The 57671-nt window shown below is 62.2% G+C and carries 44 protein-coding genes and 1 other annotated feature (2 of these 45 cut by a window edge); of the genes, 17 read left to right on the forward strand and 27 right to left on the reverse strand.

Translation table 11 applies throughout. From position 1 onward, the window contains the following. Together AB5Y95_RS03155 and AB5Y95_RS03160 are read right to left on the reverse strand one after the other, a co-directional pair. Positions 1 to 279 carry the beginning of a hypothetical protein gene (locus AB5Y95_RS03155; protein WP_139752385.1) on the reverse strand. Its footprint begins 660 nt before the window's first position, so only the first 279 of its 939 coding nucleotides appear in the window; it begins with the start codon at positions 277 to 279; the stop codon falls past the left edge of the window. Position 280: 1 nt separating this feature from the next. Next, positions 281 to 790: a type VI secretion system PAAR protein gene (locus tag AB5Y95_RS03160; RefSeq protein WP_017788095.1), complete on the reverse strand. Its 510-nt coding sequence runs from the start codon at positions 788 to 790 to the stop codon at positions 281 to 283. A 515-nt stretch (positions 791 to 1305) separates the two neighbouring features. Between AB5Y95_RS03160 and AB5Y95_RS03165 the strand changes: the two genes are divergently transcribed. Continuing rightward, entirely contained in the window at positions 1306 to 1608 is a 303-nt protein-coding gene (locus AB5Y95_RS03165) for a tyrosine-type recombinase/integrase (protein WP_164091226.1), read from the forward strand. Between the two features lie 27 nt (positions 1609 to 1635). On the opposite strand, the gene AB5Y95_RS03170 is transcribed toward AB5Y95_RS03165, so the two are convergent. From AB5Y95_RS03170 to AB5Y95_RS03185, 4 genes are all read right to left on the reverse strand, one after another. After that, positions 1636 to 1965, reverse strand: a complete 330-nt coding sequence (locus AB5Y95_RS03170; protein WP_005301028.1) for a YbaB/EbfC family nucleoid-associated protein — start codon at positions 1963 to 1965, stop codon at positions 1636 to 1638. Between the two features lie 113 nt (positions 1966 to 2078). Then, complete coding sequence (dnaX, locus tag AB5Y95_RS03175) at positions 2079 to 4625, reverse strand: DNA polymerase III subunit gamma/tau (RefSeq protein WP_279972851.1); 2547 nt, start codon at positions 4623 to 4625, stop codon at positions 2079 to 2081. Between the two features lie 184 nt (positions 4626 to 4809). Further along, a complete protein-coding gene (gene apt, locus AB5Y95_RS03180) occupies positions 4810 to 5355 on the reverse strand; it encodes an adenine phosphoribosyltransferase (RefSeq protein ID WP_005301034.1) in 546 nt (181 codons plus the stop codon). A 131-nt stretch (positions 5356 to 5486) separates the two neighbouring features. Then, entirely contained in the window at positions 5487 to 5864 is a 378-nt protein-coding gene (locus tag AB5Y95_RS03185) for a YbaN family protein (RefSeq protein ID WP_010633947.1), read from the reverse strand. Between the two features lie 178 nt (positions 5865 to 6042). Here AB5Y95_RS03185 and dusC point away from each other — a divergent pair, with 178 nt between their 5' ends. From dusC to AB5Y95_RS03200, 3 genes are all read left to right on the forward strand, one after another. Beyond that, positions 6043 to 6987: a tRNA dihydrouridine(16) synthase DusC gene (gene dusC, locus AB5Y95_RS03190; RefSeq protein WP_368159490.1), complete on the forward strand. Its 945-nt coding sequence runs from the start codon at positions 6043 to 6045 to the stop codon at positions 6985 to 6987. Positions 6988 to 7084: 97 nt separating this feature from the next. Beyond that, positions 7085 to 7453 carry an RNA polymerase-binding protein DksA gene (locus AB5Y95_RS03195; RefSeq protein ID WP_017782825.1) on the forward strand — a complete coding sequence of 123 codons (369 nt, stop codon included), beginning with the start codon at positions 7085 to 7087 and terminating at the stop codon, positions 7451 to 7453. A gap of 94 nt (positions 7454 to 7547) precedes the next feature. Continuing rightward, positions 7548 to 8315 (forward strand): ABC transporter substrate-binding protein, encoded by a 768-nt coding sequence (locus AB5Y95_RS03200; RefSeq protein WP_017778993.1) that lies wholly within the window; start codon positions 7548 to 7550, stop codon positions 8313 to 8315. Positions 8316 to 8355: 40 nt separating this feature from the next. Here the strand turns inward: AB5Y95_RS03200 and rnd are convergent, their stop codons facing one another. The 7 genes from rnd to AB5Y95_RS03235 all read right to left on the reverse strand — a co-directional run bounded on the left by rnd (position 8356) and on the right by AB5Y95_RS03235 (position 16010). Then, positions 8356 to 9468, reverse strand: coding sequence for a ribonuclease D (gene rnd / locus AB5Y95_RS03205; RefSeq protein ID WP_226008459.1), 1113 nt, complete (start codon positions 9466 to 9468; stop codon positions 8356 to 8358). A 96-nt stretch (positions 9469 to 9564) separates the two neighbouring features. Then, positions 9565 to 11241, reverse strand: a complete 1677-nt coding sequence (gene fadD / locus AB5Y95_RS03210; protein WP_274182736.1) for a long-chain-fatty-acid--CoA ligase FadD — start codon at positions 11239 to 11241, stop codon at positions 9565 to 9567. A 198-nt stretch (positions 11242 to 11439) separates the two neighbouring features. Next, positions 11440 to 12306, reverse strand: a complete 867-nt coding sequence (locus tag AB5Y95_RS03215) for an alpha/beta fold hydrolase (RefSeq protein WP_368159491.1) — start codon at positions 12304 to 12306, stop codon at positions 11440 to 11442. A 9-nt stretch (positions 12307 to 12315) separates the two neighbouring features. Beyond that, positions 12316 to 12831, reverse strand: coding sequence for a Slp family lipoprotein (locus tag AB5Y95_RS03220; RefSeq protein WP_010633940.1), 516 nt, complete (start codon positions 12829 to 12831; stop codon positions 12316 to 12318). Positions 12832 to 12926: 95 nt separating this feature from the next. After that, positions 12927 to 13628: a tRNA (adenosine(37)-N6)-threonylcarbamoyltransferase complex dimerization subunit type 1 TsaB gene (tsaB, locus tag AB5Y95_RS03225; RefSeq protein WP_368159492.1), complete on the reverse strand. Its 702-nt coding sequence runs from the start codon at positions 13626 to 13628 to the stop codon at positions 12927 to 12929. 157 nt (positions 13629 to 13785) lie between these two features. Next, entirely contained in the window at positions 13786 to 15696 is a 1911-nt protein-coding gene (locus AB5Y95_RS03230; protein ID WP_226008463.1) for an ATP-dependent DNA helicase, read from the reverse strand. Positions 15697 to 15767: 71 nt separating this feature from the next. Further along, complete coding sequence (locus AB5Y95_RS03235) at positions 15768 to 16010, reverse strand: hypothetical protein (protein WP_005301068.1); 243 nt, start codon at positions 16008 to 16010, stop codon at positions 15768 to 15770. A 186-nt stretch (positions 16011 to 16196) separates the two neighbouring features. Continuing rightward, positions 16197 to 16321: a sequence feature (His leader region), on the forward strand. A gap of 28 nt (positions 16322 to 16349) precedes the next feature. On the opposite strand from AB5Y95_RS03235, the gene hisG reads away from it, so the two are divergent. The 11 genes from hisG to hisIE all read left to right on the forward strand — a co-directional run bounded on the left by hisG (position 16350) and on the right by hisIE (position 31136). Next, on the forward strand, positions 16350 to 17246 hold the full coding sequence (gene hisG, locus AB5Y95_RS03240) for an ATP phosphoribosyltransferase (protein ID WP_005301071.1): 897 nt from the start codon (positions 16350 to 16352) through the stop codon (positions 17244 to 17246). A 10-nt stretch (positions 17247 to 17256) separates the two neighbouring features. Continuing rightward, positions 17257 to 18582, forward strand: a complete 1326-nt coding sequence (gene hisD / locus AB5Y95_RS03245) for a histidinol dehydrogenase (RefSeq protein WP_319906169.1) — start codon at positions 17257 to 17259, stop codon at positions 18580 to 18582. Next, on the forward strand, positions 18579 to 19649 hold the full coding sequence (gene hisC / locus AB5Y95_RS03250; protein ID WP_368159493.1) for a histidinol-phosphate transaminase: 1071 nt from the start codon (positions 18579 to 18581) through the stop codon (positions 19647 to 19649). Before hisD ends, hisC begins: the two co-directional genes overlap by 4 nt. Before the next feature lie 15 nt (positions 19650 to 19664). Further along, positions 19665 to 20795, forward strand: a complete 1131-nt coding sequence (gene hisB, locus AB5Y95_RS03255) for a bifunctional histidinol-phosphatase/imidazoleglycerol-phosphate dehydratase HisB (protein ID WP_368159494.1) — start codon at positions 19665 to 19667, stop codon at positions 20793 to 20795. After that, positions 20795 to 21424 (forward strand): imidazole glycerol phosphate synthase subunit HisH, encoded by a 630-nt coding sequence (hisH, locus tag AB5Y95_RS03260; RefSeq protein ID WP_117403626.1) that lies wholly within the window; start codon positions 20795 to 20797, stop codon positions 21422 to 21424. The genes hisB and hisH overlap by 1 nt, the downstream gene beginning before the upstream one ends. 5 nt (positions 21425 to 21429) lie before the next feature. Further along, positions 21430 to 22179, forward strand: coding sequence for a 1-(5-phosphoribosyl)-5-[(5-phosphoribosylamino)methylideneamino]imidazole-4-carboxamide isomerase (gene hisA, locus AB5Y95_RS03265; RefSeq protein ID WP_017778983.1), 750 nt, complete (start codon positions 21430 to 21432; stop codon positions 22177 to 22179). A gap of 151 nt (positions 22180 to 22330) precedes the next feature. Continuing rightward, positions 22331 to 23440, forward strand: a complete 1110-nt coding sequence (locus AB5Y95_RS03270) for a two-component system response regulator (protein WP_368159495.1) — start codon at positions 22331 to 22333, stop codon at positions 23438 to 23440. Next, entirely contained in the window at positions 23433 to 25586 is a 2154-nt protein-coding gene (locus AB5Y95_RS03275) for a PAS domain S-box protein (RefSeq protein ID WP_337079451.1), read from the forward strand. Before AB5Y95_RS03270 ends, AB5Y95_RS03275 begins: the two co-directional genes overlap by 8 nt. Next, positions 25583 to 29554 carry a PAS domain S-box protein gene (locus AB5Y95_RS03280; RefSeq protein ID WP_368159496.1) on the forward strand — a complete coding sequence of 1324 codons (3972 nt, stop codon included), beginning with the start codon at positions 25583 to 25585 and terminating at the stop codon, positions 29552 to 29554. The genes AB5Y95_RS03275 and AB5Y95_RS03280 overlap by 4 nt, the downstream gene beginning before the upstream one ends. A gap of 180 nt (positions 29555 to 29734) precedes the next feature. Further along, a complete protein-coding gene (gene hisF / locus AB5Y95_RS03285; RefSeq protein ID WP_010633929.1) occupies positions 29735 to 30508 on the forward strand; it encodes an imidazole glycerol phosphate synthase subunit HisF in 774 nt (257 codons plus the stop codon). Then, the gene (gene hisIE, locus AB5Y95_RS03290; protein WP_043171379.1) at positions 30501 to 31136 is read left to right on the forward strand and encodes a bifunctional phosphoribosyl-AMP cyclohydrolase/phosphoribosyl-ATP diphosphatase HisIE; all 636 of its coding nucleotides are present in this window, start codon (positions 30501 to 30503) and stop codon (positions 31134 to 31136) included. The genes hisF and hisIE overlap by 8 nt, the downstream gene beginning before the upstream one ends. A gap of 29 nt (positions 31137 to 31165) precedes the next feature. Here the strand turns inward: hisIE and AB5Y95_RS03295 are convergent, their stop codons facing one another. Both AB5Y95_RS03295 and AB5Y95_RS03300 read right to left on the reverse strand, forming a co-directional pair. Continuing rightward, complete coding sequence (locus AB5Y95_RS03295) at positions 31166 to 32650, reverse strand: P-loop NTPase fold protein (RefSeq protein WP_368159497.1); 1485 nt, start codon at positions 32648 to 32650, stop codon at positions 31166 to 31168. 139 nt (positions 32651 to 32789) lie between these two features. Beyond that, positions 32790 to 34412 (reverse strand): acyl-CoA synthetase, encoded by a 1623-nt coding sequence (locus AB5Y95_RS03300; protein ID WP_368159498.1) that lies wholly within the window; start codon positions 34410 to 34412, stop codon positions 32790 to 32792. 635 nt (positions 34413 to 35047) lie between these two features. Between AB5Y95_RS03300 and AB5Y95_RS03305 the strand changes: the two genes are divergently transcribed. After that, a complete protein-coding gene (locus AB5Y95_RS03305; RefSeq protein WP_368159499.1) occupies positions 35048 to 36574 on the forward strand; it encodes a YfcC family protein in 1527 nt (508 codons plus the stop codon). Positions 36575 to 36627: 53 nt separating this feature from the next. Here AB5Y95_RS03305 and AB5Y95_RS03310 read toward each other — a convergent pair whose 3' ends face one another. Then, positions 36628 to 36816: a hypothetical protein gene (locus tag AB5Y95_RS03310; RefSeq protein WP_005301113.1), complete on the reverse strand. Its 189-nt coding sequence runs from the start codon at positions 36814 to 36816 to the stop codon at positions 36628 to 36630. Between the two features lie 507 nt (positions 36817 to 37323). Between AB5Y95_RS03310 and AB5Y95_RS03315 the strand changes: the two genes are divergently transcribed. Then, positions 37324 to 37869, forward strand: a complete 546-nt coding sequence (locus AB5Y95_RS03315; RefSeq protein WP_010633922.1) for a glycine zipper 2TM domain-containing protein — start codon at positions 37324 to 37326, stop codon at positions 37867 to 37869. A gap of 135 nt (positions 37870 to 38004) precedes the next feature. Here the strand turns inward: AB5Y95_RS03315 and AB5Y95_RS03320 are convergent, their stop codons facing one another. From AB5Y95_RS03320 to ygfK, 11 genes are all read right to left on the reverse strand, one after another. After that, on the reverse strand, positions 38005 to 41223 hold the full coding sequence (locus AB5Y95_RS03320; protein ID WP_368159500.1) for an ExeM/NucH family extracellular endonuclease: 3219 nt from the start codon (positions 41221 to 41223) through the stop codon (positions 38005 to 38007). A 527-nt stretch (positions 41224 to 41750) separates the two neighbouring features. Then, positions 41751 to 42236, reverse strand: a complete 486-nt coding sequence (xdhC, locus tag AB5Y95_RS03325; protein WP_368159501.1) for a xanthine dehydrogenase iron sulfur-binding subunit XdhC — start codon at positions 42234 to 42236, stop codon at positions 41751 to 41753. Next, positions 42233 to 43111, reverse strand: a complete 879-nt coding sequence (gene xdhB / locus AB5Y95_RS03330; RefSeq protein WP_368159502.1) for a xanthine dehydrogenase FAD-binding subunit XdhB — start codon at positions 43109 to 43111, stop codon at positions 42233 to 42235. Before xdhB ends, xdhC begins: the two co-directional genes overlap by 4 nt. Further along, positions 43104 to 45422, reverse strand: a complete 2319-nt coding sequence (gene xdhA / locus AB5Y95_RS03335) for a xanthine dehydrogenase molybdenum-binding subunit XdhA (protein WP_368159503.1) — start codon at positions 45420 to 45422, stop codon at positions 43104 to 43106. The genes xdhB and xdhA overlap by 8 nt, the downstream gene beginning before the upstream one ends. 330 nt (positions 45423 to 45752) lie before the next feature. Next, on the reverse strand, positions 45753 to 47129 hold the full coding sequence (locus tag AB5Y95_RS03340) for an NCS2 family permease (protein WP_368159558.1): 1377 nt from the start codon (positions 47127 to 47129) through the stop codon (positions 45753 to 45755). A gap of 285 nt (positions 47130 to 47414) precedes the next feature. Further along, positions 47415 to 48731, reverse strand: coding sequence for a guanine deaminase (gene guaD / locus AB5Y95_RS03345; protein ID WP_368159504.1), 1317 nt, complete (start codon positions 48729 to 48731; stop codon positions 47415 to 47417). A 24-nt stretch (positions 48732 to 48755) separates the two neighbouring features. Further along, on the reverse strand, positions 48756 to 50273 hold the full coding sequence (locus AB5Y95_RS03350) for a nucleobase:cation symporter-2 family protein (protein WP_368159505.1): 1518 nt from the start codon (positions 50271 to 50273) through the stop codon (positions 48756 to 48758). 90 nt (positions 50274 to 50363) lie between these two features. Beyond that, entirely contained in the window at positions 50364 to 53261 is a 2898-nt protein-coding gene (locus tag AB5Y95_RS03355; RefSeq protein ID WP_368159506.1) for a molybdopterin-dependent oxidoreductase Mo/Fe-S-binding subunit, read from the reverse strand. After that, the gene (gene ygfM / locus AB5Y95_RS03360; protein ID WP_368159507.1) at positions 53258 to 54034 is read right to left on the reverse strand and encodes a molybdopterin-dependent oxidoreductase FAD-binding subunit; all 777 of its coding nucleotides are present in this window, start codon (positions 54032 to 54034) and stop codon (positions 53258 to 53260) included. Before ygfM ends, AB5Y95_RS03355 begins: the two co-directional genes overlap by 4 nt. Positions 54035 to 54113: 79 nt before the next feature. Continuing rightward, a complete protein-coding gene (gene ssnA / locus AB5Y95_RS03365) occupies positions 54114 to 55442 on the reverse strand; it encodes a putative aminohydrolase SsnA (RefSeq protein WP_368159508.1) in 1329 nt (442 codons plus the stop codon). Positions 55443 to 55472: 30 nt separating this feature from the next. Beyond that, on the reverse strand, positions 55473 to 57671 hold the 3' portion of the coding sequence (gene ygfK, locus AB5Y95_RS03370) for a putative selenate reductase subunit YgfK (protein ID WP_368159509.1). The gene runs 924 nt beyond the window's last position; only the last 2199 of its 3123 coding nucleotides appear in the window; its start codon lies off the right edge, out of view; the stop codon is at positions 55473 to 55475.

Raw genomic sequence — 57671 nt, forward strand, 5'->3', positions numbered from 1 at the left:
AGCTTTGTATGATTCAATTACCCCAAGCTCAAGGTCAGTATAACCACTCTTCACATAAGCAATTACTGTGTTATCTGCCTTTCTTAATCCTGAGTTTAGCTTGTGTGTTGCACCTGCCATGAACATCATCTTCAATAAAAAGCTGCTATAGTGCTCCTCTGACCCGATCACGACTATATTTTCTTTCTTAACAGCTTTTACTTTTACTTCAGCACGTTCTTTTTTATCTGTAGGGCTTAACTTTGACTCCCCTACTTTTTTCCACTCACTTTCTGCCACGTCACGACTCCTTAACTTCGATCGAGACAGTTTCCTCTTCAAAAGCGGACACTATATGGGTGTGGCCAGTTTCATCCGTTTTGCCGTACTCGATATTTCCATTGGCACGGATAATACGGTATTCCACGTTTGACAACGACTCGCCTGTAACTTCATTTCTTATGACAAACCCCTCATCAAACAAGCTGGCAAGCTTTAACGGTACGCTAGCTGAAGGCGCTATGTCACCAACGAAGACGGTTCCTGAGCCAATGATCACCCCACCACAGTCAACAGCTCCACCTGTTATTGCCAGTGGTTTACCGTTTACAAGCACTGTTGATGAGCCTGAAGCAATCTTGCGCGGGTGTGGGGGGGTATTTGGCTTGTCATGTGGTTCTAGTGGGTCACCAACTCTCGCAGCAGGCACCCCATCAATGAAAACATCTGGTGAGCCCGCTGTAATTTTGGTTGGCGGAAAACCATCATGATCGGTTCCAATATTACCGACCTTGGCTGCATTCTTAGACACGTAAAATCCTTTTGCCTCAAATGGAAATCATCATATCGAATGATTCTTTGCTTTTGAAGTGTAACCCCCATATGGATCCACTATAAGCTGATATATCAGTTACTCGAAGCTATCTCGGCAGTCCACTAACTACCACTCACAAAACAACGCAGCCAAGGATCATTCCTTGGCTGCGTTGTTTCCCAAATCGACGCGTCTTGAATGGAACCAATTGAGAACCTGGTGATCTGATCACCACCATTCTCTTCAAGTCTGCATCATGGTCACATCGCTTCACCCCATCACTAGCTGGCCTAAATACAACAAATCTTTGATTAACCATGGTTCTATTGTGGTCAACTCAAACCACCAAAAACCATTGCTGGTAACAGGACGATTTAGTTACTTCCGGCAGCCATGAACGTATTAAGACAACAGCGCGAACTGACCTTCATGCTCCCACCGCGCTTGGAAACAGTGCATCGGCGTTATAACGAGAGGAGATGAGGCGGAGGGTATTTTTGGGGAGGGAGAATATGTCGTACATCAGACACAAACTGTTTACAGCTCCGGGTTATTGGGCACCTCTACTCAGAAAAGTGCAGCTGACACATCGAGAACCGTATCAGCTGCGCCACAGCTATGCCTCATTACTCTTGATAGCGGGAGCACACCCAGCCTATCTGGCCAAGCAACTTGGACACAAAGACTGGGGGATGATCCGTACCATCTATGCCCAATGGGTCAGCAACGACAATCCGGATTACCGGAACGAGTTGGCGGAAAAACTGGGACAAGATGACCCATATACGACCCACAGGCAAATCAATAAAGCATAAGTAATTGATTTGAAATGGGTAAAACCCTTAGAACGGCATCTTAAAACCGGGAGGCAGTTGCATGCCGCCGGTCAGCTCGCCCATCTTGGCCTTGTTCTGCTCTTCGACGCGACGCACGGCATCGTTGACGGCCGCAGCCACCAGATCTTCCAGCATCTCTTTGTCATCTTCCATCAGGCTCGGGTCGATTTCGATGCGACGCACGCTGTGGCTGCCGGCCATGGTGACCTTGACCATGCCAGCGCCGGCTTCACCGACTACTTCCATCTGGGCAAGCTGCTCTTGCATCTTCTGCATGCGCTCTTGCATCTGTTGGGCCTGTTTCATCAGGTTCCCCATTCCACCTTTACCAAACATATGTCGTCTCTCGTCTTGAAATCCGGCATCCAGCGCCGGGCCGTGGGTTTACCCGTCCTAAGTGGGGACGGCCAAACCGTTTTTCAACCGGGCACCAGGCCCGGATGGTGTGATCAGTTGCTCAGCGGCTCTATGCTGTCGTGGTGCAGCATGGCGCCAAACCGCTGTTGCAAGAATTGCACGTTGGGATCCTGCTCCAGATCCCGGGTAACCTGTTCCCGCACCCCGAGGTAGAGGCGGTGCTCAATCTCGAGCGGGGTTTCCCGCTCGGGCACCACCCCCAGGGTGACGTCCACCTGTACCGCCAGCCCCAGCTCGGGACCGATGATCTCGGCCAGATCGGCGCGCGCCCTGTCGCTCACCAGATGGCGCTGCTCGGGTTTGAGGGTCAACAGCACCTTGTCACCCTGCTGTTCCATCACTGAATTGATGGCCAGCTGGCGCAGGCGGCCACCCACACCGGTGCGGGCAATCAGTTCGGCCCAATGGTCGCCGCAATTGGCCAGCAGTGAAGAGGGGATCAATCTGGCTGCCTCCTCGCTTCCCTGCGGCTGGTTGTCGCTCTCCAGCTCGTTCCAGTCGATGGTTTCCATGACCGAGGCGGCAGGCTCGCTGATGGTCGCCTCAGGGGGCGTTGCAACGGCGACCGGCGCACTCGGCGCAGCGACCGTCTGCCGGCCGGCACTGCCATCCAGATCCCAGGGCGGCAGATCATCCGCCTGGGGACGAGCGGCGGGCGCTGGCTGCATCACCTGGGTGGTTCGCTCCGGCAAGGGGGCGCTGGCGAACGCATCGTTGAAACCCTGACTCAAATACTCTTCGTAGTCGCTGCCGCTCTCTTCATAGGCATCGAGCGGCGGCAATTCATCGTAACCTGACTGGGCCGCCTGGGCAGCTGCCTGCACCCGGGGGGCACTCGGGGAGTGGGGCGTCGAGGGCGGCATGGCCGCAGCCGGTGCCATCGGTGCCGGTTTGGCGGCCGCCATCGGCTTGACCGGCGTCGCCCGGGCTGGCGCCGCATTGCCGCTCGGCTCGCCGCGCAGGCGGCTTCGCAGCAGATTGCGCTTGCCCAGCAGACTTTGCATGCTGGCCACCGTTGAAGAGACACTCCCCTCCCCGCTGTCAGCCACTTCGTCAGCCACATTCGTTGGTACGGCGCCTTGTACGGAGGACGCGGGCTGGGCAGCGGCAGGCTGAGCCGTGGGCGCAATAGGTTCGGGCGCGGCTTCATAACCCATCTGCTCGGCCTCACGCAGCAGCTCCGCCTGCTCGGCAAAGAGCGGATCCAGCTCGGCGCCGCCTTCCGGCTCCGCCATGTCAGCCACCTGTGGGTGAGGCTGGGCGGCCTGTCCGGCCTCCTGCGTCCCTTGGTGTTCGGCTGGTGCAGAAGAAGTAACCGGCGCAGGCGAGTTCGCGGCGTCGGCTGACGGAGCCTGCGGCATCATGCCGGTGGCCGGGGGTGGCTCAACCCCCTCGGGCTTTCCCAAGGCGGGGGCCGGGCTCCTCGCGCCGGCGGCGGGCAGGCCGCCGAGTGCCGGAGGCAGCGCAGTCAAGCTGGCGGGGTGCAGCACCTCGCGCCGGGGCGAGAAGGCCAGCATCCGCAGGCAGGTCATCTCCAGTGCGGTGCGGCCATCGGGGGCCCAGGGCAGATCCTTGCGGCCACCCAGCACAATCTGATAGCAGAGCTGCACCTCTTCCGGGCTCATGGCCTGGGCCAGCTGCAGCAGGGCATCGGCATCCGCCCCCTGCTCCTGCACGGTGGCGGGCAACAGCTGCGCCATGGCGATGCGATGGAGCAGCCCTTCCAACTCGGCATGGAGCTGATCAAAGTCGGGGCCCAGGGTCGCTATCTCGGTGATCTTGGCCATGGTGGCGGGTGCATCCTGACGCAGCACAGCTTCCAGCAGCTGGTGCAGATGGCGGTGATCCAGGGTCCCCAGCATAGCCAGCACGCTGTCGGTGCGCACGCTGCCATTGCCGTGGGCCAGCGCCTGATCGGTCAGGCTCAGGGCATCGCGCATGCTGCCGTCCGCCGCCTTGGCCAGGGCCAGCAGGGCGCGCGGCTCGAAGGGTTGTCCCTCCTGATCCAGCACCCACTCGAGCTGCTTGGCGATCTGGGTCTGATCCAGACTCTTCAGATGAAACTGCAGGCAGCGCGACAAAATGGTGATGGGCAGCTTCTGCGGATCCGTGGTGGCCAGCAGGAACTTCACATAGGGGGGAGGCTCTTCCAGGGTTTTCAGCAGCGCGTTGAAGCTGTGGCGCGACAACATGTGCACTTCGTCGATGAGATAGACCTTGAAGCGGCCACGGGCCGGTCGGTACTGCACGTTGTCGAGCAGCTCGCGGGTATCTTCCACCTTGGTGCGCGACGCCGCGTCTATCTCCAGCAGATCGACGAAGTTGCCCTGATCGATCTCGCGGCAGGTGTCGCACACACCGCACGGATGGCTGCTGATCCCCTGCTCGCAGTTGAGGCTCTTGGCCAGGATGCGCGCGATGGTGGTCTTGCCGACCCCGCGAGTACCGCTCAGCAGATAGGCGTGATGCAGCCGTCCCTGATCCAGGGCGTTGGTCAAGGCGGTCAGCACATGATGCTGGCCTACCACTTGTTCAAACGTATGGGGGCGCCATTTACGCGCCAGAACCTGATAGCTCATAGATCTCGATGCAGGGATGACAAGGCATTGAGGCTGGATGCTAACACAAATGCGGGGCGGGCTGTATCGGCTATCGGCCGAGGAGGGAGGGATCGCTTGAATTTCAAACCGATGCCCGCTCGGGCACCGGTTTGGACGCAGGCAACGGGCTGACGAGGCCCGTCTGCGTGATCGGACTGGCGGCTTATTCGCCCGGCAGTTCGACCAGGGAGACCACCTTGACGCCGGCGGCGGTCAGGCGGGCATCACCACCCAGCGACGGCAGGGAGATGATGAAGGCGGCATCGGCCACTTCGCCGCCGGCACGGCGGATCAGCTTGACGGTGGCATCGACGGTGCCGCCGGTAGCCAGCAGATCGTCCACCACCAGTACCTTGTCACCGGGCACGATGGCGTCGGTGTGCAGTTGCAGGGTGTCGGTGCCATATTCGAGGGCGTAGGACTCCTCGATGACGGCGCGGGGCAGCTTGCCCGGCTTGCGAACCGGCACGAAGCCCAGACCCATGGCGAAGGCTACCGGCGCGCCGAAGATGAAGCCGCGCGCTTCGGTACCGACAATCTTGGTGATCCCTTGATCACGATAGTGATTGGCCAGCAGATCGATGGTGGCCTTGAAGGCCTCGGCATTCTCGATCAGGCTGGTGATGTCGCGAAACAGGATGCCCGGCTTCGGATAGTCGGGAATGGTCTTGATGCTCGCTTCGATAAATTTCAGGGTTTCCGGATTCATGGTTTGACCGTTTGTTTTTCGACGCAGATGGTCGTTTCTCTCAGCTTCCCGCCAGCGGGAAATAAAAAGGCCCGTCACGCAAAAATGACGGGCCGACTCCATAGCATTATTGCCGCAATAGCTTAGGGACTTCACTTCTCCATTGCAACTGGCTCCAGCACCGGCAGCCGCATTAACCAGGTGAGCAGGATCACCATTATGGCAATGAGCAACAGCCTGACCCAGAGCAGGGGCACCACCGCCAGCGACACCGAGAAGGAGAGCAGAATAAAGAAAATAGCGCGCCGCCTGGCATGGCGGCGAATGCCGCGATACTGCTGCCAGTCAGCAATGGGAGGCCCGAACCAGGGATGGCTTAGCAGCCAGCGGTGAAAACGAGGGGACGAGCGGGCAAACAGCGCCGCCGCAAGCAGCATGAAGGGGGTGGTCGGCAGCAGGGGCAGGACTATCCCGACTATCCCGGTGGCGAAGGCAAGCCAGCCCAGGGCCATCAGACACCAGCGTTTCATGGGTACTCCTCTGAATGTATCTCTGCCTTTAGCCTACCAGAGTTGGCCTGGAAGCTGACAGCCTGGCCCAGGCAACGGCCGTCGATTGGGTTCATCGAGTGGGCAAACGGCTGACAATCCCGGCCATTGCCACTACAATCTGCGCTCTTTTTTCTCTGTTTGCCCTGCGGAACCGGTTATGCGCGTTATTTTGGCCCCCATGCAGGGGGTGCTGGATCACTTGATGCGGGAGGTGCTCACCTCCGTCAACGACTACGACCTCTGCGTCAGCGAATTCATCCGGGTGGTCGATCAGCTGCTGCCAGCCAAGGTGTTCCATCGCCTCTGCCCCGAGCTCAAGCAGGACGGCAAGACCCGGGCCGGCACACCAGTGCGGGTACAGCTGCTGGGCCAACACCCCGAATGGCTGGCCGAGAACGCACTGCGCGCCATCGAGCTTGGCTCCCCCGGCGTCGATCTCAACTTTGGCTGCCCCGCCCCCACGGTCAACAAGAGCAAGGGAGGCGCCGTGCTGCTCAAGGAGCCCGAGACCATCTATCGCATCGTCAAGGCGGTGCGCGAAGCGGTGCCGGCCCATCTGCCGGTGAGCGCCAAGATCCGCCTCGGCTACGATGACAAGGATCTCTATCTGGAGAACGCCCTGGCGGTTCATCAGGCCGGGGCCAACGAGCTGGCCGTGCACGCCCGCACCAAGCGCGAAGGCTACAAGGCGCCGGCTCACTGGGAGTATGTGGACGCCATTCGCCGTGCCCTGCCCATCCCGGTCACCGCCAACGGCGAGATCTGGAACCATGCCGATGCCCTCACCTGTGCCCGGGTGTCCGGCTGCGATGCCCTGATGGTGGGCCGCGGCGCCATCTCGTTGCCCAACCTGGCCAACGTGATGAAGACCGGCTGTGCCCACATGAGCTGGGCCGAAGTGCTGCAGTTGATGGTGAGCTACACCGAGCAGGATTTGGCCAGCGAGAAGGCCGACTACTACCCGAGTCGCATCAAGCAGTGGTTCAGCTACCTCAAGCGGGAGTATCCCGAGGCAGACCTGCTGTTTCAGGAGATCCGGGTACTCAAGGAGACCCATCCCATTCGGGACGCCCTGCTGCAGGCCGCGAAAACTGTGATCTAACCGTTCTTTACTTGACGCATATCATCTTGATAATCCTGTCGCTTCCCTATACTGCCCACAATTTGTTATTCGTCCGTTGGGGGCTAGTGTGTGTGAAATGACGCAAGCTCAGTTGGCCGTGTGGCGTGATCGCCTGCTGACTGACTGGGCGCAAGTAAGAGAAGAGCTGATCGGTCAGCTCAAAGCCTGTCGGCGTGACGAGTGGGCGGAGCAGGTGGATCACTGCGAGCGGGATCAGCTGGTCGATCTCACCAGCCGCCTCGACTTGCCCAAGGTGGAACAGAGCGTGGCCAGGCTCAAGCGGATCGATGCGGCGCTTTGCCAGATGGATCTGGGCCTCTATGGCCTCTGCTCCGACTGCGAGGAGCCGCTGGCCATCGAATCGCTGGAGCAGGACCCGACCCTGCAACGCTGCCCGCGCTGCGAAGCCCGCTATCGCAAGGGATTTCACGCCCACGAGCTCTGAGGGATGCACCTTCGTGCATCCTTTCCCCCGGGCTGGTCAGCCCGACATTTCTATTCAATAATCAACAACAACCACGCTGAACAGGGATAGCTCCGTGTACAGAGTCTTGTTGTTATGGTGTTTGTGCACCGCCGCCTGGGCGCAGGAGTCACTGCAGGTGGGCTGGGCCAGCTGGCACCCGTTCAGCTTTCGTGACGAACAGCAGCAGCTGCAGGGGCTGGACATCGACCTGCTGCAAGCCATCTTCAGCCGGGCCGGCTTTAGCGCCAGCTACAGCGAGATGCCCTGGGCCCGCGTACTGCGCGAGCTGGAGTTCGGCACCATCCAGCTCACCATGTCCGCCAACCAGACCGCCGAGCGCGAGCGCTACGCCCGCTTCAGCCTGCCCTATCGCAACGAAGAGACAGTGCTGCTGGTGCGCCGTCAGGACAGGGCGCGCTGGCAAGGGATCACCCAGCTCTCGGACCTGCTGCCACGGCAGGATTTCACCATAGGGATGATGCGTGATTTTGATTACGGCACCGATTTTCGCACCTTCATGCAGTCGCCACAGATGCAGGATCGGCTGCTGGCCCGTCTGCGGATGGAGCCCTTGCTCAAGCTGCTGCTGGCCGGTCGCATTCAGGGGGTGGTCATCGACCCCATGGGGCTACAGGAGATGAACCTGGCCGGTATCCCGCTCGATGACCTCACCCCCCTGCTCAATATCCAGCGCACACCGGTGCATCTGATGCTGAGCCGGCGCACCACCACGCCAGCCCAGCTGCACCGGCTGGACGAGGCCATCCAGGCGCTGCTCACCAGCCCGGAATACACCCAGATCCTGGCCCGCTATCGTTATCAGTTGCCGCCCATCAGATGAAAAAAACGGGCCAAGTGGGCCCGTTCTCTTGTGCGCTATCTCATTGGGCCAACAGATGGCCAACCAGCTCAAAGCGCCAGCCCTGCAGCAGCATGGGCTTGTCGGCCCGGGCCCGCTCTTCGTCGCTCATGCGCCAGCTCCAGGTGAAGTACTGGTGAATGATCTTCTTGCTCGCCACCAGTTCGGGCGGAATATTGCTGGCCTTGGCCTTCTCTTCCACCATCCCCTTGATGCGCTTGAGCTCGGCCTTGTATTGGGGGTAATCCACCAGCCGGCGAATGGGCTCGGGCCAGCCGGCGGGATCGCTCTGCTGGGCGGCGGCCACGATATCCAGCATCCGCTTGCCGTGGATCTTGATCTCGATGGGGGCCAGCCCCAGCTCGTTCAGATCCCGCAGGGAGGTGGGCTTGCGCTCCGCCACCTTGAACAGGTGCAGCTCCTTGACCACGAAGTTGAGGGCCAGATCCCGGCGCACCGCCTCCTGCTGACGCCAGGCGGCCAGCTCGCGCAGGATCGCCAGCTCACGGCGACCCAGCTGCCAGGCGTTGACGATGTCGAGATAGGCCTGACGGGGATCGCTGCTCTGGGTCTTGCGGGCGGAGTGGTTCTGGCACTCCTGCTCGAACCAGGCGAACTTGCCGCTGTCACGCAGCGCCGCCATCACCTTGTCGTAGAGGGGCAGCAGATAGAAGACGTCGGCCGCCGCATATTCGAGCTGACGGGGGGTGAGCGGACGCGCCAGCCAGTCGGTGCGGGCCTGATCCTTTTCCAGGGTCACGCCGAGAAACTCGTTGACCAGGGCGCCGAAGCCCACCGAGACCCCGTGGCCCAGAAAGGCTGCCGCCAGCTGGGTGTCGTGCATCTGGTTGGGCAGATGACCCGCCTGATGCTGGATGAGCTCCAGATCTTCGCCGGAGGCGTGCAAAATGGCGATCTGCCCTGCCCGACCGAGTCGCTGCCAGAGGGAGGAGAGATCCAGCGTCAAGGGATCCAGCAGCGCCAGCTGGTGGCCGTCGTAGATCTGGAACAGGCCCAGCTGGGGGTAATAGGTACGGGTGCGGACGAATTCAGTATCGATGGCCAGGGGAACGTCGGCCAGGGAGGCGAGATACTGATCCAGTTCGGCTTGCTGTGAAATGAGTTGATAATGCATCTGTGCCTGCGCGTTGATCAGGGCCAAAAGAAAAAACCGTGGGCTGACCCACGGTTTTGCATAACGACGGCATGCTGCTTGGCAGCGCCACGCCGGTTACTGCTTGGCAATCTCCTCGTCGCGCAGCACGCGGCGCAGGATCTTGCCCACATTGGTCTTGGGAAGTTCGTCACGAAATTCTACCAGTTTCGGGACCTTATAGGCAGTCAGATGTTTGCGGCAGTGCGCAATAATCTCGTCTTCCAGCAGCTTTGGATCTTTCTTGACCACGAAGATCTTCACCAGCTCGCCGGAGACCTTGTGCGGCACGCCGACGGCGGCCACTTCCAGCACTTTCGGGTGGAGCGCCACCACGTCCTCGATCTCGTTCGGATAGACGTTGAAGCCGGAGACCAGGATCATGTCTTTCTTGCGATCGACGATCTTGAAGAAGCCCTGCTCGTCGCACACCGCGATATCGCCGGTACAGAGCCAGCCATCCTGCATCACCTCGGCGGTGGCTTCCGGCCGCTGCCAGTAACCGCTCATCACCTGCGGGCCGCGTACCTGCATCTCCCCCGGCTTGCCGAGTTCGTGGATCACCTGGCCGTTGTCATCCACCAGCCGGATGTCGGTGGAGCAGACCGGCAGGCCGATGGAACCGTTGTAGTCCACCAGATCATAGGGGCAGACGCTCACCAGGGGTGAACACTCGGTCAGGCCGTAACCTTCCAGCAGCGGGGTGTCGGTCAACGCCTTCCACTGCTCGGCCACCGCCCGCTGCACCGCCATGCCGCCGCCGATGGTGAGCTTGAGCTTGTCAAAGGGCATGCTCTGGAACTCGCCATTGTTGACCAGCGCGTTGAACAGGGTGTTGACCCCGGTGATGCAGGTGAAGGGGTACTTCTTGATCTCTTTGACAAAGCCCGGGATGTCACGCGGGTTGCTGATCAGCAGGTTGTAGCCACCCAGACGCATGAACAGCAGGCAGTTCACGGTCAGCGCGAAGACGTGGTAGAGCGGCAGCGCGGTGACCACGAACTCCTTGCCCCGCTCCAGCACAGGGCCATAGACGCCGAGGCACTGCTCCACGTTGGCGATCATGTTGCGGTGGGTCAGCATGGCCCCCTTGGAGAGGCCGGTGGTGCCGCCGGTGTACTGCAGGAAGGCGAGATCGTCGTTGTTGATCTCGGGCTTGATGTACTGCAGATAGCGACCCTTGGCCAGCGCCTGACGCATGGTGCTGGCGTGGGGCAGATTGTACTTGGGCACCAGCTTCTTGACGTATTTCACCACGAAGTTGACCAGGGTTCCCTTGGCCAGCCCCAGGTTGTCCCCCATCCTGGTCAAGATCACGTGCTTGACCGGAGTGTCGTAGACCACTTTTTCCAGGGTGTGGGCAAAGTTGGAGACGATGACGATGGCCTTGGCGCCGGAGTCCTTGAGCTGGTGCTCCAGCTCGCGCGGGGTGTAGAGCGGGTTGACGTTGACCACTATCATGCCGGCACGCAGGATGCCGAACACGGCGATGGGGTACTGCAGCAGGTTGGGCATCATCACGGCGACCCGGTCGCCCTGACTCAGCTTGAGCTCGTTTTGCAGGTAGGCGGCAAAGGCGCGGGACTGCTCCTCGAGACGACGATAGGTAATGGTCTGCCCCATATTGACGAAGGCAGGCTGGTCGGCGAATTCGGTCACCGACTCTTCAAACATCTCGACCAGGGAGCTGTATTGGTCTGGATTGATCTCGGCGGGCACCCCTTCTGGATAACGCTTCAGCCAGACTTTTTCCACGAACTTCTCCTGCATAACTAGCACCTGTGCGCTCACTGTGTTGCCTCCGTCCCTGTTCACATCCATTTCAAGCAGTTGTTTTAAGCTCATACTCTAATGCCGCCCATATTTACATAGGGCAACATCAATTAACAGCGAATTAACAACAGAAAAATGTGAGGGGGAAGACAAACCTGGAATTATTGAAAGCCGCCGATTCTACCGAATTTGACAAAATTTTTCGATACAAACCGCGGTCTCTGCCGAATTTTCCATATGAAAATGGTGGTTTCCCGCCAAAACGACCCGCTCAATGCGTGTAAAGGCGGCATGACGCTCTCCCCACTGTACCTGCAGGCTGGCAAATCCCTCTGCGCCGGCGATAAACAGCACCGGGCAACGGATGGCCCGGATCAGCGCCTGGGCCTGCCCCTCGCTCATACGCATGGGGGAGAGATCCCGCAAACGGGGATCGCTGCGCCAGTGCCAGCGCCCTGCCCGCGCTTCCAGCTGCCGCTCGCAGATAAGGCGTGCCGCACTCGGGGTGATGTCCGCCACCTTGCAGCGCGCCGCCACCGCTTCGTCGATGGAGGCAAAGCCCTGGGAGGCTCGCTCGCGGGTTCTGCTGCGGTTGAGGATGGCCCGGCGCAGCTGCTCCGGCACGGCGTCGTCCGGCTGACTGAGGGGTCCGAGCCCCTCCAGCAGAATGAGCCGCTCCACCTGCTCGGGGAAGACCCCGGCATAGGCGGAGGCAATCAGCGCCCCGAGGGAGTGACCCAGCAGCGCAAAGCGCGACCAGCCGGCGGCCTGGGTGATCTGATAGAGATCGTCCAGCCAGTCGACAAAGACATAGGGTGTGTTCTTGTGATCCGAGTGACCGTGCCCCGGCAGATCGACACAGACGAGGTGAAAGTGAGTCAGAAAGGGGGCCAGGGGCACAAAGCTTGCGCTGTTGTCGAGCCAGCCATGCAGGGCAAGCAGCAGCGGTTTGTCCCCCTGCTCTCCCTGCGCCGGCGGGCTCTCGAGCAAGGCAACCCGGCGGCCGTCGGCCAGGGTCAGGAAGCGCTCTTGCAGCAAGGTGTTCATGCCCAGCTCCTAGCGGCGCAGCGGCCGTCTCGGCCAGTAGGGGTCATAGAAGGGGTCGTAGAAGTAGGGATCCATGTAGCGAACCTCCACCTCCTTGACCGGCGGCCACAGCTTGCTGCCCGTCACCTTGAGCACCGAGAAGCGATATTTGTGCTCGCCAATCTGGCTGTCCACCGGCTGGGCTATGGTGCCGAGCACCGTCAGGCTGCGCCCCTTGGCATAGAGGGTCGGGTCGACAAAACCCTGCATGATGGCCAGAAAACGGCCCGGGCTCTGTTCGGTCTGCTCCGGCACCCCGTTGGACTTGAGCGGCAGATAGACCACCTCGATGACGCTCTGATCCGCCTTGTTGTGTACCGACGAGATGACGCCGCTCCAGCGGGCCGGCTTGCCTTCCAGACCGGCAAGCGCCGGCTGGTAGGCCACCAGCTGGTTGGCGGGCTCATAGGCCAGCTCTTGCGGGACCGAGCTGCAGGCACCGAGCAGAAGGCCGGCGGCCCCCATCACCATTGCACGCTTCAACATGTCACTCTCCTTGGGTCGGGCTGGGCCCGACCTCTCAACCGCCCGCATGGGGCCTGTGTCGACCGGCATGAGCGACAAGTCTGCCACTCCTGCCCTTATTCGCGACCCGGCAGCTTCTTCCAGGTCACCTTGTCACGCAAATATACCGGGGTCGCCTGCTCGACCGCCACCGCCTCGCCGGCCAGCCAGGCGCTACGGGCAAGCGGCAGCATGTCCTCTGCCGCCGGGAAGCGTACCTGGCTGGTCACCAGCTCGTCGGCCAGCGCAGCGAGGGTCTCGCCATAGGTCTCAAATCCGGTACCGACGCGGGTAAAGCTGCCCGGCAGCATGCCGCCGGACGCCACCAGTGCGGCGGGGCCGCTCACCACCTCTTCGCCCACCAGCTGGATGCGGCCATCGATGAGCTCATAATGGCCGAAGTAGACCTCGTCCATGCGCGCATCGATGGCGGTCAACACCCGCTCGGCGCCGTCCAGCCGATGAGCCCCCTGCGCCATGGCGGCCAGGGTGGAGATACCGATCAGCGGTACACCTGCGCCCAGCGCCAGCCCCTGCGCCACGCCGATGCCGATCCGCACCCCGGTAAAGGAGCCGGGACCGCGGCCAAAGGCGATGGCATCGAGCTCGTCCAAGGTTACCCCGGCCTCGTCCAACACAGCCTGAACCATGGGCAGGATTTTACGGGTGTGATCCCGTGGCGCCTCTTCCCAACGGGAGAATACCTTCTCCCCCACCAGCAAGGCGGCGGAGCAGGCTTCGGTGGCGGTATCTACGGCCAGGATCTTCAACTCGTTCATGCTTTCCAATCTCTATAAAATCAGTCAATTACATAATCTGCAAGCAGGCTCTGCCAGCAGTTTTCATATTCTGGTGCGCGCATTGCGGGCCGCCTCGGCCCCTATCGGCAGCGTGGTCGTCACGCCATCGCACGGGTGCGCAGCATCTTCGGCAAGCTCAGCCCTTGCGATCGAAAAAACCGCCCAGGGTGGCCAGCTCCCGAGTCCTAGGAATGGCAGGCAGGCTCTTGATGAATGTCGCGCCGTAGGGTTTGTTGACCATGCGGGGATCACAGATGACCAGTACACCGTGATCACTGCGATCACGGATGAGCCGCCCCACCCCCTGCTTCAGGGCAATCACCGCCTTGGGCAGCTGGATATCGGCGAAGGGATCGCCGCCCCTGAGCTTGCAATCATCCACCCGCGCCTTCAGCAGCGGATCGTCGGGGCTGGCAAACGGCAGCTTGTCGATGATAACACAGGAGAGCGCAGCGCCACGCACGTCGATCCCCTCCCAGAAGCTGCTGGTCGCCACCAGCACGGCGCGGCCATTCTCGACGAACTCCTTGAGCAGCCGCTGCTTGTTGTCTTCCCCCTGCAGCAACACGGTGCGACCGATCTCCCGGCGCAGCACCTCGGCCACCTGGCGCATCACCTGATGACTGGTACAGAGGAAGAAACAGCCCCCCGGCGTCTTGTTGATGAGCGGGATCATCAGGTTGGCCAGCTGCTCGCCCCGACCAAAGGCATTGGGCTCGGGCAGGAAGCGCGGCACACACAGGCGCGCCTGCTCGCCATAGTCGAACGGGCTGTCGAGAATAAGCTCGGCGCTGCCGGCCAGCCCCAACTCCGCCTTGAAGTGATCAAAGCGCATGTCCACCGTCAGGGTCGCCGAGGTAAACACCCAGGCCACCTCGGGGCGCAGTACCTCGGCGCCGAAGCGCTCGGCCACCGACAGCGGGGTCAGATTGAGGGTGAAATGGAGCCGCGAGCAGTCATACCAGTAGGAGAAACCGGTCTGGTTGACCGCCAGCACCTCGCCAAGGCGAGTACGTAGCTCGCTGATGCGCTCGAAACAGTGGTCAAGCTGCTCCCCTCGCCCCAGCGCCAGCTTCAGCACCTCGTAACACAGGCCGAGGGCATCGTTGAGGCGGGCCAGCGCCTGGCCCCAGAGCGGTTGGCGCAACATGTCACGGGTGTTGCCACGACCGCCGTCCACCCCGAAGGCGAGCCGCAAGTCCTGGCTCGCGATGGCGAGCCGGTCCGCCGCCTTGCCAAGCTGGCCCATGTCGTGGGCCTCGGCCCGATAGGCAAGCTGGATATCCTGCGCCAGATCCTGGATGGTGCGGCTGCCCACCGACTTGCCAAAGTAGTTGGTGGCGATCTCGGGCAGCTGGTGCGCTTCGTCAAACACGTAGAGCTGTGCTTCGGGCACCAGCTCGCCGAAACCTGTGTCTTTCACCGCCATGTCGGCGAAGAAGAGGTGATGGTTGATCACCACCACCTGGGCATCCATGGCACGGCGGCGCGCCACCACCAGATGGCAGTCGTCGTAATAGGGGCAGTCACGGCCGAGGCAGTTTTCATTGGTGCTGGTGACGTGGGCGAGGATCTCGGCATTCTCCTGCAGCCCCGGAATATCCCCCACGTCGCCGTTGTCGGTGGCGGTGGACCAGGACTTCACCTTGACCAGGTCGTTGAGCACTTCGGGCTTTTGCAGGTGGGATTCGCTGAGCAGCCGGTTCATCCGCTCGATGCACAGATAGTTGCTGCGCCCCTTGAGCAGGGCCACCGGCGGGGTATAGGAGAGTGCGCCGGTGATGGTCGGCAGGTCTCGATAGAAGAGCTGCTCCTGCAGGTTCTTGGAGCCGGTGCTGATCACCACCCGCTTGCCGGATTCCAGCGCCGGCACCAGATAGGCGTAGGTTTTGCCGGTACCTGTGCCCGCCTCCACCAGCAAGCGACCGTGTGACTTGATGGCGTTGGCCACCGCTTCGGCCATCTCCAGTTGCGGGGCGCGGGCGACAAAACCGTCGATATGGCTGGCCAGAGGGCCGTCTGGCTTGAAGAGGGTCTGGATGGTCAAAGGGGCGTCCCGCTGCAACAAAAGGGGACATTATGCCAAAAAGGTGGCAAAAGCGGGACTGACTTCTGCCCCTAGACGAAGAGATCGATCTGGTGATCGGGGTCCGGCTTGTGATCGTCCTCTTCAGGCTTTTCCTGATCACGCTTGGCCGAGGGGTAAGGCTGCTGGCGCTGCTGGGAGTCACCGTTGTCGGTGCTGGTCTTGCGCAGCTGATGCTTCTGGCTGATCTGGGTTACTTCCCGCTTGATGTCGTCACTGCTCGGCGCGGCCGGCGCCCTGGGCAGAATGGGGAATAACAGGTCCTGGCTGGGCATGATGTCGCCTCCTCTGGCTCACCTTGTCTAGTTATCGACCATAAAACCGTTTTCTCAACTTTAATCGACCAAATCACATTTTCCGGTTGCTTTTTCCGTCAAGGCAGGTAGTTTAAATCGGGCGTCAACTACGACATCTTATTTGTAAAGGATTGATTACATGCAGTTCACCAGCCTGAAGACTCATCACCACCATCATCATCCCGAATAGTCTTTCAGGAGGTTGACTGCTGGAAGACACTTAACTGGTGACTTCCAAAAGGACCGCAAGATTCATAAACCCTCGGAAGCACCCACTTCCGAGGGTTTTTTCGTTTTTGACTAGAAGGAAATCGAGCAATGGAAACACAACGTCTGCGCATCGCCATGCAAAAATCCGGTCGTCTGAGCCAGGACTCCCAGGCCCTGTTCAAGAGCTGCGGCCTCAAGATCAACCTGCGCGAGCAGCGCCTCATCGCCCATGTCGAGAACATGCCCATCGACATCCTGCGGGTACGCGATGACGACATCCCGGGGCTGGTGATGGAAGGGGTGGTCGACCTTGGCATCATCGGTGAAAACGTGCTGGAAGAGGTGCAGCTCATCCGCGCCTCCCAGGGCCAGCCCTTTGCGGTAAAGACCCTCAAACAGCTCGACTTCGGCGGCTGCCGCCTCTCCCTGGCGGTGCCGGACGACGTCAACTACACCGGGCCAGAGAGCCTCGCCGGCAAGCGCATCGCCACCTCCTACCCTGGGCTGCTCAAGCGCTTCTTCGACGAGAAGGGGCTCGGCTTCAAGAGCGTGATGCTGGGCGGCTCGGTGGAAGTGGCGCCGCGCGCGGGCTTGGCCGATGCCATCTGCGATCTGGTCTCCACCGGCGCAACCCTGGAGGCCAACGGCCTCAAAGAGGTAGAAGTGATCTACCGCTCCAAGGCGGTACTGGTGCAGGCGCCCAACCCCTTGTCCGATGCCAAGCAGAAGATCATCGATACCCTGCTGCCCCGCATTCAGGGGATGCAGCAGGCGCGCGAGAGCAAGTACATCATGCTGCACGCCCCCAAGGACAAGCTCGATGCCATCACCGATCTGCTGCCGGGCGCCGAACGTCCCACCATCATGCAGCTGGCGGGCGAGACCAATCAGGTGGCGCTGCACGTCGTCTCCAGCGAGACCCTGTTCTGGGAAACCATGGAACAGCTCAAGGCCCTGGGTGCCAGCTCCATTCTGGTGCTGCCCATCGAGAAGATGATGGAATAAGGATGGACACATGCAGACCCTGATCTGGAAGACCCTCTCCCCCGCCCAGCAGGCCGACGTGCTGACCCGACCGGCCCTGAGTGATGAAGCCGACATCGGCGCCGTGGTGCGGGAGATCATCGGCTCGGTACGCAGCCGGGGCGATGAGGCCCTGCGCGAGCTGAGCCAGCGCTTCGAACGTGCCCCGCGCCAGCAACTGCAGGTAAGCAACGCCGAAATCGAGGCCGCCTGCGAGCGCCTCGATGACGACATCAAGGGCGCCATCGAGGCGGCCATCGCCAACATTCGCACCTTCCACGCCGCGCAAGCGCAACCCGTGGTACGGGTCGAGACCCAACCCGGGGTGGTGTGCGAGCTGCGCACCCAGCCCATCAGCCGGGTCGGCCTCTACGTGCCGGGGGGCAGCGCGCCGCTCCCCTCCACCGTGATGATGCTGGCCATTCCGGCAGCGATCGCCGGTTGCCGTGAAGTGGTGCTCTGCACCCCGTCTCCGGCCAGCGACGAGATCCTGTTTGCCGCCCGTGCCTGCGGGGTCGAGAAGGTGTTCGCCATCGGCGGTGCCCAGGCCATCGCCGCCATGGCTTACGGCACCGAAAGCATCCCCAAGGTGGACAAGATCTTCGGCCCGGGCAACGCCTATGTGACCGAAGCCAAGGGCCAGGTGTCCCGCGACTGGCGCGGCGCCGCCATCGACATGCCGGCCGGCCCCTCCGAGGTGCTGGTGATCGCCGACGAGAGCGCCAACCCGGCCTTCGTGGCGGCGGATCTGCTCTCTCAGGCCGAGCACGGCCCCGACAGCCAGGTGGTGCTGGTGACCACCTCGCCGCTGCTGGCCGACGCCATCAACGGCGAGATCAAGCGCCAGCTGGCCAAGCTCACTCGGCGCGACATCGCTGCCAAGGCGCTGGGTTCAAGCCTGGTGATCCTCTGTGACGATCTGGCCGAGGCCTGCGCCATCTCCAACGCCTACGCGCCGGAGCACCTGATCGTGCAGACCCGCGCCCCGCGCGAGCTGCTGGACCGGCTTGAAAACGCCGGCTCCATCTTCCTCGGGGCATGGACACCGGAATCGGTCGGCGATTACGCCAGCGGCACCAACCACACTCTGCCCACCTACGGCTATGCCCGCACCTGCTCGAGCCTTGGCCTCGCCGACTATCAGCGCCGCTACACGGTGCAGGAGCTGAGCGCCGAAGGTATTCGCGGCCTTGGTCCCATAGTCGAGCGTATCGCCCAGGCCGAGGGGCTTGATGGCCACAAGAATGCCGTCACCCTGAGGTTGAACGCCCTGGCCGCCGCGTCCCAACAAACAGCACAGCAGAAGGATTTGTCATGAGCATTGCCAATCTGGCGCGCCGCGTGGTGCGGGCCCTCACCCCCTATCAATCCGCCCGCCGTATCGGCGGCAAGGGCCACGTCTGGCTCAACGCCAACGAGGCCCCGCTGGCCTATCCCTTCACCATCGAGGGGAGCCGCCTCAACCGCTACCCCGAGTGCCAACCGGCCGAGGTGGTGAACGGCTATGCCGCCTACGCCGGGGTCAATCCCGATCAGGTGCTGGTGAGCCGCGGTGCCGACGAGGCCATCGAGCTCTTGATCCGCACCTTCTGCGAGGCGGGACAGGATCAGATCCTCATCTGCCCCCCCACCTACGGCATGTACGCCATCAGCGCCGAGACCTGTGGTGTCGGTATCGTCGAGCAACCGCTCACCGCCAGCCGCCAACCGGACTGGCCCGCCATCGCCGATCGCCTCGGCGACGTGAAGCTGGTGTTCCTCTGCTCCCCCAACAACCCCACCGGGGATCTGGTGGGTCGCGACGGGCTCATCGCCCTGCTGGAGAAGGCACAGAATCGCGCCATCGTGGTGGTGGACGAGGCCTATATCGAGTTCTGCCCCGAGGCTTCCGTGGTGGATCTGCTGGCTCGCTTCCCCAATCTGGTGGTGACCCGCACCCTCTCCAAGGCCTTTGCCCTGGCGGGGATCCGCTGCGGCTTTACGCTGGCAAACCCGGAGGTGATCGCCATGCTGGCCAAGGTGATCGCCCCCTATCCCATTCCCGAGCCCATCGCCCAGATAGCCGCGCAGGCCCTCTCCCCCATGGGGCTCGAGCTGATGCGCGAGCGAGTGGTGGAGCTCAACAAGCAAAAGGCCGCCTTCAAGGCTGAGCTGGCAAGATTTGCCTGCGTGAAGGAAGTGTTCGAGGACAAGGGCAACTTTGTGCTGGTGCGCTTTGTGGATGGCGCCACCGTCTTTGCCGCCATGAAGGCCGCCGGCATCATCTTGCGGGACTTCTCGACCAAGCCGGGCCTTGATAACAGCATTCGAGTCACCATTGGCTATCAGGGCGAGATGGACGCCGTGTTGGCCGTGCTGCGTGACCTGCCCTCTCCCACTTTGTAAGACAAGGATGTAGCGATGAAGACCCCGTTTTTGTTTATCGACCGCGACGGCACCCTGATTGAAGAGCCGGTGACCGACAAGCAGGTGGACAGCCTGGCCAAGCTGCGCTTCGAACCCATGGTGATCCCGGTACTGCGCGAGCTGCAGGCCGCCGGTTACGTGCTGGTAATGGTGACCAACCAGGATGGGCTGGGCACCGCCAGCCTGCCGCTGGAGAACTTCCAGCCGCCCCACGATCTGATGATGCACCTGTTCGAATCGCAAGGAGTAAGCTGGGAAAAGGTGCTGATCTGCCCTCACTTCCCCACCGACGGCTGCAGCTGCCGTAAGCCCCACCTCGGCCTGGTCAAGGAGTATCTCGCCTCGGGTCGCATCGACTTTGCCAACTCCTTCGTGATTGGTGACAGACAGACCGATCTGCAGCTTGCCGAGAACATGGGCATTGGCGGGATCCGCTACCACCCGCAAGATCACGACTGGCTCGCCATCCGTGATCAGCTGCTCTCCAAGGGGCGCGTGGCCGAGATTGAGCGCTGCACCAAGGAGACCCGCATCCAGGTGGCGGTGGATTTAGACAAGAGCGGCGGCAACCAGATTGAAACCGGCATCGGCTTCTTTGATCACATGCTGGATCAGATAGCGACCCACGCCGGTTTCAGGCTCAAGCTCAAGGTCAGCGGCGATCTGCACATCGACGATCACCACACGGTAGAAGATGTCGGCCTCGCGCTCGGTCAGGCCCTGCGCCAGGCTCTTGGCAACAAGCGCGGCATCGGTCGTTTCGGCTTCGTGCTGGCGATGGACGAGGTGCAGGCGGTGATCGATGGCCGGCCGCGTGCAGATGAAGAGACCCCGCTCACCGAGCAGGAGGTCGCCACCGCGCTGGATTTGAGCGGTCGCCCCTACTTCGTGTTCGACTGCCCGAGCGGTTTTGGCCGCGACAGCGTGGGCGAGATGGCCACCGAGATGGTGCCCCACTTCTTCCGCTCACTTTCTGATGCCATGGCCATCACATTGCAGATGAAGGTGGGCAGCGGCAACACCCACCACCAGGTGGAGGCGCTGTTCAAGGGCTTTGGCCGCGCCCTGCGCCAGGCCATTCGAGTGGAAGGGAGCGAGCTTCCCTCCAGCAAGGGAGTACTGTGATGGAAGTGAACAAGCAGAAGCTGGTCATCATCGATACGGGGTGTGCCAATCTGGCGTCGGTCAGGATGGCGTTCGAGCGCCTCGGCGCAGCGCCTCGGGTCTCCCGCGAGGCGGCCGACATCGAAGCGGCCGACAAGCTGATCCTGCCCGGCGTCGGCACCGCCGTGGCCGCCATGAAGAACCTCAACGAGCGCAATCTGGTGCCGCTCATTCGCGCCGCCAAACAGCCGCTGCTGGGTTTTTGTCTCGGCATGCAGATGCTGGCGGAGGCCTCCGAAGAGATCATGAGTGAGGGCGAAGACAAGGGCGGGCTTATCGACTGCCTCGGCATAGTCCCTGGCAAGATCCGGCTGATGGAGGTGGGCAACCTGCGCCTACCTCACATGGGCTGGAATCAGGTGGAGCACGACGAGAGCCACCCGCTGCTCAAGGGGATCCCAAGCGGCAGCTACTTCTACTTCGTCCACTCCTACGCCCTGGAGGTGACCGACGCCACCATCGCCACCTGCGACTACGGCCAGCCGTTTACCGCCATCGTCGGTCGTGACAACTTCTTTGGCGCCCAATTCCACCCGGAGCGCTCCGGCGCGGCCGGTGCCCGCCTACTGCAAAACTTTCTGGAGCTTTAACAAGGATGATTATCCCAGCCATTGATCTGATTAACGGCCAAGTCGTGAGGCTCTATCAGGGCGACTACGGCCAGAAGACCGCCTACAGCGACAGCCCGCAGGCCCGCTTCGATGAATATGTCTCCCAGGGAGCGGTGCAGCTGCACCTGGTGGATCTGGACGGTGCCAAGGATGCCAAGGCGCGCCAGCTCCCCCTCATCGCCCAGCTGCTGTCGGCCACCGAGGCGCCGGTGCAGGTGGGGGGTGGCGTGCGCAGCGAGCAGGATGTGGCGGATCTGCTGGCCGCCGGCGCCAGCCGGGTGGTGATCGGCTCCACCGCCGTCAAATCGCCGGATCTGGTGGCCAGCTGGATGGAGAAATACGGCCCCGAGCGCATCGTGCTGGCACTGGACGTCAATATCGACGCCCAGGGCAATCGCCATATCGCGGTAGCCGGCTGGCAGGAGAATAGCGGGGTGACCATAGAGGCACTGATCGAGCGCTTCCTGCCCGCCGGGCTCAAGCACGTGCTCTGCACCGACATCAGCCGTGACGGCACCCTGGCCGGTACCAACGTCGAACTCTATCGGGATCTCTGCGCCCGCTACCCGAGCGTCGGTTTCCAGGCCTCCGGCGGCATTGGCGGCATCGAGGATATCGAGGCGCTCAAGGGCTCCGGGGTCAAGGGGATCATCCTCGGTCGCGCCCTGCTGGAGGGCAAGTTCTCGGTGGGGGACGCCATCGCCTGCTGGGGCAGCCACGGCAGCGCCGGCTGATCCCGCCACAGCAGACAACCTCCTGACGTTGACTGGTGAAGGCCCGCCTGCGGGCCTCTCTCCAGCAAGGGGTAAATCGGGGTAAGTCCTTATTACTTGGTAACAATTGACTCTATACTCGAACTCACTGAGACAACGTCACGGAGGATCTATGTTTACATCTCACTCCGCCACCATCCTGATTGTCGACGATTCCCCCGAGAATCTGATGGTGCTGACCGACCTGCTCTCCTCCACCTACCGGGTGCTCGCGGCCCAGAGCGGAGAGAAGTGCCTGCGCATCGCTACCGGCAAGATCACACCGGACCTCATTCTGCTGGATGTGATGATGCCTGGCATGGACGGCTACGAGGTGCTCAAGCAGCTGCGTCTCAACGGGCAAACCAGCCGCATCCCGGTCGTGTTGCTTACCGCCCTCGCCGACCCCCAGAGCGAAGAGTACGGCCTGTCGCTGGGAGCCGCCGACTACATCACCAAACCCATCAAACCCGCCATCGTCCAGGCCAGGGTGCGCACCCAGCTGGAGGCCAAGCAGGCCCGTGACGGTCTGCAAAACCAGAATGCCGCGCTGGAGGCCGAAGTGGCACGGCGCATGGCGGAAAATGATCTGACCCAGCAGGTCTCCATCCGCGCCCTCGCCCATCTGGCGGAGATCCGCGATCCCGAAACCGGCAATCACATCCTGCGCACCCAGGGCTATGTCAGACAACTGGCCAGCGCGCTGTCGACCCATCCCCGCTTTGCCGAGACCCTGACCCCCCGCTACATCGACCTGCTGAGCCGCTCGGCCCCGCTGCACGACATCGGCAAGGTGGGCATACCGGATCAGATCCTGCTAAAACCGGGCAAGCTGACGCCCGAGGAGTGGCAGATCATGCGCACCCACGCCAAGCTCGGCAGCGATGCCATCGAGGAGGCAGAACGGGACATCGATCAGCCACTGGTATTTCTCACCCTGGCCAAGGAGATCGCCCACTGGCACCACGAGAAGTGGGACGGCAGCGGCTATCCGGATGGTTTGGTGGGAGACGCCATTCCACTCTCGGCCCGCTTGATGGCGCTGGCGGATGTGTTCGACGCCCTCATCAACGTGCGGGTCTACAAGGCGGCCATGCCCTATGACGAGGCGCGTTCCCTGATCCTCTCCGGCAGCGGCCAGCATTTCGACCCGGACGTGGTGACCGCCTTTGACTGCCACTTCGACGAGTTCATCGCCATCGCCGAGCGCTACAAGGACGACAACGAGGTCCCTCATGGCTGAACGGCCGCCCTTGACCCGGGCCCATGTACTCAATGTGGTGCTCACCTATGCCGCCGTGGCGAGCCTGTGGATCCTGCTCTCCGACAAGGCGGTGGAGTGGCTGTTCAGCACCCCGGCGCAATTTGCACTGGCCAGTACCATCAAGGGGTGGCTGTTCATTGTCATCACCGCCACCCTGCTCTACGCCATGCTGCGCCGGCGCATCGATCAGCCCACCGTCAGCAGCACGCCATCGAGGCGCCAACTGCTTCCCTTCGTGCTGTTCAATGGCCTCATCATCGCCCTGACCGCCATGGCCATCGCCCAGAACATCAATCTGACCCAGGACAAGGAGGCGACCCGGCTCGAGACCATTGCCGACCTTAAAGGCAAGCGCATCACCGAGTGGCTCAACTCCCGCGAATTCGACGCCCACATCCTGCTCGAAAACCCGCTCTATGGCGCCCTCTATCGCGAAGCCCAGACCAGCCATGCCGGCCAGGCCGACCTGATGGCCAGGCTCGATGAGTTTCTCTCCATCCGCCGTTTCAGCGCCGCCACCGTGCTGGCGCCGGGTGGCGAGGTGCTGTGGCAGACGCAGGGGGCCAGCGGTCTCAACTCCGCGCTGCGCAATGCCCTGGCCAGTGTCAGCGCCGGGCGCATCAGCCGGGTGGGCCCCTACCTGGACGAGCAAGGGCATGCCCGGCTCGATTTCATCGCTCCCCTGCCGGTGACCGACGGCAAGCCCCCCCTGATCGTGCTGCAGATCAGCAGCAGCGATCCCCTCAACAGCATTCTCAAGACCTGGCCAGTGCCGGACAGCAGCGGCGAAGCCCTGCTGTTTCGCCGCAACGGCGAGCAGATCCAGTTCATCAATGACGTTCGCTATCGTCCGGACTCGGCCCTCAGCCTGCAGTTGCCGGCCAGCAGCAAGGAGCTGCTGGCGGCCCAGTACCTGCGCCATGATCACGACGCCCAGGACAAAGCGATCTTCTTTGGCCGGGACTATCGCAACGTGCCGGTGTTTGGCACCGCCCGTCCGGTACTGGGCACCGACTGGTACCTGCTGGCCAAGATAGACGAGGCGGAGCTCAACCGCGCGGTATTGAAAGAGAGCATCTGGATCGGGCTCATCGGCCTGCTTGCCCTCTTCATTACCAATGCGGGCATAGTACTGCTGCGCCAGCACACCCGGCTGCAGATGGCCGAGCAGGTTCGCCAGTCCCAGGCCGGTCGGCTGCAGGCGCTGCAACTGCTCTCCGCCATCGCCGACAGCTCGGAAGACGCCATCTTCGCCAAGGATCTGGAGGGCAAGTACATCCTGTTCAATCGGGCAGCCAGCCAGTTCGTCGGCAAGTCGGCCAGCGAGATGCTGGGCCAGGATGACACGGCCATCTTTCCCCCCGATCAGGCGCGCATGCTGATGGAGATTGGCCGCCAGGTGATTGCCAGCAACCGGGTGCAGACCCAGGAGGAGTTTCTGACCCTGCCAGGCGGCGAGCGGGTGTTTCTCGCCACCAAGGGGCCGCTGCAGGGCAGCGATGGCGAGGTGATCGGTATCTTTGGCATCTCTCGCGACATCACCGACTTCAAGCGGGCCGAAGCGGGCCTGCGCGAGCGTGAAGGGCTGTTCCGCGCCCTGGTGGAGCAATCCCTGGCCGGCATCTACATCATCCAGCAGGGTCAACTCTGCTACATCAACCCCGGTTTTGCCCGCCTGTTCGGCTACGGTTCGACTGCGGCACTGCTGAAGATTGGCTCCCTGCCAGCCCTGGCCAGTGCCAAGGACAGCGCCAGGGTGGCCGAACAGCTGCAGCGCTGCGAGCAGGAAGACAGCGAGATCCACACCCGCTTCACCGCCCTGCATCACGATCACCAGAACATCGAGATGGAGCTGTACGGCCGGCGCGTCGACTACCGTGGCCAGCCCGCCGTGCTCGGCCTCTTGCTGGACATCACGGAGCGGGAGCAGGTCGAACAGGCCCTGACCCGCCAAGCGAGCGAACTGCGCCAGCAAAACAACGAGCTGGAGCGGTTCAACAAGGTGATGGTGGACAGGGAGCTCGCCATGCTGGCCCTCAAGCACAAGATCAATGAATTGTCGCTCCAGCTCGGAGAGCAGCCCCCCTACCCGCAGGCCCCCACTCCGCCGGAAGAGTCCCTATGATGAACTGGTCTTCGCTGTGGCATCTTCGCCCCACCAAACAGCGCTGGGGCGCCTGCCTGCTGGCACTGCTGCTGCCCGTCCTGATGCTGCAGATCCGGGTCCAGCTGCCCATCGCCTTTGGCGAGCGCCCTCTGCTGGTGCTGTTCATGCTGCCCATCATCATCTGTGCCCTGCTGGGGGGGCTGTTGCCCGGTCTGCTCTGCACCCTGATGAGCGGCCTGCTCACGGCCTACTTCGTGTTGCTCCCGGTCCACGAGCTGCGCATCGGCTCCGGCCAGGATCTGGTGCAGTGGGGCATTCTGGAGGTCAACGGCATCCTCATCAGCCTGCTGAGCGCCGCGGTGCACCACTCCCGCAGCCGGGAGACCCAGCGTTGGCAAGAGTTGGCCAGCATCCAGTCCCGTCTGCAACAGAGTGAGACCCGCTTCCAGGCCACCTTCGAACAGGCCGCGGTCGGCATTGCCCTGGTCGCCCCTGACGGCAAGTGGCTGCGGGTCAACCAGCGGCTGTGCGACATGGTGGGCTATCAGGCCGACGAGCTGATGGGAATGACCTTTCAGCAGATCACCCACCCGGACGATCTCTTCATCGACCAGACCTATGTGACCCAGATGCTGGCCGGCGAACGCCAGCAGTACACCCTGGAGAAGCGCTACCTGCGCAAGGGAGGCGAGATCCTCTGGATCACCCTGACGGTGGCACTGGTCAAAAACCTCAAGGGGGAGCCCGACTACTTCATCTCGGTGATCGAGGACAACCAGCAACGCAAGGAGGCGGAGGAGGCCCTGCGCCGCAACGAGGGGATCCTGCGTGAATCCCAGCACCTGGCCAAGATCGGCAACTGGCGCTGGCACATCGCCGATGACAGCCACTTCTGGTCGCCGGAGATCTACCGCATCTATGGCCGCGATCCCTCCCTGCCCCCTGCCATCTATCCCGAAGTGAAGAAGTATTTCACCCAGGAGGGGTGGCGAACCATCGCCCAGTCGGTCGAACGCTGCCTGCAGGATGGTCAACCCTACGAGTGCGACGCCGAGGTGATCCACGATCAGGGTGAGCCAGCCTGGATCATCGCCCGGGGGGCAGCGCTTCGAGACAGCGAGGGGACCATAGTCGAGCTTTACGGCACGGTACAGGACATCACGGAGCGCAAGCTGGCCGAGCAGCAGTTGCTGCACAACCAGCAGATAGCGCTCGATACCCAGCGCCGCGCCAGACTGGCGGCGCTCAATCTGATGGATGACGCCATCAGCGCCCGCATCCGCGCCGAGACCACCAGCAGTGCCCTGCGCGAGAGTGAACAGCGGTTGCTGCTGGCCCAGGAGGGGGCGCACATCGGGATCTGGGAGTGGAACATCCAGAGTGGTCGCCTCTACTTCTCCCCCGAGTGCGCCCGCCTCTATGGCCGTAGCGCCGAGCAGCTCGGCGAGATCCACACCTGGCAGCGCTGCCTGCACCCGGACGACAAGCCGCGCATCGACAAGCTGCTGGCAGACCTTCCCGCCGGCGGCAAACCGGTGGAGCTCGAGTTCCGGATCCTGCTGCCCAACGGCGAGGTGCGCTGGCTCAGCAGCAAGGGCAGCGTCTATCGGGATGCCCAGCAGCGCCCGCTGCGCCTGCTCGGCATCCATCTGGACATCACAGAGCGCAAACTGGCCGAGCAGCAGCTGCGCCAGCTGTCGCTCGCGCTGGAGCAAAGCCCGGACGGCGTCTTCATCACCGATACCCAGGCCCGCATCGAGTATGTCAACGTCGCCTTCCTGACCACCAGCGGCTACCAGCTGAGCGAAGTGATCGGCCAGACCCCGACCCTGCTGCGCTCCGGCCTCACCCCCAGGGCCACCTATATCGCCCTGTGGGACGCCATCAAGCGCGGCCAGCGCTGGCACGGCGAGTTCATCAACAAACGCAAGGACGGCTCCCACTATCATGTGCTGGCCACCGTCTCCCCCATCCGCCAGGAGAACGGGGTAGTGACCCACTACGTGACGGTACAGGCCGACATTACCGAGAAGAAGCAGCTCGGCGAGGAGCTCGATCAGTACCGCTACCACCTGGAGGAGATGGTTGACGAGCGCACCCTGCAACTGGCCCAGGCCCACCAGCGGGCGGAGAGCGCCAATCGCGCCAAGAGTGCGTTTCTGGCCAACATGAGCCACGAGATCCGCACCCCCATGAACGCCATTCTGGGGCTCACCTATCTGCTCAAGCGCGACACGCCGGATCACACCCAGCAGGAGCGGCTGGAGAAGATCGACAACGCCGCCCAGCATCTGCTCACCATCATCAACGACATTCTGGATCTCTCCAAAATCGATGCCGGCAAGATGGCGCTGGAGCAGAGCGACTTCTCCCTCACCGCCATGCTGGACAACGTCAGCGCCCTGATGAGCGAGCAGGCCCGCGCCAAGGGGCTCACCATCATAGTCGACATCGGCGACACCCCGGCCTGGGTGCACGGCGACATCACTCGCCTGCGTCAGGCGCTGCTCAACTACACGGCCAATGCCATCAAGTTCACCGAGCAGGGCTCGGTCACCCTGCGGGTACGACCGGAGCGCCAGCTTGGCAGCGACTATCTGCTGCGCTTCGAGGTGGAGGACACCGGCATCGGCATCAGCCCGGAACAGACCGAGAAGCTGTTCCAGGCCTTCGAGCAGGCGGACGTCTCCACCACCCGCAAATATGGCGGCACCGGCCTTGGACTGGCCATCACCAGCCGGCTTGCCACCCTGATGGGCGGGGATGTGGGGGTCAGCAGCACCCTCGGCAAGGGCAGCTGCTTCTGGTTTACCGCCCGCCTCTCGGCAGGCCAGGGCGAGCCGCAACAGCCAGCCCTGCTTGAGCAGACTGTGCAGCAGGCGCTCTTTTTCGCCAACCATGCCAGGGTACTGCTGGTGGAGGACAACGCCATCAACCGCGAGGTGGTGCTGGAACTGCTCGGCAGCAGCGGCCTGGTCATAGAGACGGCGGTGAACGGCCAGGAGGCGCTGGCGCGCGTCAGTCAGCACCCCTTCGATCTCATCCTGATGGACATACAGATGCCGCTGATGGATGGCTACAGCGCCACCCGCGCCATCCGGGCGCTACCGGGCTGGGACAAGGTGCCCATTCTGGCGCTCACCGCCAGCGCCTTTGAAGAGGACAGAAGGGCCTGCGAATCCGCCGGCATGAACGACTTCATTGCCAAACCGGTCACCCCGACCCGCCTGTTTGCAGCGCTGCAACAGTGGCTGCCCAACAGCTCAGCCGCCAAACCTGGTTATCAACGCCGGGCCAGCGATCTGCTGATCGGCCCCCTCGCCCGCCTGCAAGGGGTGCCTGGGCTCGACCTGCAACAGGGGCTGGCGGTGTTGCAGGGCAATCAGAACAAGTACGTGACCCTGCTGCGCCACTTCGCCAGCGAACACAGTCTGGACATGCAACAGCTGGCCGCTCAGTTGCAAACCGGTGACAAGCCCGCCGCCACCCGGCTGGTTCACACCCTGCGCGGGGTTGCCAGCACCCTGGGGCTGGTCGAGCTGGCCGCGCTCTGTCAGCAGCTGGAGCAGGCCCTTGCCAAAGGAAACCTGGCCCCGGCCGAGCTGATGATGCCCATCGAGCGCCACCTCTCTGAGCTGCTCAACCTGCTGGGAGAGGAGGAGCGCCTGATCCCCGCTACCTCGGCCCCCCTTGGCGGCCAGTGGCAACAACCGCTGCTGCGTCAGATGGAAGATCTGCTGCTGCAAAGCGACACTGCCGTACTGCCGCTGTTCGAGCAGTATGCCGCCCCCCTGATGCTCACGCTGGGCGCCCGGGGCGAGACGCTGGCCCGTCAGCTCAAGGTGTTCGACTTTGATGGGGCCCTGCTCACTCTGCGGGCACTGCTGGCAACGGATGATGCTCATGGGGATCCACTGGCACGCCAGCCCGATGGCAGCAAGGGACCCCAGGGGGCCAACAGGGCGGATAAAGGGTTGAATCACTGAATAAAGTCGTGCATATAGTGGTGTTCCCCCGCGTGAAAACACCGTCCGGATCCGGTCTTTTCTCCCGTACAGGAACCCGCTGTTAAAGCATGCCATTGACATTTTTTCACTCGCCACCGGGTTCTCGGGCCCGTTAGCAACAACGTTAGTTTTAACAGTGCTTTACATGGAGCAACGAGCATGTTGTCAAAGCGTATTATCCCCTGCCTCGACGTCAAAGATGGCGTGGTGGTCAAGGGAGTGCAGTTTCGTAATCACGAGGTGATGGGCGGCATCGTCGAGCTGGCCCGCCGCTACGCCAGCGAGGGGGCCGACGAGCTGGTGTTTTACGACATCACAGCCTCAAGCGATGAGCGGGTGGTGGACAAGAGCTGGGTGAGCCGGGTGGCCGAGGTCATCGACATCCCCTTCTGCGTCGCCGGTGGCATCAAGAGTGTCGAGGATGCCCGCCAGATCCTGGAATTCGGGGCCGACAAGGTCTCCATCAACTCGCCGGCACTAGCCGATCCCACCCTCATCACCCGACTGGCCGAGCGCTTCGGCGTGCAGTGCGTGGTGGTGGGCATCGACTCCTATTTTGATGCGCAGAGCGGTCACTATCAGGTCAAGCAGTTTACCGGTGACGAGAGCCGCACCCGCACCACCGCCTGGCATACCCTCGATTGGGTGCAGGAGGCGCAAAAGCGTGGCGCCGGTGAAATCGTGCTGAACGTGATGAACCAGGATGGCATGCGCCAGGGCTATGATCTCGAGCAGCTCAAGCTGGTGCGGGCCGTCTGCAAGGTGCCGCTCATCGCCTCCGGCGGCGCCGGTGCCATGGAGCACTTTCGCGATGCCTTCACCCTCGCCGACGTGGACGGGGCGCTGGCCGCCTCAGTGTTCCACAAAGGCCTTATCCCCATTCCTGAACTGAAACGCTGGCTGAAAACCGAAGGAGTCGCCATCCGTGAATAATCAAGCTGTAAACAACGACGTATCGCTGGCTGAGCGCCTGGACTGGGCGAAATGTGACGGCATGATCCCCGCCATCGTCCAGCATGCCGCCAGCGGCGAAGTGCTGATGCAGGGTTTTATGACCCGGGAAGCCCTGGATAAAACCCTGGCGACTGGCCAGGTCACCTTCTTCAGCCGCAGCAAGCAGCGCCTCTGGACCAAGGGGGAGAGCTCGGGCCATGTGCTCCAGCTGGTCGCCATCACCACCGACTGCGATCAGGACTCCCTGCTGATTGCCGCCAACCCCGTCGGCCCCACCTGCCATCTGGGCAATCCCTCCTGCTTCGACGGCCACCCAGTGCCGCCCCTTGGCTTCCTGGCCGAGCTCGAGCAGATTCTGGCGGCACGCAAGGGCGCGGATCCGGCCACCAGCTACACCGCCAGCCTCTATGGCAAGGGCACCAAGCGCATCGCCCAGAAGGTGGGTGAAGAGGGTGTCGAAGTGGCGCTGGCCGCCATGGCCAAGGATCGGGAGGAACTTATCAACGAATCCGCCGATCTGCTCTACCACCTGACGGTCTTGCTGCAAAACGAAGGGCTGGCGTTGAAGGATGTGGTGCAGCGGCTTTATGAGCGCCACAACAAATAAGCAAAAAAATAAACGGGCTGATAGCCCGTTTATTCATTCATCCCCAAGGTGAGTAAATCATGATACTCTGCCAAATCACAGCAAGATGTTTTATTAACCAATTTGATTACTGCTCTTTGTAGATTATATGATGCTTCGTGAAACATTACTTCAGACTCAAGCTGACCACTAAGAAAAACAGCATTTTGATTATCGTTTAGCACTGTAGAATAGACCCACACAAAATAATCAAAAACATCAATTGAAGACTCAATACTTTGACACCTTTGGTCTAAAAAAGAAAGATTCAAAGTAACTTGTATTTTTTTCAGAAAAGCAACATCAAAGTCATTAACCCATGTTGACCAAGAAAAACTTGCACTATTACTCTGGGGTAATGAATTCCGAACTAACTCAGCATCCATGAATGCTAAATTATACACATCCTTCTTTCTTATATAAAGACAGTACATTACAATCAAAAATACAATATCAATACTCTTCTTCAGGTTAGAAATGATAGCAACTAAATTGGATATCATTCTATTCATGTCTCTTACTGACATTCCAAAAGCACTCGAAATTTCAGCAATTATTTTGGCGATCTGTTCTTTTGAGAGTCTTGGATATAGAACACTCTCAGTTGGCAGCCAAATATCATCTCCGTACAGAGCAAGCCTTGAGCTTGCCATTTGCTCTCTTGGACTTCTTTTTAAGGTTTTCTGGCTATCAAAAAATCGTTCAAAGTATTTCTTTCCGTCAAACCCTTCTCCATAGATAGACTTCACTGCATGTTGTAGTTGCTCGGTATCCGTTGCTAGGACAAACACCACCCCAGGGATCTCGAATATATGCTTGATCGTTTCCAGCATTTCTACCGCATAGGAAGGGCGACAACGGTCAAGCTCATCAATCAAGATAAATGCGGGATAATCGAGTTTCTTCTCACTTAAACCCACAGCCCCCTCGACCCATTGTCGTATCTCTGTTTTGAGATACTGAATAGATTCATAACGCTCCTTGTGATTGCTGCAAAGCATATCAACCAGCTTGTCTACGTCTTCTCCTTCCATAGAAAAGTCACCATCTTCCAGTCCAGCTTTTTTAATGGCTGACTTGAGTACTAATTTTCCACCAATTTTTAACAATCCTAAAAGCTTTGATTTAATGCCATCAGGTACGGCAAGCTTATCTCCCGCAGCATCTCTCAGTTGTTCGATAATCGATGAGATCACCGTCAGCAAGGGGTCATCAGAAAAGTCCTGCTGCCAGGCATCGATATAGACGGTGGGATAGTGCTGCTTCAGCTCCATATACCAGCGCTTGATAAACCAGGTTTTGCCTGCCCCCCATTCGGCATTGAGGTTCAACACATAGTTGCGCTGTTTGCCCTCTGTCGCCAGATAATTGGTCAGAAATTCGGCATAGCGAGCGCGATCCAGTCGATCTCCTGCGAGAGTATCCTGCACTCCTTCAATGGTACCCGGACCACTCCATGCAATGGAGTTTTCCCAATTAAATTCTGCACGCGTCATAATATTTCCCTGCCTCGATATTGAGCAGGATATTACCAGAGTGAGCCTCGAAAGAGTTTGATGGACATAGAAGTTTGGCGCCATATTGCTCCAGGCAGAATGGCACCAACTTAAAACTTGGGATAAGAGTAGCTAGCTCCTACCCCAGCTGCTGGCGCAGCATAAATTTTTGCACCTTGCCGGTGGAGGTTTTCGGTAGCGGGGTAAAGATGATGCGCTTGGGGGCCTTGAAATGGGCCATCTGCTCGCGGCAAAACGCAATGAGTTCGGCCTGGGTGAGTTCACGCCCCTCCTTGAGCTTGACGAAGGCGCAGGGCACCTCCCCCCACTTCTCGTCCGGCATGGCGATCACCGCCACCTCGTCTACATCGGGGTGGCGATAGAGCACGTCCTCCACCTCCAGACTGGAGATGTTCTCCCCGCCAGAGATGATGATGTCCTTGGATCTGTCCTTGATCTCCACGTAGCCGTCCGGGTGCCACACCGCCAGATCGCCGCTGCGAAACCACCCCTCCGCCATCGCCTCGGCGCTGGCGGAGGGGTTCTTGAGATAGCCCTTCATCACCACATTGCCGCGCAGCACGATTTCGCCCATGGTCTTGCCATCCTGGGGGACCGGCTCGCCGCTGACCGGATTGATGACCCGCATCTCCCCCTGCAGGGGTGAGGCTACCCCTTGGCGTGCCTTGAGACGCGACAGCGTGGTGGCATCCTGCCCCTGCCAGCTTTTTTGCGGCTCGCACAGCACGCAGGGGCCATAGGTTTCGGTGAGGCCGTAGACATGGGTCACGGCGATCCCCATCGCCTCCATGCCGGCGATCACGGTGGCGGGGGGCGCCGCTCCTGCCGTCATCGCCTTGATGGGGTGGTCGAGCCCGCGTTTGAGGGCCGGATCGGCGTTGTTGAGCATGTTGAGCACGATGGGCGCGGCGCAGAAGTGGCTCACCTTGTGCTCGTGCAGCGCCTCATAGATGGCCGCCGCCTGCACATGGCGCAGGCAGACGCTCACCCCGGCCGTCGCCGCCAGGGTCCAGGGGAAACACCAGCCGTTGCAGTGAAACATCGGCAGAGTCCAGAGATAGACGCTGTGCTTGGGCAGCTCCCAGGAGAGCACGTTGTTGACTGCATTGAGGTGGGCGCCGCGATGGTGATAGACCACCCCCTTGGGGTTGCCGGTGGTACCGGAGGTGTAGTTGAGCGAGATCGCCTGCCACTCATCCTGCGGCAGCCAGCCTGGCTCATCCCCATTGCCCTCTGCAAGAAACGCCTCATAGTCGAGGTCGCCGACCAGCTCCCCCTCCCGATAGAGGGGATCGTCGATGGCGATGAGCAACGGCGCGAGTTCAATCAATGCCAGCGCCTTGCGCACCACGGCGCCAAACTCCCGGTCTACCAGCACCACCTTGCTCTGGGCATGCTGGAAGATAAAGGCCATCGACTCGGCATCGAGCCGGGTGTTGATGGTGTTGAGCACGGCGCCGCTCATGGGCACCCCGAAATGGGCCTCGAACATGGCCGGGGTATTGGGGGCGACGATGGAGACGGTATCCCCCTCGCCGATGCCGCGCAGGCGAAGGGCCGAGGCCAGCTGGCGGCAGCGTCGCTCGGTCTGGGTCCAGCTCTGGCACAGGGGGCCGTGGATCAGCGCCGGATAGTCGGGGTAGACCCGGGCGGCCCGTCCCAGAAAGCTGATGGGGGTCAGCGCCTGGTAATTGGCAGGATTTTTTTCCAGATCGCGCTGATAGATGTTCTGCTCTGTCATCGGGTTCCTTCCTCGCAGGTAGCAAAAGCGGTGCGCTCTCGGGAGCGCCGGCAACCATCGTCTGGCGTCCTGCCAGAGGGTGCTCGTATCGGGGATCACAGCCTAGCGCGAGGTGATGACCACAGGTATTAGCAAAACGTCTTAGAGGCGCTGCGCCGGCGACGCCAATCTGACCGAGCCGCATGTCGGTGCCTGTTTTTTCAGCGACAAATATCGACGGCCAATATCCTCGGCATAAAACCCGGCAAATAATGAATATGCTGATGTTGGCATGCAAGCTGGCCATATCTGGTTGCAGGCTTGCCGATATGGATATATTTACAAACAATGCCAGCTGGATATTTATGGCATAAGCAAGCACATCGGTTTATTGCCAATAAATTAATGACAGATTCCTCATGAAATATATTTTGTGACGGCTTCCATAAAGCAGGCCCGCAGCGCTGTTCATGCTTCCCCTCGGCGGGTTATGGTTTCTTGGTGAAACAATCTACCGGATGTTCAATATCAGGCCAGATTTCTCGCCATACGATGCGCTACAACCAGTGAGTTTGCGCACTCCCGCTGCATGACGAAGGAACCCTATCGACCCGATATTCCGCCGAGCCCGAACCTGCTTTATCGAGGAGCATTTTATGTGTGCCGAGCCGAATACCCAGACCCGCAGACAATTTCCCACCGCGTTTACCATCTTGTTTTTGATCATGTTGTTGGCCATCGGGCTGACCTGGATAATTCCGGCGGGCGCCTATGCCAAGCTCTCTTATAATGCCGCCAGCCATATGCTGACCATCAACACGCCGCAAGGGGAAACCCGGCGAGTGCCCGCCACTCAGGATGAGCTGACCAGACTCGACATCAATATCGGGGTGGAGCAGTTCGTCAATGGCACCATCCGCAAGCCCATCGCCATCCCCGGTACCTATGAACGGCTGGCCCAGGCGCCGAAGGGGCTCTCCGACGTGGCAGTGAGCATGGTCAAGGGCACCATAGAGGGGGCCGACATCATCGTCTTCATCCTGGTGCTGGGGGGACTGATCGGCGTCATCAACAAGACCGGCGCCTTCAATGCCGGACTGGTGGCGTTGTCGCGCAAGACCCGCGGCAACGAGTTCCTGTTTGTGGCGCTGGTCTGCTTGGTGATGGCGCTGGGGGGCACCACCTGTGGGCTGGAGGAGGAGGCCGTCGCCTTCTACCCCATCCTGGTGCCCATCTTTCTGGCGCTCGGCTATGACGCCATCGTCTGTGTGGGGGCCATCTTCCTGGCCGCCTCCATGGGCACCACCTTCTCCACCATCAACCCCTTCTCGGTGGTGATCGCCTCCAACGCCGCCGGCATCCCCTTTACCGAGGGGCTCAGCTTTCGCGCCGTCGGTTGTCTGGTGGGCACCCTGGTGGTGATCGGTTACCTCTACTGGTACTGCAAGAAGATCAAGGCCAACCCCGCCTTCTCCTACACCTATGAGGACAGAGAGAGCTTTCGGGCCCGCTTCCTGAAAGAGGGCTCCCTCGATGAAGGGGTCCCCTTCACCCTGCGCCGCAAGATCATCCTGACCCTGTTCATCCTCGCCTTCCCCCTGATGGTGTGGGGCGTCTCCATGGCTGGCTGGTGGTTCCCGCAGATGGCTGCCTCCTTCCTGGCCGTCGCCATCGTTATCATCCTTATCTCCGGACTCAAGGAGAAAGAGGCGGTCGAGGCCTTTACCCAGGGGGCGTCCGAGCTGGTGGCGGTGTCCCTCATCATCGGGCTGGCGCGGGGGGTCAACCTGGTGCTGGATCAGGGGATGATCTCGGACACCATCCTGGCTTACGCCTCCAGTCTGGTGGCCGGCATGCACGGCGCCGTGTTTGCGGTGGCCCAGATGCTGGTGTTCACCCTGTTGGGGCTGGTGGTGCCCTCCTCCTCGGGGCTGGCGGTGCTCTCCATGCCCATCATGGCGCCGCTGGCGGATACCGTGATGATCCCGCGCTATATAGTGGTGTCGGCCTACAACTGGGGGCAATACGCCATGCTGTTCCTGGCCCCCACCGGGCTGGTGCTGGTCACCCTGCAGATGCTCGGCATCCAGTTCAACCAGTGGGTCAGGTTCGTGCTGCCCATGGTGGGCTTTGTGCTAGGCTTCGGTGCCCTGATGCTGGTGGCGCAGGTGATGATGATCTAGCCCCTGACCCCGGCGGCGGGGTCAGGCTTAAACTGCGGCGCAGATCCGGGGAACTAGTGGCGCACCCTGTGCTGCTGGCGAAAACAGAAGAGCTTGAGGCTGATGTCGGCTATGTCGGCGGGCAGCTCCTGCGCCGTCTCGCAGAGGGGTTGATAGAGGGAGTCCAGCAGCCGCTGGGCTTGTTCCCGGGTGATGATGCCGGCCTGCACGGCCGGTTGTATCCATCTTGGCAGCATCGACATATGAACCCCCTTGCTGACCGGATGACCGCAGCCGAATCTGGCCTGACTGCGGGTGGCGACCTGCCGGCTCACATTGCTGCGGGCCGCCAGAGACGCGCGATTTATCCTCTCTGCCAACAGAGCAAGCATAATGCTTGCCGTGATCTGTTATCGGCCGCCAGCCATCCTGGCAACAGTGATTTATCAAGCGGTTGGCACACCCTGACTGGCCCTTGTTGACGACTAGGCCCCCCTTGTTTGCCACTGCGCCAGCCGGCTGGTGGCAGGAGCTTGGCGCAAAATGGGAAAATAGGCCCAGCTGAATCGCAAAATGCCACTCGCAGATCGCTTTTTCTCCCTTCACTGCACCTTTGTCGCCAAAGCCCGACACCTTTTTGGCGAGGCACTTTTCGGTGCAGTCAGGGGTTGTCGTGCCCGCACGGGCTTTGCCTTGTGCCTCCTTGCCCTTGTGCCAAGATGAGCGCAAGCAAGAGACGCATCCCGTGATGCATTTGAGGAGAAGAGAAAATGAACAAATCCATGTTGGCAGGAGTCGGGATCGGTGTGGCCTCTGCGCTGGCCTTGTCAGCCGCCGCCAGCGGATCCCTGTTTTCATCACAGCCTCAGTTCGCCGAAGTGCTGGCCAGCAAAGCGGTGACCGAGACCATCAAGACCCCCCGGCAGGAGTGTCGCAACGTCACCGTGACCCACCGCAAGCCGGTGCAGGACGAGCACAAGATCCTGGGTACCGTGGTCGGCGCTGCGCTGGGCGGCGTGCTCGGCAACCAGTTCGGTGGCGGCAACGGCAAGAAGGTGGCGACCGCCGCCGGCGCCGTGGCGGGTGGTTATGCCGGCAACCAGGTGCAGGGCAACATGCAGGCCGGTGATACCTACACCACCACAGAGCAGCGCTGCAAGACGGTGCAGGAGAGCAGCACCCGCACCCTGGGCTATGACGTCACCTACCGCCTCGCCGGTCAGGAAGGGGTGATCCGCATGAACAAGGCCCCCGGCGCCACCATCCCGGTCAAGGATGGCAAGCTGGTGATCGACGGCTCCCAGAGCGGCAGCTGATCCCGTTAGCTGGTCCAGCTCAGAGGCCCATCCTGGTGATGGGCCTCGTTGTTTTCGGCACTTTGGCCTGCAACAGCAAGGTGGCCAACAACAGAAAGGGGCCCGCAGGCCCCTTTTCATATTGAGAAGTCATCCTCAGTGGCGACCGAAGGGCCACCAGGACTTGTCGTTGTCGAGAATGTCGACCCGGGTCTCCTGCAGGTTGCCCGGCTGGCCACCCTGCAGCGCGGCCAGGCTTACCTTGAACTGCTCGGTGGGCTCGACAAACCAGTCATCGATGATCAGCACCTTGACCGACTTGCTGCCCCCCTCGCCCGCGGCCCAGCTCACGGTCTGGCTGAACCAGGGCAGGAAATCCAACCCCCAGCGCGCCGTGACCCCGTCAAGGGCCACCCGGGCCCGGGCCGGCTTGCTCAGATCGCCGCTGCGCACCAGCGGGATCTCGGCAAACCACTGCCCCTCGTTCACCGTCATGCTGGCACGCGCCAGCGAGATGGTGGACGGCGCCAGCTTGTCCTTGATGGTCACCAGGGTCTGGTGCTGATCGCCCAGGGTCGCGCCGCTCGCATCAAACAGCTCCAGCGTAAAGGTCTCGTCCCCCTCGTTCAGGGTGTCGCTCTTCACCGGGATGCTGATGGTCTGGCTGTCGCTCTGTCCGGCGGCCCAGTGCAGGGTGCCGGTGAGGGGCGCCACGTCGCTTGCGTCCGCGCTGCCGTAGGCAATGCGATAGCTGACGCTGGCCTCCCCATAGCTGCCGTCGCGGCGCGCCACGCTCAAGGCCAGGGTGTTGCCCTCCTCCACGTTGGCAGCGGCGCTCTCGAGGCTCAATACCCCGGCAGGCGGCAGCGGATACTGGATGGCCACCAGCACGGGATCGTGATCCGAGGCGCTGAAGGGCCCTTCGGATTTCGCCAGCTGGCCGCTGTACTTGCTGCCGTACTCGAAGAAGTTGCTCTCGGCGGAGTTGATGTGCCAATCCTCGATGCCGATCACCTTGGCCGCGAGACTCGGATTTGCCAGGGCGTGATCCAGGTTGCCGAGCTCCCCTTCATAGCTGTAGGAGTAGGTGTCGGTGCCGTGGAAGCGGGTGTTGAGGTTGACAAGGCCATACCCCTTGCCAAGGGCGCTGCCGCTCTCCTCGAAGGGCTGACCCGCCAAGGTGGTGAAGGAGGCGCTCATGATCTGGCGCGCCTGGGCGGCCGGATCATAGTCGGTCAGTACCCGGATGGGATCCTCCATGCCGTAGGCGTTCATGTCGCCGATGAGCAACAGATCCCCGGCCAAATCCTTGAGATGTTCCCCCAGCACCTTGGCGGCGGAGACCCGCAGCGCATTGCAGTGGCCCTGACCATCCAGCGGATCGGCAGTGGCGTAGTCGGGGTAGTCCTCGAAGCAGGCGGAGCCCTTGGACTTGAGGTGGTTGACCACCAGGGTCAGCGGCGCATCCCCCTTGGGCGAGCTGAAGCGCTGTACCAGCGACTCGCGCATCCCCTGATTGATGGTCACCGGCTTGCCGTTGGCGTCCTGCGCCTCGGCCTGCTGCACCGGCAGCGCAATGAGACTGGCGGCCCCCTCCGGGGTCACCTTGGCGGGCCGGTAGATGAGCCCCACCGTGATGGCGTCGGTGCCAATGGGCTTGCCATCCGGCGAGGCAATCCAGCGGTAGTGATCCGCCTCGTCCGGCAGGGCGGCGTTGAGGGCCGCCACCAGGTTGGCGATGGCGGAGTTGTCGCCGTAGCCGTTGTTCTCGATCTCCATCAGCCCCACCACGTCGGCATTGAGGCGGGTGATGGCGCTGACGATCTTGGTGCGCTGCAACTCGAACTCCGCCACCGTCGGGGCGCCCCGGTTGCTGCCGGTGGGGTTGGCATCGCCCCCCACGACCGTGGTGAAGAAGTTGAGCACGTTGAAGCTGGCGACCCGCAGATCCCCCGCCTCGGCAAGCTCAGGGGTTTCCACCCGATCCCAGCCGCTGTGATCTATCTGGCTCGCGTCAATGCGGTTGCTGGCCACCAGTCGGAACAGGTTGTAGGAGTAGCCAAGCGCCCCCTCAAGCCCGTTGAGCTTGTCGCCGATGCGCAGGTAACCATCCTCGGCGTTGAAGCCGGGGAACCAGGGCAGCACACCGTCCGGCGCCTTGGCGTCGGTCTCCACCACCAGCTGGTTCTGCTGGTTGCGAAGGGCCCAGTCGCTCGCCTCCTCGCTCATGGCGGCAAACTTCTGGGTCGACTGGATGAGCGGCGCGCCATAAGCCAGCACCAGGTTGTTGCGCTTGCCGTCGTAGTCGAAGCTGAAGTTGCGGGTCACCACCAGGCTGGATTCAGGCACCAGCCGCACCTGCATCCCCTCGTGACGTTCCAGCAGCTGGCTCAGGCTCTCCCCCGCCACCGGCACCAGATCCACCGCCGCCGGCACGGCCCCAGCAGGCCGGGTCACTACCAGCTCGTCGGCGTTAAGCTGGGTCTGGTTGAAATACTCTTTCACCTTGCCCGAGACGCACACCTCGGCCCCCGGCACGATGGCAGCGTTGGCCTTGGTGCTGTAGACGAAGAGGCCGTCGGAGGTCGCCGGATCCCCGTCACCCTGCACGTCCTGGATGAAGAAGCCCTTGTAGAGGCCGCTCACTACCTGAGTCACCACACCGCGGGTGGCGTAGGCCTGCTCCGATTCAAACTTGCCGGCCGGAACCAGCGGGCTGCTGTTGCCTGGGCCCTGAATGGCGGGCACCGGCACCAGGCTGTCCACCGGGCAGACGAAGGCGGGCGGCTGGGTGCCATCGCAGGGGCCATCGCCGCTGCAACCCAGGCCACTGGCGTCATCTTTCGGGGCGGCCACGTATTCGAGCGCCGGATCGAAGGGGGCGGTTGCATCAGTTCGGCCGATGGTGACGGTGGCCTTGCGGCGCAGGGTCATGTCCAGGGTCGAGACGTTGCCCGACACCCAGGCCGTGCCCGGATCCACTCCCACCTGGCCGAAACTGTCGATTATCTCGCTGCCGCGATAGAGCACCAGGGCATCGTCACCGTTGAACACCAGGTTGCCGCTGGTGCGGTTGGCCTTGGCCAGGATCTCGCTGCTGGCGGAGGGGTTGGCCAGCACCAGGGTGGCCCCCGGGGCCAGCGTGCCTTGCAGCGCCAGGCTGTTGGTGGGTGATTCGCTGATGGGTTTGCCGTTGGCGTAGAGGGCCAACCGGTATTGGGAGAGATCGACGGCGTCGCTGCCGAGGTTGCTCAGCTCCACCGCCTTATTGTTGCCCGAGCCTTCCAGGTATTCGCTGATGAGCAGTTGTGCCTGTGCCTGTCCCGCCAGCGCCAGCCCGACGGCCAGCGCTACCAGAGAGTGTCTTCCTGACATGCCAGTTTCCTTTTCTTTTTGACGTTATGTTTTGCGCCCCGCCAGGCGGGCCGCAGCACCTTGTTACGATTCTGATTGAGCATCATGGCGGCCTCGGCCAACCACGGCGCCTACTCTGCCCGTTTCGGCGCAGGGCCGCCGCGAGCTGGCTAACAATTACAGAAAAATGTTGCGGTCACGTGACGAAAAAGGGGCTTTTTTTCAGCCCCCTTGCCGTTATTTTCCGTTATTTCCCGCTCACCGGCATTTGCTGCCGCCAATATGCAAAAGAGGCGCACAAGATGGCGACACAAATTGACATAGTGCGTAAAAACAGTCGCTTGCCATTTCCAGGCCGCTGCGCGGACCCGCCTGCTCATTATTTGTGCTGGCAACCAGGCTGCGCGGGATGCCTGTTCCCCATTGCCCGCCCGAAATAACGGGATGCATGCTTGAGCAGCGGGGTGAAAATAACCTCGCGGCTATTTCAGGCGCCGTCATGTCAGTGCCGAACGACGGTTTGAGAGGCTAATCGAGGGGCGACCCCATCACCCCTTGCAGCACTTCTTCACCGCCCGCACCACGTTCTGGTAGCCGGTGCAGCGGCACAGATTCCCCGACAGGCCGCGGCGGATCTCCGCCTCGCTCAAGGGACGGCGCTCGGTCTTGTCGAGCAGGGCCGCGCTCGCCATCACGAGCCCCGGGGTGCAAAAGCCGCACTGCACCGCCCCCTCGTCGATAAAGGCCTGTTGTACATCGGAGAGTTCATTCCCCTTACGCTCCCCCTCCACGGTGCGAATGGATTTGCCATCGGCCCAGACCGCTAGATAGAGGCAGCTGTCGATGGCCGTGCCATCCACCCGCACGGTACAGGCGCCGCACTCGCCGACGCTACACCCCTCTTTCACGCTGATGAGCCCCTGCCCGCGCAGGAAGTGAAGCAGCGACATGGTGGGCGGCACAGCATAGGAGTAAGGCTTGCCGTTGATCTCGCACTGGATTTCTACGGCAGGACAGCTTTGCGGTTGCATCATAGGATCTTGCCTCCGGCACGTTCGACGGCGCAGGTGACCACCCGCTGCGCCAGGGTTTTGATGAGATGCAGGCGAAACTCTTTTTCCGCCCGCCAGGAGGAGCGCGGCGCCACGTCGGCCACCACCGCCTCGGCAATGGCGACCAGAGTCGCCCGGGTCAGCGGTTGCCCCTCGGCCGCCGCTTCGGCGTGCGGGGTGCGCACCGGCGTCGGGGCCGCCACGCCATAAGCGAGCCGCAGGCGCTTGAAGTGACCATCCTCAATCTGGCAATAGGCGGCGCAGCCGATGGTGGCGATGTCCATGGCCCCCCGCATGGCGTACTTGAAGTAGTGGGAGCCCACCTGGGAGTACACGTCCGGGGCAAAGTGGAATGCCACCAGGATCTCTGCCGGTTGCAGCGCCACCTTGCCCGGGCCGGTGTGAAAACCGGCGATGGGGATGCGGCGCGTGCCATCGGGGCCGGCTATTTCCAGCTCTGCTTCCAGCGCGACGGTGGGCGCCGCCGAGTCGGCACTGGTGGCGCCATTGCAGATGTTGCCGCCATAGGTGGCGACGTTGCGGATCTGCGGGCCGGCGATGGTGGCGGCGGCTTCCGCCAGCATCGGCAGGCGACGCTGCACCAGTTCGTTTTCGATGAGCTCGGTAAAGGTGGTGCCAGAGCCGATGCGAATAGCGCCGTCGGCCAGCTCGCTCACCCCCTTGAGTTCGGGCAAGTCGTGAATATCGACGATATGACGATAGGCGGCGTTGAGGTGATGAAGCTGGATCATCACATCGGTGCCACCGGCCAAGAGGCGCGCCTCGGGGTCGGCCTGGCGCAGGGCAATCGCCTCGGCCAAGCTGTGGGCCTTGTAGTAACGGGCAATATCAAACATGGTGTTGCTCCTCCCCTGCTCCCTCGCCAATCAGACCCGCCGCGACAAACTCCCGAAACAGGGTCTTGGGGGTGATGGGCAGCTCGTTGATGGCGACCCCGGTCGCCATGCGGATGGCGTTACGGATCGCCGGGCCCGGCGAAATGATGGGCGGCTCCCCCAAAGATTTGTGGCCATAGGCCGACTGGGGCTCGTAGGTCTGCACGAAATCGCATTCGAGATCGGGCAAGTCCAGCATGGTAGGGAACTTGTAGTCGAGCAGGTTGGGGTTGCGCACCACGCCGGTCTTGGCATCGATGATCATCTCCTCGAACAGGGACCAGCCGATCCCCATTCCCATGCCGCCGTGCACCTGCCCCTCTGCCAGCTGCGGGTTGAGGATCTTGCCCGCATCGTGCAGGTTGAGGATGCGGTTGATGGTCACCTTGCAGAGATCGATGTCGACACTGAGATCGACGAAGGTGCAGCCAAAGCTCGGCGGGTTGGTGGTGGTCTTGTGGGAGACTTCCGAGGTGATCTGGCCGCCGATGGTGAGGTGGTAGTAGGCGTTGACCGACACCTCGGCGACGCTTAACAGCACCTTGTCCGGCGCACCGGCCAGTACCACGTAACCGTCGATCAGAGCGAGCGATCCCACATCCTGATGGCAGAGCTGGGCTGCCAGCGAGAGGATACGCGCCCGTAGTTGGAGCGCTGCCTGATGGATGGCGGGGGCCGCCACATAGCTCTGGCGCGATGCGAACGAGCCCGGATCATAGGCGGTGATGTCGGTATCCTGAGTCGAGATGACCCGGATCTGCTCAAACGGAATGCCCAATGTCTGGGCCGCCATCTGGGCAAAGACGGTGTCCGACCCCTGCCCTATCTCGGTGGCGCCGATCTGCAGATTGACGGTGCCATCCTGATTGAGCAGCATGCGGGCGCCGGCGATCTCCACCCCCACCGGATAGGTGTTGGAGCCATAGCTAAAGCACGCCACCCCGATGCCGCGCCGTACCCGACTCGCCGGATCCTGCGCCAGACACTCGGCCTTGAGGCGCTCCCACTGGAACTGCTCGCCACCCCGGCGCAAACACTCGGGCAAGCCGGCGCTGTAGATGGTCTTCTGGTTGACCTGATTGACGTCCCCCTCGCGCGCCACGTTGGCGATCCTCACCGCAAGCGGATCCAGACCCAGCTCGGCGCAGGCATCGTCCAGCATGCATTCGAGGGCAAACACCACCTGGGGCGCGCCGTAGCCGCGCATGGCGCCGGCGGTGGGCAGATTGCTGTAGAAGGTTTTGGCGTCATAGCCAAAGGCGCTGCGCGGATAGAGGTAGCTTATCTTGTTGGCGCCGGCGCTGGCGATGGAGTGGCCGTGAGAGGCATAGCCGCCGGTGTTGGAGAGCACGTCGAGCTGATACCCCTTGAGGGTGCCATCCCGGTTGATACCGAGGGTGCCGTCGATGGCAAAGCCGTGGCGGGTGCGGGAGGCGAAGAAGCACTCCTCCCGGCTTAAGGAAACCTTGACCGGCACGCCGCCGAGCTTATAACTCAGAAACGCAGCCATCGGCTCTTCCAGCACATCCTGCTTGTTGCCAAAACCGCCGCCCATGTAGGGCTTGATCACCCGCACGCTGGACCAGGGCAGGCCGAGGGACTTGGCCACTCGGCTGCGCACAATCTGGGGGATCTGGGTGCTGGTGACGACGATGATGTGGTCCGGCTGATCCATGTAGGCGTAGCAGGTCACCGTCTCCAGGTGGCAGTGCTGCACCACAGGCGTCTGGTAGTGCCCCTTGAACTGCAAGTCGGCGGCGGCGATGGCCTGCTCCGGCTCTCCCGCCCGGATCTGACTCTGGCGCAGCAGGTTGCCGGTCGGGTGGATGGGATAGGCCCCCTCGGCCAGGGCGCTGGCCGCATCCGTCATCACCGGCAGCGGCTCATAGGTCACCTTGACCAAAGCGGCAGCCTTCTCGGCGACCAGGGGATCGCGGGCCACCACGATGGCGACCCCATCGCCAAAGTGACGCACATGGTCGGTGAGCAGTCGCCTGTCTTTCACGTCCCGTTTGGCCTCATCGAGGGACCAGGCGTGACCGGCGGTGCGAAAACAGGTGGTGGGCACATCCTCGTGGGTGAACACGGCTTCGACCCCGTGCAGGGCCAGCGCTTCGCTGGCGTCGATGGTGAGCACCTTGCCGTGGGCGATATGGCTTCGCACGTACTTGGCGTGGCGCATGCCGAGCATGATGTTGTCGTCGGTGTAGCGGGCGCTACCGGTCACCTTGGCCTCGGCATCCACCCGCTTGAGCGGTAATCCTATGGACATATGCAAGTCCTTTGTCAGGCAGAAAAAATCAGAACCGGTATAAAAAACAGCAAGATATGCGCCCGTTTCCGGCAAGGCGGGCCAACCGGGGGGCAAAGGCGGCGAGCAAAGGGAAGAAGTGTGAAGAAGATCCCATCCGGCGCCCATCAGGCGCTCCGTCATGGCCGTGGCCAGCCCCGCAGCAGCAGCCCATGGAGGACTCGGCGGCGCCAGTGCCAGGCGGCGTTATCAATCTGGTAAGCCCCGTTATCAAAATGGTATGAGTTCGGTTTGCAGGGCGGGGCCGGCCAAGAGAGGCTGGCCCCGCCATAGAGAAGGACGCGATGCGGACTAGATGGCCCAGCCGCCAGCGTAGAAGAGCACCAGCGCCAGGGCGATGATGACGGTACCGACGTTGAGCTTGCGCCACTCCTTCGAGCAGATGCGGCCGATCACCAGGGCGCTGAAGCCCAGCATGATGCCGGTGACTATGTTGCAGGTGAGCACGATGAAGACGGCGCACAGCAGGCCGGACATGGCCCCGACGAAGTCATCGAAGTCGAGCCGGGCGACGTTGCTCAGCATCAAGAGCCCCACGTACATCAACGCCGGTGCGGTGGCATAGGCCGGCACCAGATAGGAGAGCGGCGAGAGGAACAGCATCAGCAGGAACAAGACCCCCACCACGGTGGCGGTGAGGCCGGTCTTGCCCCCTGCCGCCGTGCCCGCCGCCGATTCGATGTAGACGGCGGCCGGCGCGGCCCCCACCAGACCGGAGAAGATGCTGCTGATGGAGTCGGCGCTGAGCGCCTTGCCGCTGTTGATGATGTGGCCATCCTTGTCCAGCAGGTTGGCCTGCCCCGCCACGGCGCGAATGGTGCCGGTGGCATCAAACACCGCCGTCATCACCAGCGCCAGCACGCTTGGCAGCACCAGTGGCGAGAGCGCCCCCACAACGTCCAGGCTGAAGATGAGGGAGTTGCCCTGCTCGTCGGCGAGGCTCGGCATGGCGAACAGCCCCTGGTACTTGACCGCCGGATCGAAGATGAGGCCGAAAATGGAGATGGCGATGATCACCAAGAGGATCCCGCCCGGAACTTTAAGCTTCTCCAGCCCGACGATGACCGCCAGCCCGATGAGGGACATGATGACCGGCATGGAGGTAAAGGCCCCCAGCGCCACCGGCAGCCCCTCCAGCGGGTTCTTGATCACCAGCCCCACCCCGTTGGCGGCGATCAGCAGCAGGAAGAGCCCGATGCCGATACCGGTGCCGTGGGCGATCCCCATCGGCAGGTTGTCGAGGATCCAGCTGCGCACCCCGGTCACTGAGATGGCGGTAAACAGACCCCCCATCAGAAAGACGGCGCCGAGCGCCACCGGGATGGAGATCTGCTGCCCCAGCACCAGGCTGAAGGCGGTAAAGGCGGTGAGCGAGATGGCGCAGCCGATGGCCATGGGCAGCTTGGCCCAGAGCCCCATCAGCAGCGAACCAAAGCCCGCCACCAGACAGGTGGCCACGAACACGGCGCCGGGGGGAAAGCCCGCCTTGCCGAGCATGCTGGGCACCACGATCACCGAATAGACCATGGCGAGGAAGGTGGTGAGCCCCGCCAGCACCTCCTGGCGCACGTTGCTGCCCCGCTCGCTGATCATGAAGTAGCGATCGAGCGCGCCGCCGGCGGGCTGTCGTCCCGCCGCCGCCCCCTTGTCCGCAACTGCCCCGTCCATCTCGTTTATCCTGTTTGTCTGGCTCATGGCCGACTCCTTCCTGCATCCCTGAATGTGTCGTGACGAAATGGCGGTCGGTGCCGTGGATCTCTGCTGCCACGGTCGCCGGCATCATGGGGTTGGCAGGCAAGGCAAACGTTTGACTTGCCATCTAAAAAAACCGGGCCATTTCACCTGCTGTGGCGGGGCAGATGCTCCGCCTGTCGTGCGGCGCAGGCACCACGCTGGCCCCTGCTGCCGTGTTCCCGGGGCGAGCATGCTCGCCCCGCTGCTTTGAAAACCGGATCAGCCCCGCTCGTGCACCAGCTGACCATCCACATAGGTGCGATAGATGGATCTGTCATCCCCCAGGGTCAGCAGCACGAACAGCTTGTCGCGCAAGGTGGTGGAGTTGTCGTAGCGCAGCTGCTGCAGCGGGGTGGCGACCGGGTCGAGCACCACGAAATCCGCCTCCTTGCCCACCGCAAAGCTGCCGATCTGCTCGTCCAGCCCGAGCGAATGGGCGCCGCCCAGGGTGGCGAGATAGAAGGCCTGATAGGCCGAGAGGCGCTCCCCCTGCAACTGCATCACCTTGTAGGCTTCGTTGAGGGTCTGCAGCATGTTGAAGGTGGTACCGGCGCCGATGTCGGTGCCCATCCCCACTTTCACCTGCTTGCGCCACGCTTTGTGCAGCTTGAACAGGCCACTGCCGAGATACAGATTGGAGGTGGGACAAAACGCGATGGTGGAGTTGGTCTCTTTCAGACAATCCCACTCCTGCTCTTCCAGATGGACGCAGTGGGCAAACACGCAGTTGTGGCCGGTGAGCCCATGCTGGTGATAGACGTCGAGATAACCCTTGTGCGCCGGGAAGAGGGATTTTACCCAGGCGATCTCGTCCTTGTTCTCGCACAGATGGGTGTGCAGATAGGTGGTGGGAAACTCTTCGCGCAGTCGTCTCGCCATCGCCAGCTGCGCCGGGGTCGAGGTGGGGGCAAAGCGCGGCGTGATGGCGTAGAGCAAGCGGCCGTTGCCGTGCCAGCGCTCGATGAGCGCCTTGCTCTGTTCATAACTGCTCTCGGCGGTATCCAGCAGATAGTCGGGCGCGTTGCGATCCATCATCACCTTGCCGGCGATCATCCGCATGTTGATGCGACTGGCCGCCTCGAACAGGGCATCCACCGATTCGGGGTGGACGGTGCCGAACACCAGCGCCGTGGTGGTGCCGTTTCGCAGCAGCTGCTTGATGAAGAAGGTGGACATCTCGCGGGCGTACTCGAGATCGTTGTAGCGCCGCTCGGCCGGGAAGGTGTGGCGGTTGAGCCACTCCAGCAGCTGCTCGCCATAGGCCCCCACCATCTCGCTTTGCGGGTAGTGGATGTGGGTGTCGACAAAGCCCGGCACTATCATCTTGCCGCGATAATCCCGCACCCGCACCTGGGCCGGAATGCGATCTCGGCCCTCCTCCCACTGGCCGAACCAGTCGATGCAACCGTTGCGAATGATCAGCAGGCCATCTTCGATGAGACGGGCATTGGGCTCTATCTCCTCGGGCTGGCTCACCACCCGGGTGATGTCGAAGAAGCTGCCGCGCACCGCCTTGACGGAGTTGTCGTTTTTCATCTCTCAATTCCCTCTTGTTGTTCGTTAGCCGCGATCCACTTGCGGGGCGCGCACCTGGGCCTCGTCCGTCGCCAGCCCCTGTTGGCGGGCAGTGGCCGACGGAGCGGGTCGGGTGGCAAAACGGGTGTCGGGTTTGTCGCTCAGCTGGATCAGCTCCACCGCCTCGGCATCCCTGACGGCCGCCTTGCGTTTGCGGCTTTGCGGCAACACCAGATTCATGATGATGGCGGTGATACCACCAGCGCAGATGGGGTTCTCCACCAGCATGTAGATACCTGCCGGCAGCACCTTGAAGACGTTCGGGTCATAGGAGACACCAAGCCCAAGACCCAGGGAGGTGGCGACGATCAGGGTCTCCCGCCGATCGAAGCCGTGACTGATGATGATGCGCCCGCCGGCGATGGCGATCATGGAGAACATGATGACCATGGCCCCCCCCATCACCGGTGACGGTATGGTGGTAAAGAAGCGCCCCACCACCGGGAAAAGCCCCAGCAGCACCAGGATGACGGCGATGAACTTGCCCACATGGCGCGAGGCCACCCCGGTCATCTGGATGACGCCGTTGTTCTGGGCGAAGGTGGTGAGCGGCAGGGAGCCGAGCGCCGAGGCGATCACCGACACCAGGCCGTCCGCCAGCACGCCGCCGGAGAGCCGTTTTTGAAACTCGGGCCCCTGGATCTGCCGGTGGGAGACCATGGCGGTGGCGGTGATGTCCCCCACCGCCTCCAGCACGCTCAACAGATAGATGGTGCCAGCCAGCACGAAGGCGTGCAGATCGAAGGAAAAACCGTACTTGAACGGGATGGGTACTGTGATGAGCGGCAGGTTCTCAAGGGCGGAGAAGTCCACCATGCCGAGCATCAGGGCCACCGCATAGCCCACCAGCAGGCCGATGGCGATACCGCTCATGCGAAGCAAGGGGCTCTTGCTGCAGTTGAAGGCGACGATGACGCAGAGCACCAGCAGCCCCAGGCCGATGTTCTCGTATTTGCCGAAGGTGCCACTGCTCATGGCGGAGAAGCCGCCGCCAAAGTCGATGATCCCCACCTTGATGAGGCTCAGGCCAATCATCAGCACCACCACCCCGCTCACGGTCGGGGTGATCACCCGCTTGAGGTAGGGCAGCACGAAGGAGGAGCCCATCACCAGGAAGGCCCCGACGAAGGAGACCCCGAGCAGGGTCGAGACGATCAGCTCCTCGTGCAGGCCATCTTTTTTCATGGCGCTGCCAAGCGCGATCATCACGGTGACGAAGGAGAAGTTGACCGACTGGATGGAGAGCAGCCCCGAGCCGATGGGGCCGTAACGGTTCACCTGCAGCCAGGTGCCGATGCCGGAGGCGATCATCGCCATGGAGACCAGGTAGGCGGTGGTCTCGGTGGAGAGGCCAAGGGCCCCGCCCACGATCAGGGCCGGCGTCACCATGGGCACGAAGATGGCCAGCAGGTGGGTCACGGCCCCCATCAGGGTTTGGTAAAAGGGAGGTTTGTCTTCGAGCGCGTAAATCAGGTCCGAGTGCTTGCGTGTTGTTTTAGACATCTTGATTGTCCCATCACACAGAATATAGGCGGAGTACTCATTCCGCTGTCAGGTGCTGGGGGCGAGCCTGCGCCCGCCCCTCACCTTTTCTTATGCCGACGCTTGTTGCTCCAGCTTGCCGAGCTCACGCAGGATCTGCTCCGGCGTGAAGTGCCACTTGCGCAGCCAGACACCGCAGGCGTCGTGGATGGCGGTGGCGATGGCAGGTGCGGCGCCGTTGACCCCGATCTCCGAGATGGACTTGGCGCCGTAAGGGCCGACCTTGTCGTCACTCGGTACCAGGAAGGCCCGAAAATCGCGCGGAATGTCGCCGATCTTGGGCGCGCCATAACTCTTCAGATCCCGGGTCAGCGGAATGCCCTTGCCGTCGTAGCAGATCTCCTCGGTCAGGGAGTGACCGATGGCCCGCATGGTCGCCCCGTAGATCTGGCCGAGCGCCAGCTCGGGGTTGATGGGGGTGCCGCAGTCGAGCAGGGCGTAGAACTTGTCGAGCCGGATCTGGCCGGTTCTGACGTTGACCGCCACCTCGGCGAAGTTGGCGCCATACGGGAAGGCAAGCTCCGAGGTGATGTAGCTGGCGGTGCCCACCAGGATGCCGAAGCCGGTACCTGTCTCGGCCTTGTGGGCCAGCTTGGCGAGGCTCACCTCCCCCAGCTTGCCACGCACCAGGCCCGGGAACGCCAGCTCAACATCGGCTACCGGCTCGCCCAGCATGGCGGCGCCGTGCAGCAGGATCTTCTCCTTGAGGTTCTCGGCCGCCTTCTTGGCCGCGTTGCCGGAGAAGCAGGTACCTGACGAGGCGTAAGCCCCCTTGTCGAACAGGGCGTGGTCGGTGTCACCGGAGATGACGTGCACATCCCCGAGTGGGCAGTGCAGCACTTCGGCGGTCAGCTTGGCCACCACGGTATCGAGGCCGGTGCCGATATCGGCACCACCGGAGTGGACGATAAAGGTGCCGTCCGATTCCAGCTTGACCATGCAGTTGGCCTGATCGATATCCGGGATCCCCGATTTTTGCATGATGATGGCGACGCCACGGCCGATGCGCCAATCCCCGTCGGCGGGTTTGGGGCTGTCCCAGCCAATCAGCTCGCGACCCTGTTTGAGGATAGGTTCGAGGGCACAGCTGGCCGCATGGGGCACCGAGGTAGGCATCTTGCCCTCGCCGATGGCACCCAGCACCTTGAGGATGTCCCCCTCGTGCACCCGGTTGTGCTCCACCATCTCGAGCTGATCGATGCCCAGTTTCTCGGCAAGTTCCGCAATCGCCATGGTCAGCGCGAAGTTGCCCTTGGGCGCGCCATAACCCTGATAGGCGCCGGTCGGACAGATGTTGCTGTAGTAGGTATTGACGGTAAAGCGCACGTTCTCGCACGGATAGAGCGGCAGGGAGAGCGCCGGGCCGTTGCTCGGCACCGTCAGAGAGTGGTTGCCGTAAGGGCCGGTGTTGGCGCGAAAATCCATCTCGATGGCGGTGATGGTGCCATCCTTCTTGGCCCCCACTTTCACCTTCACCTTGGCCACATGGCGAGAGGTGTTGCTGATGAACTCCTCTTCACGGGTGTAGCGGAAGGTGACCGGACGGCCGGTCACCCAGGTCGCCCAGGCGCACACCTCTTCCAGCAGGATGTCCTGCTTGGAGCCAAAACCGCCCCCTACCCGCTCCTTGATCACGTGCACCTGGTGCTGCTTCATGCCGACGATGCGCGCCACCTGACGGCGCACGTGCCAAGGCACCTGGGTGGAGGCGTGAATAACCAGACGATCGCCATCCATGTAGGTGAAGCAGATGTGCGGCTCGGTCGGGCACTGCTGGGCCTGGGTCGACTCGTAGGTGCGCTCGACAATCTCGTCCGCCTCGGCAAAACCCTTGGCCACATCGCCAATCTGGCCATGAACGCTGGCGGCCAGGTTCTCGTGGGGACGAGAACCGATGGGGAAGTTGATGATCATGTGCTCGTCGCCGCGGCGCACCGAGCAGGCGTTCTGCTGCTCGAGATCCGCCGGCGCCCCGGCCATGTAGACGATGGGCTCGTCATGCACCAGCGGCGCATTGGGGGCCATCGCCTCGTCTATGTTCATGACTGCCGGCAGCACCTGATACTCGACCTCGATGAGTTTGAGCGCCTCCAATGCGATGGCTTCGCTCTCGGCCACCACGGCGGCCACCCGATCACCGACGTGACGCAGCTTGCGGCCAAACATGCGGCGATCCAGCGGTGACGGCTCGGGGGCGCTCTGGCCACCCGGGGTGTAGTAGACATCCGGGCAGTTGAGGTGGGTGATGACGTGCACCACCCCCGGCATGGCTTCGGCGCGGCTCACATCGAGTTTGGTGATCACCGCATGGGGATGGGGGCTTCGCAGCATCTTGATGACCAGCGCATCCTCGGTGACCCTGTCCTCCACGTAGCAGGGTTTGGCCTGCACCATCTTGGCGGCGTCCACTTTCGGGCAACTCTTGCCGATGTGGCGCAGGTCGTCACGAAACTCGGGGGCAATCTGGCACAGGTAATCGGGATCCTTGAGGCGCGAGCTGGCCAGCTCGATGGCCTGATAGAACTGCTGGTAGCCGCCGTCGCGGTGAAACAGGCCCGAGAGCGCGTCGTCGATTTGATCACGGTTGGGGCTGGGGTGGCGATCAAGCAGGTCGGTGACGATGAGCGCCGCGGCCGGATCGTTGTAGCCGGACTGCACCACGCCCACGTCCACCATGGCCTGCTGCACCAGACTGAGCTGGTTCCAGCTGCCCAGCGACTCGGCGGTGCGCACCTCTGATCCATCCAGCTGGGCGGCGATCAGCAGGGAGGCGTTGATCACCTTGCCGTTGAAGAGGATCGCGTCGGAGCCGGCAAAGCCGAAGCCGTCGTCGCTGTTGCGCACCGAGTGCATCCGGCACTGGTTGAACAGCACCCGCTGGGCATTCTCGCCCGCCGGGGTGATGACGGTGCGCAGGGCACCGTTCAGGGTGAAATTGAGTTCCATCATGCCTGTACCTCCTGCTGCTGGCACTCCACCAACAGATCCGCCACCACCACGCCGCTGATATAGCGCTTGTAGGCCACGCTGCCACCGAGATCCGCGCGCGGTGCAATCAGCGCGCTCACCGCCGCCTCCAGCGCCGCATCTCGCAGCTCATGACGCTCCACATCCCGCAGGCGCATCGGTTGCGGCGTGACACCCGCCAGGGCGACCCGCATCTCGCCAAGGGCGTCGAGGGCCACCGCAGCAGTCATCACCGCCAGACCGTCGGCGTTGCGGCTGATGCGACGAGTGGCGCAGCGCAGCTCGGGCTCCGGCAGCACCATCCCCAGCACCAGCTCCTTGCGCTGGCCGGCCAGGTAGGCATCGATGGGTTGCAGCTGGTTGTTCTCCAGCACCACCACGGCTTCGAGCACCAGCAGTACCGGCAGTAGCGGGGAGTCCTGCTGCTGGCAGGCAATTTCGCCGCCGAGGGTGGCCTGATTGCGCAGATGGCGGGAGTAGACAAACCCCAGCGCCTCGCACAGGGCGGCCGGGGTACGGGGGTCGTCTTTGAGGGCTTGCAGGGTGACGGTGGCGCCGATGTGGAGCTGACCGTGCTGCTGCTCAATCTGGCCAAGCCCGAGCTTGTCCAGCGAGATGGCGACCTTCTTGTCGGTGCGGGTCGGGGCTGCGTTGAGCTTGCTGCCGCCCCCCATGTAGACGGCGTCGTTGCCAAAGCGGGCCTTGAGTTCCAAAGCCTGACCCAGTTGCTCGGGTCGGAAGAATTGCTCAATCATGTGTCGTCCTTACTCTTGCTGCCCGCCGCCGGGAAAATCCACAGGGCGGGCAATCCAGTCCAAACGTCGGAGGGTGGCCTTAGGCCAGCTGATCCATCCGTTGCCACAGGCGGCTTGCCGCCTTGCTGGCCTGCTCATAAAGGGGCTCGACGTCAAAGGCGAACTCGCGATCCTGATAGACCATGCGCCCCTCCACCATCACGCTGTTGACCGAGGATGAGCCCATGCCGAAGGCGAGATGGCCGCCCAAGTTGCGCGGCGCCAGCGGGGTCGGTGCGGCGTAGTCGCAAATGGTGAGGTCGGCCTTGTAACCTGGCTCCAGGCGGCCAAATTTGGCGCCGAAGTTGCGCTCCAGCAAGGTGTTGCCGTTCCAGAGGAAGCGGGCAAAGCTGTCTGGCCAGAGCGCGCCGCCGGCATCCTTGTGCTTGAAGTAGGCAAACTTGAGCTCTTCGAGCATGTCGGAGCCGATACCGTCGGTGCCAAGCGCCAGATTGCGGTACTCCGGCAGATGCAGGTTGTAGCCCACGTGGTTGTTCATGTTGGAGCGGGCGTTGTGCACCAGGAAGGCATCGCGGCTGTTGAGCAGCTCGATGTCGGCCGGGCTTAAGTAAATGCCGTGGGCGATCAGGGTCTTGCTGTCGACAAGGCCAAACTCGTCCAGCCGGGCGATGGGCTCCTTGCCATGGTGGTGGTGGCCGTGGGCCATGTCGTAACGGTCTTCCGCCACATGGATATGCAGCCCGCGACCGGTGACCTGCACCGCTTCGCGCAGCATGGCGAGCCCCTCGTCGGGCACCGTGAAGGGAGCGTGGGCGCCGATGTGCGCTTCAACCAGATAGGGTTCGCTCCCCTTGGCTTTGGCCGCATCGATCTGTTGGGCGAACAATATGTTCTCCTCCACCCCGGCCTGCAGCTCGGCGAGGCCGCCGTTGCGATCCGTGGTCTCGAAGCAGGTCATGCCGCGCAGCCCCGCCTCCATAAACCCTTTGCGCAGCACATTGAGGGAGCCCTTGATGAAGTTGGGCGAGGCGTGGTGGTCGATTACCGCGCTGCAGCCGCTCTTGATCGCTTCCAGCGAGCAGATGAGGCCGCTGTAGTAGAGGGACTCCTCATCGAGTGCCCGATCGAGCCGCCACCAGAGGTTTTTCAGGGTGGAGATAAAGTCCGGGCAGGGGGCGATGTTGGCCATGATCCCCCGCGACAGGCCGGAGTAGAAGTGGTTGTGGGCACAGACGATGCCCGGCATCACCAGCTTGCCACCCATCTCCCGATAATTGGCCTGCGGGTAGAGGGCCCGCAGATTGGGCCCCACCGCTTTGATGAGCGATCCTTCGATGGCGATATCCACCCCTTCCAGCACCAGGGGCGGCTCCAGCTGGACGGCGGTGACGTTCTTCAGAATAAACATGGTTGGCTCCTTCGCTTATTCGTGGTTCGCTCAGGCCTCGACGGCCCCCAGCAGGTAGTGGTGATGGGCGTGGACATGGCTGATGATCCGGCACATGTCGCCAAGGGCCGCTGGCGCATCCAAAATCTGGCTCTGGGCGTCTATGGTCAGGCGATAGGTCTCGCCGCCCTGACGCACCCGCAGCTCACCGCCCCCGTCATGGCCCTCGGCCAGATAGAAACCGGGGTTGCGGCTGTTGTCGAAGTCCTCGGGCAGGCTGAAGATGGTCACCTTGTCCTGATAGGGTTTGCCCTGCCAGGGGCAGAACTGGGCACAGTTGCCGCACTCGTTGCAGTAGGCATCCAGATGCAGGGTCTGGAACTGGTCCTTGAAGCCCGGCACCGCGATGGCGACGTTGGCCCGGTTGGGGCAGACGTCCACGCACTTGCTGCAGAGGTAGTTGCACTCGAGGCAACGGTGCGCCTCTTGCGCCACGAAGGCATCGCGCTCGTTCTTGTCGACCATGGTGACGGCGATGCTCCCCTTGCGGCGGTAGATCTCGTCCTTGCCCGACGGCTGGGTGGCCACGTCACGCTGCTGGCGGGCGATATGCTCGCGAGAGAGCACCAGATCCGCGGCGCGGCGGGCACCGCCGATGGCACCGACGATGGAGGACGGGCCGCTCTGCACGTCACCGATGAGGAAAACGTTGCGACGGCTGGTTTCGCCAGTCTGGCTATCCACCTCGGGCCAGCCATCGCTGCCAAGGGGAATGCCCATGGCTTTCAATACTTCGCAATCAGGCTGCTCGCCGATGGCGGTGATCAGCGCATCCATCTGCATCACCTCGGTCTGCTCGGTGGGCACCGGACGGCGGCGACCCTGCTCATCAGGTTCCCCCAGCGCCATCATCCGCACGACAAGCTTGCCATCTTTGTCAAAGCGCTCCGGATTGGTGAGGAAGCAGAAACGCACCCCATCCTCCACCGCTTCCAGATACTCCTCGCGATAGGCGGGCATCTCCTTTTCGCTGCGGCGGTAGATAACGGTCACATCGCTGACACCGGGCACCTTGAGGGCAGCGCGGGCGCAGTCCATGGCGGTGTTGCCGGCCCCGATCACCGCCACATGGCGGCCGAGCGGCAGCGGTTTGCCCTGATTGAAACTGCGCAGGAAATGGAAGGATTTGTAAATCCGTTCGTGCCCCCCCTCAAGGCGCATGCCGCCATTCTTGTCGGCGCCGATGCCGACGAAGACATAGCTAAAGCCCTGGGCGTGCAGCTTGTCGACGGTGAGCGCCGGATCGCAGCCGAACTCGAACTTGACCCCGTGGGCGGCGACAAAGTCGATGTCATGCTGAATAAGTTCCGCCGGAATGCGGAACTCGGGGATGATGTGCTTGACCACGCCACCGGCATCCGCTTCACGTTCGAACACGGTGACCGGGTGACCGGCGCGGGCCAGGAAGTAACCGGCGGAGAGACCGGCCGGGCCGGCGCCAATGACCGCCACCGGGTGCTTGTCACCGCTGCCTGCCGGTTTGTGCCAGCGCGCCTTGTACCCTTCCCAGCCGCGCTCCAGCGCGACCTTCTTGAGTTCGCGGATATTGAGCGCGCTGTCGTAGTCGAGACGGGTGCAGTTGTACTGGCACTGGTGATCGCAGATGTGACCTGTGATGGCGGGCAAGGCGTTGCGCTGATAAATCAGCTCAAGGGCTGCCACATACTCCCCCTCGCCCATCAGGCGAATGTACTCGGGGATATCCTGATGCACGGCGCAGGCGGTGACGCAGGGCGCCACGTAGCAGTCGGTCAGCGGCAGGCCGCCACCCACCTCAATGCGATCGTCGGACTTCCACTCCTTCTGGGTGTAATCCATGGTGAGCGCCTTGGCGGCAAGGGCCTCCAGCTTCGCAACATCCACCTGAGCCATGGCCCAGCTATCGGAGGCGTCGATCTCTTTGAGGCACTCCAGCTGGCGCAGGTAGCCACCCGGTTTGAGCAGGTCGGTGGCCATGGTTATGGGACGAATGCCGGTCTCGAAGATATCGCTGATGTTGAACTTGCTGGCACCACCGGAGTAGGAGATGGGCAGCTTGCCATCGAAGGCACGAGACAGCACGGCGGCCACGTTGATGGAGAGCGGGAACAGCGCCCGGCCGGACATGTACATCTCATCACCCGGCAGCGCCCCCTTGCGGTTGATGGTGCCGAGGGTGTTGGTGAGCTTCACCCCGAAGGTGAGCCCCTT

Origin of the sequence: Aeromonas sp. R5-3 (genome assembly GCF_040908225.1) — a bacterium.
Taxonomy (GTDB): domain Bacteria; phylum Pseudomonadota; class Gammaproteobacteria; order Enterobacterales; family Aeromonadaceae; genus Aeromonas; species Aeromonas dhakensis.

What these genes read in the sequence shown, in the direction of transcription:
- AB5Y95_RS03165 (WP_164091226.1), top strand. Translation starts at nt 1,306, where the DNA reads ATGTCGTACATCAGACACAAACTGTTTACAGCTCCGGGTTATTGGGCA.
- AB5Y95_RS03170 (WP_005301028.1), bottom strand. Translation starts at nt 1,965, where the DNA reads ATGTTTGGTAAAGGTGGAATGGGGAACCTGATGAAACAGGCCCAACAG.
- dnaX (WP_279972851.1), bottom strand. Translation starts at nt 4,625, where the DNA reads ATGAGCTATCAGGTTCTGGCGCGTAAATGGCGCCCCCATACGTTTGAA.
- apt (WP_005301034.1), bottom strand. Translation starts at nt 5,355, where the DNA reads ATGAATCCGGAAACCCTGAAATTTATCGAAGCGAGCATCAAGACCATT.
- AB5Y95_RS03185 (WP_010633947.1), bottom strand. Translation starts at nt 5,864, where the DNA reads ATGAAACGCTGGTGTCTGATGGCCCTGGGCTGGCTTGCCTTCGCCACC.
- dusC (WP_368159490.1), top strand. Translation starts at nt 6,043, where the DNA reads ATGCGCGTTATTTTGGCCCCCATGCAGGGGGTGCTGGATCACTTGATG.
- AB5Y95_RS03195 (WP_017782825.1), top strand. Translation starts at nt 7,085, where the DNA reads ATGACGCAAGCTCAGTTGGCCGTGTGGCGTGATCGCCTGCTGACTGAC.
- rnd (WP_226008459.1), bottom strand. Translation starts at nt 9,468, where the DNA reads ATGCATTATCAACTCATTTCACAGCAAGCCGAACTGGATCAGTATCTC.
- AB5Y95_RS03215 (WP_368159491.1), bottom strand. Translation starts at nt 12,306, where the DNA reads ATGAACACCTTGCTGCAAGAGCGCTTCCTGACCCTGGCCGACGGCCGC.
- AB5Y95_RS03220 (WP_010633940.1), bottom strand. Translation starts at nt 12,831, where the DNA reads ATGTTGAAGCGTGCAATGGTGATGGGGGCCGCCGGCCTTCTGCTCGGT.
- tsaB (WP_368159492.1), bottom strand. Translation starts at nt 13,628, where the DNA reads ATGAACGAGTTGAAGATCCTGGCCGTAGATACCGCCACCGAAGCCTGC.
- AB5Y95_RS03235 (WP_005301068.1), bottom strand. Translation starts at nt 16,010, where the DNA reads ATGCCCAGCCAGGACCTGTTATTCCCCATTCTGCCCAGGGCGCCGGCC.
- hisG (WP_005301071.1), top strand. Translation starts at nt 16,350, where the DNA reads ATGGAAACACAACGTCTGCGCATCGCCATGCAAAAATCCGGTCGTCTG.
- hisD (WP_319906169.1), top strand. Translation starts at nt 17,257, where the DNA reads ATGCAGACCCTGATCTGGAAGACCCTCTCCCCCGCCCAGCAGGCCGAC.
- hisC (WP_368159493.1), top strand. Translation starts at nt 18,579, where the DNA reads ATGAGCATTGCCAATCTGGCGCGCCGCGTGGTGCGGGCCCTCACCCCC.
- hisB (WP_368159494.1), top strand. Translation starts at nt 19,665, where the DNA reads ATGAAGACCCCGTTTTTGTTTATCGACCGCGACGGCACCCTGATTGAA.
- hisH (WP_117403626.1), top strand. Translation starts at nt 20,795, where the DNA reads ATGGAAGTGAACAAGCAGAAGCTGGTCATCATCGATACGGGGTGTGCC.
- hisA (WP_017778983.1), top strand. Translation starts at nt 21,430, where the DNA reads ATGATTATCCCAGCCATTGATCTGATTAACGGCCAAGTCGTGAGGCTC.
- AB5Y95_RS03270 (WP_368159495.1), top strand. Translation starts at nt 22,331, where the DNA reads ATGTTTACATCTCACTCCGCCACCATCCTGATTGTCGACGATTCCCCC.
- AB5Y95_RS03275 (WP_337079451.1), top strand. Translation starts at nt 23,433, where the DNA reads ATGGCTGAACGGCCGCCCTTGACCCGGGCCCATGTACTCAATGTGGTG.
- AB5Y95_RS03280 (WP_368159496.1), top strand. Translation starts at nt 25,583, where the DNA reads ATGATGAACTGGTCTTCGCTGTGGCATCTTCGCCCCACCAAACAGCGC.
- hisF (WP_010633929.1), top strand. Translation starts at nt 29,735, where the DNA reads ATGTTGTCAAAGCGTATTATCCCCTGCCTCGACGTCAAAGATGGCGTG.
- AB5Y95_RS03295 (WP_368159497.1), bottom strand. Translation starts at nt 32,650, where the DNA reads ATGACGCGTGCAGAATTTAATTGGGAAAACTCCATTGCATGGAGTGGT.
- AB5Y95_RS03300 (WP_368159498.1), bottom strand. Translation starts at nt 34,412, where the DNA reads ATGACAGAGCAGAACATCTATCAGCGCGATCTGGAAAAAAATCCTGCC.
- AB5Y95_RS03305 (WP_368159499.1), top strand. Translation starts at nt 35,048, where the DNA reads ATGTGTGCCGAGCCGAATACCCAGACCCGCAGACAATTTCCCACCGCG.
- AB5Y95_RS03310 (WP_005301113.1), bottom strand. Translation starts at nt 36,816, where the DNA reads ATGTCGATGCTGCCAAGATGGATACAACCGGCCGTGCAGGCCGGCATC.
- AB5Y95_RS03315 (WP_010633922.1), top strand. Translation starts at nt 37,324, where the DNA reads ATGAACAAATCCATGTTGGCAGGAGTCGGGATCGGTGTGGCCTCTGCG.
- AB5Y95_RS03320 (WP_368159500.1), bottom strand. Translation starts at nt 41,223, where the DNA reads ATGTCAGGAAGACACTCTCTGGTAGCGCTGGCCGTCGGGCTGGCGCTG.
- xdhC (WP_368159501.1), bottom strand. Translation starts at nt 42,236, where the DNA reads ATGATGCAACCGCAAAGCTGTCCTGCCGTAGAAATCCAGTGCGAGATC.
- xdhB (WP_368159502.1), bottom strand. Translation starts at nt 43,111, where the DNA reads ATGTTTGATATTGCCCGTTACTACAAGGCCCACAGCTTGGCCGAGGCG.
- xdhA (WP_368159503.1), bottom strand. Translation starts at nt 45,422, where the DNA reads ATGTCCATAGGATTACCGCTCAAGCGGGTGGATGCCGAGGCCAAGGTG.
- AB5Y95_RS03340 (WP_368159558.1), bottom strand. Translation starts at nt 47,129, where the DNA reads ATGGACGGGGCAGTTGCGGACAAGGGGGCGGCGGCGGGACGACAGCCC.
- guaD (WP_368159504.1), bottom strand. Translation starts at nt 48,731, where the DNA reads ATGAAAAACGACAACTCCGTCAAGGCGGTGCGCGGCAGCTTCTTCGAC.
- AB5Y95_RS03350 (WP_368159505.1), bottom strand. Translation starts at nt 50,273, where the DNA reads ATGTCTAAAACAACACGCAAGCACTCGGACCTGATTTACGCGCTCGAA.
- AB5Y95_RS03355 (WP_368159506.1), bottom strand. Translation starts at nt 53,261, where the DNA reads ATGATGGAACTCAATTTCACCCTGAACGGTGCCCTGCGCACCGTCATC.
- ygfM (WP_368159507.1), bottom strand. Translation starts at nt 54,034, where the DNA reads ATGATTGAGCAATTCTTCCGACCCGAGCAACTGGGTCAGGCTTTGGAA.
- ssnA (WP_368159508.1), bottom strand. Translation starts at nt 55,442, where the DNA reads ATGTTTATTCTGAAGAACGTCACCGCCGTCCAGCTGGAGCCGCCCCTG.